This is a genomic window from Dactylosporangium thailandense (assembly GCF_059739745.1).
Genome location: NZ_AP029195.1, coordinates 7,270,958 through 7,326,570, shown reverse-complemented (window position 1 = coordinate 7,326,570; position 55,613 = coordinate 7,270,958). Strand labels below are relative to the sequence as shown.

General features: G+C 73.8%; 56 protein-coding genes and 1 pseudogene (2 of these 57 running past the window's edge). 40 read left to right on the top strand and 17 right to left on the bottom strand.

Going from position 1 to position 55,613, the window contains the following annotated elements; genetic code table 11:
• From uraD to alc, 10 genes are all read left to right on the top strand, one after another.
• Window positions 1–436: the 3' portion of a 2-oxo-4-hydroxy-4-carboxy-5-ureidoimidazoline decarboxylase gene (gene uraD / locus AC6JBM_RS32455; protein WP_497977824.1), read on the top strand. Its footprint begins 59 nt before the window's first position; only the last 436 of its 495 coding nucleotides appear in the window; the start codon falls outside the window, past its left edge; it ends in the stop codon at window positions 434–436.
• Window positions 437–518: 82 nt separating this feature from the next.
• Window positions 519–821 carry a hydroxyisourate hydrolase gene (gene uraH / locus AC6JBM_RS32450; RefSeq protein ID WP_497977823.1) on the top strand — a complete coding sequence of 101 codons (303 nt, stop codon included), beginning with the start codon at window positions 519–521 and terminating at the stop codon, window positions 819–821.
• Between the two features lie 4 nt (window positions 822–825).
• On the top strand, window positions 826–1,683 hold the full coding sequence (pucL, locus tag AC6JBM_RS32445) for a factor-independent urate hydroxylase (RefSeq protein WP_497977822.1): 858 nt from the start codon (window positions 826–828) through the stop codon (window positions 1,681–1,683).
• 40 nt (window positions 1,684–1,723) lie between these two features.
• Window positions 1,724–2,575, top strand: coding sequence for an FAD binding domain-containing protein (locus tag AC6JBM_RS32440; RefSeq protein ID WP_497977821.1), 852 nt, complete (start codon window positions 1,724–1,726; stop codon window positions 2,573–2,575).
• The gene (locus AC6JBM_RS32435; protein ID WP_497977820.1) at window positions 2,566–3,024 is read left to right on the top strand and encodes a (2Fe-2S)-binding protein; all 459 of its coding nucleotides are present in this window, start codon (window positions 2,566–2,568) and stop codon (window positions 3,022–3,024) included. The genes AC6JBM_RS32440 and AC6JBM_RS32435 overlap by 10 nt, the downstream gene beginning before the upstream one ends.
• A complete protein-coding gene (locus AC6JBM_RS32430; RefSeq protein ID WP_497977819.1) occupies window positions 3,021–4,358 on the top strand; it encodes an 8-oxoguanine deaminase in 1,338 nt (445 codons plus the stop codon). Before AC6JBM_RS32435 ends, AC6JBM_RS32430 begins: the two co-directional genes overlap by 4 nt.
• On the top strand, window positions 4,355–6,571 hold the full coding sequence (locus AC6JBM_RS32425) for a molybdopterin cofactor-binding domain-containing protein (RefSeq protein ID WP_497977818.1): 2,217 nt from the start codon (window positions 4,355–4,357) through the stop codon (window positions 6,569–6,571). Before AC6JBM_RS32430 ends, AC6JBM_RS32425 begins: the two co-directional genes overlap by 4 nt.
• Window position 6,572: 1 nt before the next feature.
• Window positions 6,573–7,739 carry a DUF6986 family protein gene (locus AC6JBM_RS32420; RefSeq protein WP_497977817.1) on the top strand — a complete coding sequence of 389 codons (1,167 nt, stop codon included), beginning with the start codon at window positions 6,573–6,575 and terminating at the stop codon, window positions 7,737–7,739.
• The gene (gene allB, locus AC6JBM_RS32415; protein ID WP_497977816.1) at window positions 7,736–9,040 is read left to right on the top strand and encodes an allantoinase AllB; all 1,305 of its coding nucleotides are present in this window, start codon (window positions 7,736–7,738) and stop codon (window positions 9,038–9,040) included. Before AC6JBM_RS32420 ends, allB begins: the two co-directional genes overlap by 4 nt.
• A complete protein-coding gene (gene alc / locus AC6JBM_RS32410; protein WP_497977815.1) occupies window positions 9,037–9,993 on the top strand; it encodes an allantoicase in 957 nt (318 codons plus the stop codon). The genes allB and alc overlap by 4 nt, the downstream gene beginning before the upstream one ends.
• Before the next feature lie 5 nt (window positions 9,994–9,998).
• On the opposite strand, the gene AC6JBM_RS32405 is transcribed toward alc, so the two are convergent.
• Complete coding sequence (locus AC6JBM_RS32405; protein ID WP_497977814.1) at window positions 9,999–10,508, bottom strand: GNAT family N-acetyltransferase; 510 nt, start codon at window positions 10,506–10,508, stop codon at window positions 9,999–10,001.
• A gap of 115 nt (window positions 10,509–10,623) precedes the next feature.
• On the opposite strand from AC6JBM_RS32405, the gene AC6JBM_RS32400 reads away from it, so the two are divergent.
• Window positions 10,624–11,145: a type 1 glutamine amidotransferase domain-containing protein gene (locus AC6JBM_RS32400; RefSeq protein WP_497977813.1), complete on the top strand. Its 522-nt coding sequence runs from the start codon at window positions 10,624–10,626 to the stop codon at window positions 11,143–11,145.
• 183 nt (window positions 11,146–11,328) lie between these two features.
• On the opposite strand, the gene AC6JBM_RS32395 is transcribed toward AC6JBM_RS32400, so the two are convergent.
• The gene (locus AC6JBM_RS32395) at window positions 11,329–12,162 is read right to left on the bottom strand and encodes a Sir2 family NAD-dependent protein deacetylase (protein ID WP_497986560.1); all 834 of its coding nucleotides are present in this window, start codon (window positions 12,160–12,162) and stop codon (window positions 11,329–11,331) included.
• 22 nt (window positions 12,163–12,184) lie between these two features.
• Window positions 12,185–12,949, bottom strand: a complete 765-nt coding sequence (locus AC6JBM_RS32390; protein WP_497977812.1) for a phytanoyl-CoA dioxygenase family protein — start codon at window positions 12,947–12,949, stop codon at window positions 12,185–12,187.
• Window positions 12,950–13,038: 89 nt separating this feature from the next.
• Here AC6JBM_RS32390 and secA2 point away from each other — a divergent pair, with 89 nt between their 5' ends.
• Window positions 13,039–15,366: an accessory Sec system translocase SecA2 gene (secA2, locus tag AC6JBM_RS32385; RefSeq protein ID WP_497977811.1), complete on the top strand. Its 2,328-nt coding sequence runs from the start codon at window positions 13,039–13,041 to the stop codon at window positions 15,364–15,366.
• A gap of 120 nt (window positions 15,367–15,486) precedes the next feature.
• On the opposite strand, the gene AC6JBM_RS32380 is transcribed toward secA2, so the two are convergent.
• Window positions 15,487–16,227 (bottom strand): 3-keto-5-aminohexanoate cleavage protein, encoded by a 741-nt coding sequence (locus AC6JBM_RS32380; RefSeq protein ID WP_497986559.1) that lies wholly within the window; start codon window positions 16,225–16,227, stop codon window positions 15,487–15,489.
• 798 nt (window positions 16,228–17,025) lie between these two features.
• Window positions 17,026–17,319, bottom strand: coding sequence for a DUF3040 domain-containing protein (locus AC6JBM_RS32375; RefSeq protein ID WP_350626532.1), 294 nt, complete (start codon window positions 17,317–17,319; stop codon window positions 17,026–17,028).
• 282 nt (window positions 17,320–17,601) lie between these two features.
• Here AC6JBM_RS32375 and AC6JBM_RS32370 point away from each other — a divergent pair, with 282 nt between their 5' ends.
• From AC6JBM_RS32370 to AC6JBM_RS32350, 5 genes are all read left to right on the top strand, one after another.
• Window positions 17,602–18,483: a hypothetical protein gene (locus tag AC6JBM_RS32370; RefSeq protein ID WP_497977810.1), complete on the top strand. Its 882-nt coding sequence runs from the start codon at window positions 17,602–17,604 to the stop codon at window positions 18,481–18,483.
• Between the two features lie 40 nt (window positions 18,484–18,523).
• Window positions 18,524–19,801 (top strand): AI-2E family transporter, encoded by a 1,278-nt coding sequence (locus AC6JBM_RS32365; protein ID WP_497977809.1) that lies wholly within the window; start codon window positions 18,524–18,526, stop codon window positions 19,799–19,801.
• A gap of 12 nt (window positions 19,802–19,813) precedes the next feature.
• Window positions 19,814–20,251, top strand: coding sequence for a nitroreductase family deazaflavin-dependent oxidoreductase (locus tag AC6JBM_RS32360; RefSeq protein WP_497977808.1), 438 nt, complete (start codon window positions 19,814–19,816; stop codon window positions 20,249–20,251).
• A 7-nt stretch (window positions 20,252–20,258) separates the two neighbouring features.
• A complete protein-coding gene (locus tag AC6JBM_RS32355; RefSeq protein WP_497977807.1) occupies window positions 20,259–21,122 on the top strand; it encodes a glycoside hydrolase family 88 protein in 864 nt (287 codons plus the stop codon).
• A gap of 65 nt (window positions 21,123–21,187) precedes the next feature.
• Window positions 21,188–23,413 (top strand): Hsp70 family protein, encoded by a 2,226-nt coding sequence (locus AC6JBM_RS32350; RefSeq protein WP_497977806.1) that lies wholly within the window; start codon window positions 21,188–21,190, stop codon window positions 23,411–23,413.
• Here AC6JBM_RS32350 and AC6JBM_RS32345 read toward each other — a convergent pair.
• Window positions 23,406–23,870: a MarR family transcriptional regulator gene (locus AC6JBM_RS32345; RefSeq protein ID WP_350626564.1), complete on the bottom strand. Its 465-nt coding sequence runs from the start codon at window positions 23,868–23,870 to the stop codon at window positions 23,406–23,408. The genes AC6JBM_RS32350 and AC6JBM_RS32345 overlap by 8 nt on opposite strands.
• 93 nt (window positions 23,871–23,963) lie before the next feature.
• On the opposite strand from AC6JBM_RS32345, the gene AC6JBM_RS32340 reads away from it, so the two are divergent.
• The 3 genes from AC6JBM_RS32340 to AC6JBM_RS32330 all read left to right on the top strand — a co-directional run bounded on the left by AC6JBM_RS32340 (window position 23,964) and on the right by AC6JBM_RS32330 (window position 25,582).
• A complete protein-coding gene (locus AC6JBM_RS32340; protein WP_497977805.1) occupies window positions 23,964–24,761 on the top strand; it encodes an NAD-dependent epimerase/dehydratase family protein in 798 nt (265 codons plus the stop codon).
• A gap of 62 nt (window positions 24,762–24,823) precedes the next feature.
• Window positions 24,824–25,090: a DUF1330 domain-containing protein gene (locus AC6JBM_RS32335; protein WP_497977804.1), complete on the top strand. Its 267-nt coding sequence runs from the start codon at window positions 24,824–24,826 to the stop codon at window positions 25,088–25,090.
• 30 nt (window positions 25,091–25,120) lie between these two features.
• Window positions 25,121–25,582, top strand: a complete 462-nt coding sequence (locus AC6JBM_RS32330; protein ID WP_497977803.1) for a TspO/MBR family protein — start codon at window positions 25,121–25,123, stop codon at window positions 25,580–25,582.
• Between the two features lie 26 nt (window positions 25,583–25,608).
• On the opposite strand, the gene AC6JBM_RS32325 is transcribed toward AC6JBM_RS32330, so the two are convergent.
• Both AC6JBM_RS32325 and AC6JBM_RS32320 read right to left on the bottom strand, forming a co-directional pair.
• Window positions 25,609–25,845, bottom strand: coding sequence for a hypothetical protein (locus tag AC6JBM_RS32325; protein WP_433085581.1), 237 nt, complete (start codon window positions 25,843–25,845; stop codon window positions 25,609–25,611).
• 100 nt (window positions 25,846–25,945) lie between these two features.
• Window positions 25,946–27,733 carry an ABC transporter ATP-binding protein gene (locus AC6JBM_RS32320; RefSeq protein WP_497977802.1) on the bottom strand — a complete coding sequence of 596 codons (1,788 nt, stop codon included), beginning with the start codon at window positions 27,731–27,733 and terminating at the stop codon, window positions 25,946–25,948.
• A 78-nt stretch (window positions 27,734–27,811) separates the two neighbouring features.
• On the opposite strand from AC6JBM_RS32320, the gene AC6JBM_RS32315 reads away from it, so the two are divergent.
• Window positions 27,812–28,231 (top strand): MarR family winged helix-turn-helix transcriptional regulator, encoded by a 420-nt coding sequence (locus tag AC6JBM_RS32315; protein ID WP_497986558.1) that lies wholly within the window; start codon window positions 27,812–27,814, stop codon window positions 28,229–28,231.
• Window positions 28,216–29,334, top strand: a pseudogene (locus AC6JBM_RS32310) (right-handed parallel beta-helix repeat-containing protein); the annotation flags it as partial. The gene AC6JBM_RS32315 and the pseudogene AC6JBM_RS32310, both read left to right, overlap by 16 nt.
• Before the next feature lie 175 nt (window positions 29,335–29,509).
• Here AC6JBM_RS32310 and AC6JBM_RS32305 read toward each other — a convergent pair.
• On the bottom strand, window positions 29,510–29,809 hold the full coding sequence (locus tag AC6JBM_RS32305; RefSeq protein ID WP_497977801.1) for an antibiotic biosynthesis monooxygenase family protein: 300 nt from the start codon (window positions 29,807–29,809) through the stop codon (window positions 29,510–29,512).
• Window positions 29,810–29,896: 87 nt separating this feature from the next.
• Between AC6JBM_RS32305 and AC6JBM_RS32300 the strand changes: the two genes are divergently transcribed.
• The 3 genes from AC6JBM_RS32300 to AC6JBM_RS32290 all read left to right on the top strand — a co-directional run bounded on the left by AC6JBM_RS32300 (window position 29,897) and on the right by AC6JBM_RS32290 (window position 32,977).
• Entirely contained in the window at window positions 29,897–30,484 is a 588-nt protein-coding gene (locus tag AC6JBM_RS32300) for a TetR/AcrR family transcriptional regulator (RefSeq protein ID WP_497977800.1), read from the top strand.
• 106 nt (window positions 30,485–30,590) lie between these two features.
• On the top strand, window positions 30,591–31,364 hold the full coding sequence (locus AC6JBM_RS32295; RefSeq protein WP_497977799.1) for a S1 family peptidase: 774 nt from the start codon (window positions 30,591–30,593) through the stop codon (window positions 31,362–31,364).
• Window positions 31,365–31,390: 26 nt separating this feature from the next.
• The gene (locus AC6JBM_RS32290; protein ID WP_497977798.1) at window positions 31,391–32,977 is read left to right on the top strand and encodes a methyl-accepting chemotaxis protein; all 1,587 of its coding nucleotides are present in this window, start codon (window positions 31,391–31,393) and stop codon (window positions 32,975–32,977) included.
• A 7-nt stretch (window positions 32,978–32,984) separates the two neighbouring features.
• On the opposite strand, the gene AC6JBM_RS32285 is transcribed toward AC6JBM_RS32290, so the two are convergent.
• From AC6JBM_RS32285 to AC6JBM_RS32275, 3 genes are read right to left on the bottom strand one after another with little or no spacing between them, the layout of a single operon-like run.
• Window positions 32,985–34,244 (bottom strand): aldehyde dehydrogenase family protein, encoded by a 1,260-nt coding sequence (locus AC6JBM_RS32285; RefSeq protein WP_497977797.1) that lies wholly within the window; start codon window positions 34,242–34,244, stop codon window positions 32,985–32,987.
• 25 nt (window positions 34,245–34,269) lie between these two features.
• On the bottom strand, window positions 34,270–35,091 hold the full coding sequence (locus AC6JBM_RS32280) for a class I SAM-dependent methyltransferase (protein WP_497977796.1): 822 nt from the start codon (window positions 35,089–35,091) through the stop codon (window positions 34,270–34,272).
• Between the two features lie 21 nt (window positions 35,092–35,112).
• Window positions 35,113–36,006: a serine/threonine-protein kinase gene (locus tag AC6JBM_RS32275; protein ID WP_497977795.1), complete on the bottom strand. Its 894-nt coding sequence runs from the start codon at window positions 36,004–36,006 to the stop codon at window positions 35,113–35,115.
• Window positions 36,007–36,104: 98 nt separating this feature from the next.
• Here AC6JBM_RS32275 and AC6JBM_RS32270 point away from each other — a divergent pair, with 98 nt between their 5' ends.
• Together AC6JBM_RS32270 and AC6JBM_RS32265 are read left to right on the top strand one after the other, a co-directional pair.
• A complete protein-coding gene (locus AC6JBM_RS32270) occupies window positions 36,105–38,450 on the top strand; it encodes a putative bifunctional diguanylate cyclase/phosphodiesterase (protein ID WP_497977794.1) in 2,346 nt (781 codons plus the stop codon).
• Window positions 38,447–40,255, top strand: a complete 1,809-nt coding sequence (locus AC6JBM_RS32265) for a diguanylate cyclase domain-containing protein (RefSeq protein ID WP_497977793.1) — start codon at window positions 38,447–38,449, stop codon at window positions 40,253–40,255. The genes AC6JBM_RS32270 and AC6JBM_RS32265 overlap by 4 nt, the downstream gene beginning before the upstream one ends.
• On the opposite strand, the gene AC6JBM_RS32260 is transcribed toward AC6JBM_RS32265, so the two are convergent.
• From AC6JBM_RS32260 to AC6JBM_RS32250, 3 genes are all read right to left on the bottom strand, one after another.
• Window positions 40,230–41,474, bottom strand: coding sequence for an RNA polymerase sigma factor (locus AC6JBM_RS32260; RefSeq protein ID WP_497977792.1), 1,245 nt, complete (start codon window positions 41,472–41,474; stop codon window positions 40,230–40,232). The genes AC6JBM_RS32265 and AC6JBM_RS32260 overlap by 26 nt on opposite strands.
• Window positions 41,475–41,478: 4 nt before the next feature.
• Window positions 41,479–41,829: a YciI family protein gene (locus AC6JBM_RS32255; RefSeq protein WP_350618228.1), complete on the bottom strand. Its 351-nt coding sequence runs from the start codon at window positions 41,827–41,829 to the stop codon at window positions 41,479–41,481.
• Window positions 41,830–41,910: 81 nt separating this feature from the next.
• On the bottom strand, window positions 41,911–42,765 hold the full coding sequence (locus AC6JBM_RS32250; protein ID WP_497977791.1) for an aldo/keto reductase: 855 nt from the start codon (window positions 42,763–42,765) through the stop codon (window positions 41,911–41,913).
• 172 nt (window positions 42,766–42,937) lie between these two features.
• On the opposite strand from AC6JBM_RS32250, the gene AC6JBM_RS32245 reads away from it, so the two are divergent.
• From AC6JBM_RS32245 to AC6JBM_RS32205, 9 genes are all read left to right on the top strand, one after another.
• Window positions 42,938–43,141: a hypothetical protein gene (locus tag AC6JBM_RS32245; RefSeq protein ID WP_350618232.1), complete on the top strand. Its 204-nt coding sequence runs from the start codon at window positions 42,938–42,940 to the stop codon at window positions 43,139–43,141.
• Between the two features lie 195 nt (window positions 43,142–43,336).
• Entirely contained in the window at window positions 43,337–44,008 is a 672-nt protein-coding gene (locus AC6JBM_RS32240; RefSeq protein WP_497977790.1) for a siderophore-interacting protein, read from the top strand.
• Between the two features lie 90 nt (window positions 44,009–44,098).
• Window positions 44,099–44,854: an SDR family NAD(P)-dependent oxidoreductase gene (locus AC6JBM_RS32235; RefSeq protein WP_497977789.1), complete on the top strand. Its 756-nt coding sequence runs from the start codon at window positions 44,099–44,101 to the stop codon at window positions 44,852–44,854.
• Window positions 44,851–45,774 carry an aldo/keto reductase gene (locus tag AC6JBM_RS32230; protein ID WP_497977788.1) on the top strand — a complete coding sequence of 308 codons (924 nt, stop codon included), beginning with the start codon at window positions 44,851–44,853 and terminating at the stop codon, window positions 45,772–45,774. The genes AC6JBM_RS32235 and AC6JBM_RS32230 overlap by 4 nt, the downstream gene beginning before the upstream one ends.
• Window positions 45,771–46,580 (top strand): amidohydrolase family protein, encoded by an 810-nt coding sequence (locus AC6JBM_RS32225; RefSeq protein WP_497977787.1) that lies wholly within the window; start codon window positions 45,771–45,773, stop codon window positions 46,578–46,580. Before AC6JBM_RS32230 ends, AC6JBM_RS32225 begins: the two co-directional genes overlap by 4 nt.
• Window positions 46,571–47,242: a FadR/GntR family transcriptional regulator gene (locus AC6JBM_RS32220; RefSeq protein ID WP_497977786.1), complete on the top strand. Its 672-nt coding sequence runs from the start codon at window positions 46,571–46,573 to the stop codon at window positions 47,240–47,242. Before AC6JBM_RS32225 ends, AC6JBM_RS32220 begins: the two co-directional genes overlap by 10 nt.
• A 16-nt stretch (window positions 47,243–47,258) precedes the next feature.
• Window positions 47,259–47,702, top strand: coding sequence for a hypothetical protein (locus AC6JBM_RS32215; RefSeq protein ID WP_497977785.1), 444 nt, complete (start codon window positions 47,259–47,261; stop codon window positions 47,700–47,702).
• A 75-nt stretch (window positions 47,703–47,777) separates the two neighbouring features.
• On the top strand, window positions 47,778–49,382 hold the full coding sequence (locus AC6JBM_RS32210; protein WP_497977784.1) for a methyl-accepting chemotaxis protein: 1,605 nt from the start codon (window positions 47,778–47,780) through the stop codon (window positions 49,380–49,382).
• 10 nt (window positions 49,383–49,392) lie between these two features.
• Window positions 49,393–50,457 carry a sugar ABC transporter substrate-binding protein gene (locus AC6JBM_RS32205; RefSeq protein WP_497977783.1) on the top strand — a complete coding sequence of 355 codons (1,065 nt, stop codon included), beginning with the start codon at window positions 49,393–49,395 and terminating at the stop codon, window positions 50,455–50,457.
• A 7-nt stretch (window positions 50,458–50,464) separates the two neighbouring features.
• On the opposite strand, the gene AC6JBM_RS32200 is transcribed toward AC6JBM_RS32205, so the two are convergent.
• Entirely contained in the window at window positions 50,465–51,406 is a 942-nt protein-coding gene (locus AC6JBM_RS32200) for a hypothetical protein (protein ID WP_497977782.1), read from the bottom strand.
• Window positions 51,407–51,509: 103 nt separating this feature from the next.
• Here AC6JBM_RS32200 and AC6JBM_RS32195 point away from each other — a divergent pair, with 103 nt between their 5' ends.
• Window positions 51,510–52,073: a TetR/AcrR family transcriptional regulator gene (locus AC6JBM_RS32195; RefSeq protein ID WP_497977781.1), complete on the top strand. Its 564-nt coding sequence runs from the start codon at window positions 51,510–51,512 to the stop codon at window positions 52,071–52,073.
• Here AC6JBM_RS32195 and AC6JBM_RS32190 read toward each other — a convergent pair.
• Window positions 52,042–52,818, bottom strand: a complete 777-nt coding sequence (locus AC6JBM_RS32190; RefSeq protein ID WP_497977780.1) for a hypothetical protein — start codon at window positions 52,816–52,818, stop codon at window positions 52,042–52,044. The genes AC6JBM_RS32195 and AC6JBM_RS32190 overlap by 32 nt on opposite strands.
• Before the next feature lie 102 nt (window positions 52,819–52,920).
• Here AC6JBM_RS32190 and AC6JBM_RS32185 point away from each other — a divergent pair, with 102 nt between their 5' ends.
• The 3 genes from AC6JBM_RS32185 to AC6JBM_RS32175 all read left to right on the top strand — a co-directional run.
• Window positions 52,921–53,331, top strand: coding sequence for an RrF2 family transcriptional regulator (locus tag AC6JBM_RS32185; protein WP_497977779.1), 411 nt, complete (start codon window positions 52,921–52,923; stop codon window positions 53,329–53,331).
• On the top strand, window positions 53,328–53,765 hold the full coding sequence (locus tag AC6JBM_RS32180; protein ID WP_497977778.1) for a cupin domain-containing protein: 438 nt from the start codon (window positions 53,328–53,330) through the stop codon (window positions 53,763–53,765). Before AC6JBM_RS32185 ends, AC6JBM_RS32180 begins: the two co-directional genes overlap by 4 nt.
• A 413-nt stretch (window positions 53,766–54,178) precedes the next feature.
• Window positions 54,179–55,613, top strand: partial view of a glycoside hydrolase family 99 protein gene (locus AC6JBM_RS32175; protein WP_497977777.1) — the 5' portion only. It continues 524 nt past the right edge of the window; 1,435 of the gene's 1,959 nt are visible here — the first part of the coding sequence; its start codon is at window positions 54,179–54,181; the stop codon falls past the right edge of the window.

The following is a 55,613-nucleotide window of genomic DNA, read 5'->3' as shown; positions in this document are numbered from 1 at the left end:
CTGTGCGTCGCCGGGCTGGGCCGCCCGGGTGGTCTCCCGGCGGCCGTATCAGACGCCCGCCGACCTGGTCGTGGCGGGTGTGACAGCATTCGATGAGCTCGGCTGGGCGGATCTGCAACGTGTCCTCGCCGCGCATCCGCGCATCGGCCGACGACCTTCCGGCGACGGTACCGAAGCCGCCTGGTCCCGTCGCGAGCAGTCCGGCGTCGAGGGCGCCGACGACGAGCTGGCCGAGGTCAACGAGGCCTACGAGCGCCGCTTCGGCCACCTGTTTCTGATCTTCGCCAGCGGCAAGTCGGCCGACGAGGTGCTCGCGGCGGCCCGTGGCCGGCTGCGCAACGACGACGACACCGAGCAGGTCGTGGTCCGTGGCGAGCTCCGCAAGATCGTCGAGCTGCGGCTGGAGCGCCTGGCGGAGGAAGCCGAGGCCGCATGAGCAGACCGCAGCGAAGCGCGCGACACCGGGGCGAAGCCGGAGTGCAGGCCGAAGCCGGGTCCAGAGCCGGGGCCGGGGTCGCATGAGCCTGTCCACGCACGTGCTGGACACGGCCCGCGGCATCCCGGCCGCGGGTGTGCCGGTCAGGCTCGAAACGGCCGAGCGGATCTTCGTCGGTGACGGGTTCACCGACGTTGACGGCCGCGTGCGCTGGGACGACGTCGGCACGGGCCGCTACCGGCTGATCATCGACACCGCGGCCTACCTCGGCCCCGACGCCTTCTTCCCCGAGGTGTCGATCGTGTTCACCATCGCCGACGCCCGCCATCACCACGTCCCGCTGCTGCTGAGCCCGTTCGGATACTCCACCTACCGAGGGAGCTGAGCAGGTGCCGACCTTCGAGCTGGGCCCCAACCAGTACGGCAAGGCCGAGACGCGCCTGGTGCGCGTCGAGCGCGCCGCGGACGGGGATCGCCTCACCGACCTCAACGTGAGCGTCGCCCTGCGCGGCGACCTCGCGGCCAGCCACCTGACCGGCGACAACGCGGCCGTCCTGCCCACCGACACGCAGAAGAACACGGTCTACGCCTTCGCCCGCGAGTTCGGGATCGCGAGCATCGAGGCGTTCGCGGCCCGGCTCGCCGAGCACTTCGTGGCCACCCAGCCGACGATTCACGAGGCCAGGGTCACGATTCAGCAGTACCCCTGGCAGAGCCTCGACGCCAAGCACGCCTTCCGCCGCGACGGGAGCGAGATCCGCACCGCCACCGTCCACCATGGACACTACGGGACCCGGGTCGTCTCCGGCATCACCGGGCTCGTGCTGCTGAAGACCACGGACTCGGAGTTCCACGGGTACCTCAAGGACCGCTACACCACCCTGCCCGAGACCCGCGACCGGATCCTCGCCACGTCGGTGGACGCGACCTGGCGCACCGCCGAGGGGTTCACGGATCCCGGGCCCGCGAGAGCGGCAATGGTCGAGGCGTTCGCCGACACTTACAGCCTCGCCCTGCAGCAGACCCTGTTCGCGATGGGCTCGCGGGTGCTGCGGCACTGCCCGGACGTGGTCGAGGTGAAGCTCTCGCTGCCCAACCGGCACCACTTCCTCGTCGACCTGGCGCCGTTCGGGCTCGACAACCCCAACGAGGTCTACTACGCGGCCGACCGTCCGTACGGGCTCATCGAGGGCGTCGTGCGCCGCGACGGGGTCGCGATCCCGGAGGAGGTCGTGTGGACTTTCTAAACCCATCCACCGGCGGGGTCGCGATCCCTGAGGAGGCCGTGTGGACTTTCTGAGCCCGTCCACCTGGGACGAGGCCCTCGCGGCCAAGGCCGAGCACCCCGGCGCGGTGCCGATCGCGGGCGGCACCGACGTGATGGTCGAGCTGAACTTCGACCGCCGCCGCCCGCAGGCGCTGCTGGACCTGACCCGGGTCCGGGAGCTCGCGGAGTGGGCCGCGGACGGTGAGGCGCTGCGGGTCGGGGCCGGGGTGACGTACCGCCGCATCATCGACGAGCTCGGCAACCGCCTGCCCGGCCTGGCCCTCGCGGCCCGCACGGTCGGCTCCCCGCAGATCCGCAACCGCGGCACGGTCGGCGGCAACCTCGGCTCCGCCTCCCCGGCCGGCGACGCCCACCCGCCGCTGCTCGCGTGCGGGGCCGAGATCGAGGTCGCCTCGGTGCGCGGCGCCCGGCGCATCCCGGCGGGCGAGTTCTTCGCCGGCCCGAAGCGCAGCGCCCTGGCCCCGGACGAGCTGATCGCCGCGTTCCGGATCCCGCCCGCGGCCGGCCCGCAGCAGTTCGCCAAGGTCGGCACGCGCAACGCGATGGTGATCGCGGTGTGCTCGTTCGCGCTGGCCCTGGACCCGGTGCGCCGGGCCGCGGGCACCGGGATCGGCTCGGCCGGCCCGACCCCGCTGCGGGCCGCCGAGGCGGAGTCGTTCGCGGCCGAGCTGCCGTGGGAGTCGCGCGAGCCGCTGCCGGAGCCGGTGGTGGCGCGCTTCGGTGAGCTCGTCGCGGCCGCGGCGCGCCCGATCGACGATGTGCGGGGCAGCGCCGCCTACCGCCGCCACGCGCTCGCCGTCCTCGGTGGACGGACGCTGCGGTGGGCGTGGGAGGAGTACCGATGCGGCTGAACCTGTCCGTGAACGGCGAGGAACGCACCGCCGACGACGTCTGGGAAGGGGAGAGCCTGCTCTACGTGCTGCGGGAACGGCTCGGACTGCCGGGCGCCAAGAACGCGTGCGAGCAGGGCGAGTGCGGCTCCTGCACGGTGTATCTCGACGGCACCCCGGTCTGCGCCTGCCTGGTCGCCGCCGGCCAGGCCGCGGGGCGCGCGGTGCGCACCGTCGAGGGGCTGGCCGGGCCCGGCGCGCTGCACCCGATCCAGCAGGCGTTCCTGACCGCCGGCGCCGTGCAGTGCGGCTTCTGCACGCCCGGGCTCATCGTGGCCGTGCACGACCTGCTGCAGCGCAATCCGGAGCCCAGTGACCTGGACATCCGCGAGGCCCTCGCCGGGAACCTGTGCCGCTGCACCGGCTACGAGCACATCGTCGCCGCGGTGAAGCTGGCGGCCCGCCGATGATCGTCATCGAGGGGTGCGCGGTCGCGACCGTCGACGCCGCCGGCACCGAGCACGCCGACGGGCACATCGTCGTCGCGGGTGACCGGATCGTGGCGGTCGGCTCCGGGCCCTACGCCGGCGACGAGAGCGTCACGCGGGTCGACGGCCGCGGCTGCCTGGCCACCCCGGGGCTGGTCAACACCCACCACCACCTCTACCAGTGGGCCACCCGCGGCTACGCCCAGCAGGAGATCCTGTTCGGCTGGCTCCAGGAGCTGTACCCGATCTGGGCCCGCATCGACGAGAGCACCGTGCACGCCGCGGCCTCCGCGGGGCTGGCCCAGCTGGCGCTCACCGGGTGCACGACGAGCACCGACCACCACTACGTGTTCCCGCGCGGCGGCGGCGACCTGCTCGCGGCCGAGATCGACGCGGCCGCCGCCGTGGGGCTGCGCTTCCACCCGTGCCGCGGCTCGATGGACCTCTCCGAGAAGGACGGCGGGCTGCCCCCGGACTCCGTCGTGGAGGACACCGACGCCGCGCTCATCGCGACCAAGGACGCGATCGACCGGTTCCACGACCCCTCGCCGGGCGCCATGGTGCGCATCGCGGTCGCGCCGTGCAGCCCCTTCTCCGTCACCCCGCGGCTCATGCGGGAGGCGGCCGGGCTGGCCCGGTCCGAGGGCGTGCGGCTGCACACCCACCTCGCCGAGACGGTGGAGGAGGAGGCGTACTGCCGCGAGGTCCACGGCTGCACGCCGGTCGAGTACGCCGAGCGCCTCGGCTGGCTCGGCGACGACGTCTGGCTCGCCCACGCCGTGCACCTCGACGCGTCCGCGATCGCCCGGCTCGGCGCGACCGGCACCGGCGTCGCCCACTGCCCGAGCTCCAACGGCCGCCTCGGCGCCGGGATCGCCCCGGTCCGCGATCTGCTCGACGCCCGGGTCCCAGTCGGCCTCGGGGTCGACGGCGCCGCCTCGCAGGAGGCCGGGGAGCTCGGCGCGGAGCTGCGCCAGGCGCTGTACCTCGCCCGGCTGCGCGGCGGCCCCGCCGCCCTGACCGCGCGGGAGTCCCTGGCCCTGGGCACCATCGGCGGGGCCCGCTGCCTCGGCCGCGCCGACGAGCTCGGCTCGCTGGAGCCCGGCAAGCTCGCCGACATCGCGCTGTGGCGCCTCGACGGCCTCGGCCACGCTGGCATCGAGGACCCGGTGGCCGCGCTCGTGTTCGGCCCGGCCGCCCCGCTGCGCCTGCTGCTCGTCGGCGGCCGCGCGGTGGTCCAGGACGGCTCGCTGTCCACTGTGGACGCCGAACGGGCCGCCACCGATCTGGCGCGGGCGGCGGGGAGGCTGCGATGACGACCTCGGTGGCGACGGCTGGCGGCATCGGCACCTCGCCGGTGCGGCCCGACGGCACGCTCAAGGTGACCGGGGAGTTCGCGTTCTCCTCCGACCTGTGGGCCGACCGGATGCTGTGGGGCGCGACCCTGCGCAGCCCGCACCCGCGGGCCCGGATCGTGTCCGTCGACCTGACCGAGGCCCTGCGGCTGCCGGGCGTGCACGCCGTGCTCACCGCCGAGGACGTGCCCGGGGCCAAGCACTACGGCCTGGAGCACCGCGACCAGCCGGTGCTCGCGATCGGGCAGGTCCGCTACGCCGGCGAGCCGGTCGCGATCGTCGCGGCCGACCACCCCGAGACCGCCCGGCGGGCCGCGGCGCGCATCGGCGTCGAGTACGAGGTGCTGGCGCCCGTCGTGGACAGCGAGGCCGCTCTCGACCCGGCCTGCGCGCCGGTGCACGAGTCCGGCAACCTGCTGCGGCACGTGCCGATCCGCAAGGGCCCGCAGGACGTCGTCGCGCCCGTCGTGGTCACCGGCGAGTACGAGGTCGGCATGCAGGACCAGGCGTTCCTCGGCCCCGAGTCCGGGCTCGCGATCCCGGCCGAGGACGGCGGCGTCGACCTGTTCATCGCGACCCAGTGGCTGCACGGCGACCTCGCCCAGGTGGCCGACTGCCTCGGCCTGCCGCCGGAGAAGGTGCGGCTCAGCCTGGCCGGGGTCGGCGGCGCGTTCGGCGGCCGCGAGGACGTCTCCATGCAGGTGCACGCGTGCATGCTGGCGCTGCGCACCGGGCGGCCGGTGAAGATGGTGTACTCCCGCGAGGAGTCCTTCTTCGGCCACGTGCACCGCCACCCGGCCCGGCTGCGGTACGAGCACGGCGCCGACGAGACCGGCCGGCTGCTCTACGTGCGGGCCCGGATCGTGCTCGACGGCGGCGCGTACGCGTCCACCTCCATGGCCGTCGTCGCCAACGCCACCACGCTCGGCATCGGCCCGTACCGGGTGCCGAGCGTCACCGTGGACGGCTACGCGGTCTACACCAACAACCCGCCGTGCGGTGCGATGCGCGGCTTCGGCGCCGTGCAGGCCTGCTTCGCCTACGAGTCGCAGATGGACAGGCTCGCCGCCGCGCTCGGGCTCGACCCGGTGGAGCTGCGCGCCCGCAACGCCCTCGAGCCCGGCGACACCATGCCCACCGGCCAGGTCGTCACCGGGCCCGCGCCCGTCGCCGAGCTCCTGCGCCGGGTCCGCGACCTGCCCCCGCCCGCCCCCGGCACCGGCGACCCCCGCGAGTTCCCCGGCGGCGTCGCCAACACCACGCGCGGCGAGGGGGTGCGGCGGGGCGTCGGCTACGGCGTCGGCATCAAGAACGTCGGCTTCTCCGAGGGCTTCGACGACTACTCCACCGCCCGGGTGCGGCTCGAGCTCGTCGGCGGCGAGCCGGCCGCGGTCGTGCACACCGCGGCGGCCGAGGTCGGCCAGGGCCTGGTGACGGTCATGGCGCAGATCGTGCGGACCGAGCTCGGGGTGCGGCGGGTGACGGTGGCCACCGCGGACACCACGATCGGCAGCGCCGGGTCCTCGTCGGCGTCGCGGCAGACCTACGTCACCGGCGGCGCGGTCAAGGCCGCCTGCGAGGCCGTGCGCCGCGAGATCGAGCGCCGCACCGCCGACCCCGCCACCGGCCTCGCCGCCGACCTCGTCACCGTCCTCGGCGACGGCCCGATCGAGGAGACCGTCGAGTGGCGGCACAGGCCCACGTTCCCGATCGACCCGCGCACCGGGCAGGGGGACGCGCACGTGCAGTACGCGTTCGCCGCCCACCGGGCCACCGTGGACGTCGACGTGGAGCTCGGGCTGGTGCGCGTGGTCGAGATCGCCACCGCGCAGGACGTCGGGCGGGCGCTGCACCCGCAGTCGGTGCGCGGCCAGATCGCCGGCGGCACCGCCCAGGGACTCGGGCTCGCGGTGATGGAGGAGATCCAGGTCGTCGACGGGCGCATCCGCAACCCGTCGTTCACGGACTATCTGATGCCGACCATCCTGGATGTACCGCCGATGCTCATCGACGTGCTCGAGCTGGGCGATCCCGAGGCGCCGTACGGGCTGCGCGGCGTCGGCGAGCCCCCGACCATCTCGTCCACCCCGGCGATCGTCGCCGCGATCCGCGCCGCCACCGGCCTGCCGCTCAAGCGGGTGCCGGTCCGGCCCGAGCACCTGACGGGGACGTGAGATGGCGCTGCCGGAGCGGGACCTCGAGGAGCTGCGGGCGCGGGCCGAGCACCTGGACCGCCTGCGGCTGCCCGGCCAGGTGGCGGACACGGCGGTCGTCCGGCAGCCGGTGCACACCGTCTACGTGCCCGCCGACCGCTTCTCGGCCGCGACCGTGGGGCAGTGGGCGGACGAGGCCCGGTGCCTGGTCCGCGACCACGGCCGCCCGCCGTTCCCGGACGAGATCGTGGAGCTGGTGCTGGGCAAGCTCGTCACCGAGCCGATCGAGGACCTGCGGGTCGACTTCGAGGACGGGTACGGCCGCCGGGGCGACGACGAGGAGGACGCCCACGCGACCGCGGCGGGTGCCGCCCTGCGCACGAGCCCGCCGGCCTTCTTCGGGCTGCGGTGCAAGAGCCTGGAGCCGGATACGGTACTGCGGGCGGCCCGCACCCTCGACGTCTTCCTCGCCGCGCTCGGCCCGCCGCCGGACGGCTTCGTCATCACGGTGCCGAAGGCCACCTCGGCCGCCCACGCCGACGCCGCCGTGCTGCTGTGCCGGCAGCTCGAGCACGCGCACGGCCTCGCCGAGGGCGCCCTGCGCTTCGAGCTGCAGGTCGAGACCCCGCAGGCGATCCTCGGCGCCGACGGCCGCAGCCCGCTGCCGGAGATGATCGTCCGCTCGCAGGGGCGGCTCACCGGCCTGCACTACGGCACCTACGACTACAGCACCGCGCTGGGCGTCGCCCCGGCGTACCAGAGCCTCGAGCACCCGGTCGCCGACCACGCCAAGGCCGTCATGCAGGCGGCCGCGGCCGGCACCGGGGTCAGCGTCGCCGACGGCTCCACGAACGTCATCCCGGCCGGCGGCACCGAGGAGGTGCACCGCGCCTGGGCCCTGCACGCCCGGCTCGTGCGCCGCAGCCTGGAGCGCGGCATCTACCAGGGCTGGGACCTGCACCCCGGGCACCTGGTGACCCGCTGGGGGGCCACGTTCGAGTTCTTCCGCGACGGCGTCGGCGAGGCGAGCCGGCGCCTCGGGCACTACCTGGGCCGCCGCACGCGGGGCCACCTCGACGAGCCGGCGACGGCCCGGGCCATGGCCCGGTTCCTGCTGCGCGGCCTGCACTGCGGCGCGCTGCGACCCGGCGACGTGCGCCATCCCCGCGAGGTGCTGGAGGCCCTGTGACGTTCTCGCTGCGCTCCCGCCAGGTCTACCTGCCCGGCGGCCCCCGCGCCGCCACGGTGACCGTCCACGACGGACGGATCGTCGCGGTCGGCGACTACACCGCGGACGTCGACGGCCCGGTCACCGACCTCGAGGGCCTGTCGCTGCTGCCCGGCCTCGTCGACACCCACGTGCACGTCAACGAGCCCGGCCGCACCGAGTGGGAGGGCTTCGCCACCGCGACCCGCGCGGCCGCGGCCGGCGGCGTCACCACCATCGTCGACATGCCGCTGAACTCGCTGCCGCCGACCACCACGGTCGCGGCCCTGCGCGAGAAGCAGGCCGCGGCCCGGGGCCAGTGCCACGTCGACGTGGGCTTCTGGGGCGGGGCGGTGCCCGGCAACGCCGCCGACCTCGTCCCGCTGCACGAGGCCGGCGTCTTCGGCTTCAAGAGCTTCCTCGTCGACTCCGGCGTGCCCGAGTTCCCGCCGCTGGACCCCGCGGGGCTGGCCGAGGCCTTCGCCGCCGTCGACGCGCTGTTCATCGTGCACGCCGAGGACCCGGCCCGGCTGCACGACGCCCGCCCGTCGCGCGCCTACGCCGACTTCCTCGCGTCCCGCCCGGCCGCGGCCGAGGTCTCCGCGGTCGACACCGCGCTGGAGACGGCGCGCGCGACCGGCCGCCGCGTCCACATCCTGCACCTGTCCGCCGCCGACGCGCTCGGGTCCCTGCGCCGGGCCCGCGGCGACGGCGTGCGCGCCACCGCCGAGACCTGCCCGCACTACCTGACCCTGGACGCCGCCGCGGTCCCGGACGGCGCGACCGAGTTCAAGTGCTGCCCGCCGATCCGCGACGCGGCCAACCAGGACCGGCTCTGGGGCGGCCTCGCCGACGGCACCATCTCGCTCGTCGTGTCCGACCACTCGCCGTCGACCCCGCAGCTCAAGGGCCGCGACTCCGGCGACTTCGCCGCGGCCTGGGGCGGGATCGCGTCGCTGCAGCTGGGCCTGCCCGCGGTGTGGACGGCCGCCCGCGAGCGCGGCTTCACCCTCGCCGACGTGGTGCGCTGGATGGCCGCCGGCCCGGCCGAGCTGGTGGGCCTGGGCCGCAAGGGCCGCATCGCGCCGGGGGCCGACGCCGACCTGGTCGCCTTCGACCCGGAGGCGGTCTTCACGGTGGACCCGGCGGCCCTGCACCATCGGCACCCGGTCACCCCGTACGCCGCCCGCGAGCTGACCGGCGCGGTGCGCACGACCTGGCTGCGGGGCGAGCCGATCGGCGACGCCGCCAGGGGCCGTTTCCTGCTGCGGGAGGACGCATGACCTTCACCGACCTGACCGACCTCGCCTCGCGGGTCCTCGGCGGGGGCGTGGTGGCCGCGAACGACGAGTTCTTCGCGGCCATGGACAACCTCGTCAACCCCGAGCCGTCCGAGCACGAGACGTGGACCTACGGGCCCAAGGGCAAGGTGTACGACGGCTGGGAGACCCGCCGGCGCCGCTCGCCCGGACACGACTGGGCGATCGTCCGGCTCGGGGCACCGGGGCGCATCCACGGCGTGGTGGTCGACACCGCGCACTTCACCGGCAATTACCCGCCGCACGTCTCCGTCGAGGCCGCCGAGCTGCCGGGCCACCCGTCCCCGGCCGAGCTGGCCGCGGCCGCGTGGACCGGGATCGTCGCGAAGTCGCCGGTGAAGGGCGACAACCGCAACCATTTCCCGGTCGCCGACCCGGCCCGCTACACCCACGTGCGCCTGAACATCTTCCCGGACGGCGGCGTCGCCCGGCTGCGCGTGCACGGCGAGGCGGTGCCCGACCCGGCCCTGCTGCACGGGCTGACCGCGAACCTGGCCGCGATGGAGCTGGGCGCGGTCGTGGCCGGGTGCAGCGATATGTTCTACGGCTCGCCGGGCAACCTGCTGCTGCCGGACCGCCCGCGGCAGATGAGCGAGGGCTGGGAGACCGCGCGGCGCCGCGAGCCCGGCAACGAGTGGGTGCTCGTCCGGCTGGCCGCCAGGGGCCGCATCCGCCTCGTGGAGCTGGACACCACCCACTTCAAGGGCAACGCCCCCGGCGAGGCCTCGCTGCGGGCGACGGCCGACCCGGCGGACGGGTCCGCGTGGTTCGACCTGCTGCCGCGCACGCCCACGCAGCCGGACACCCGCCACTTCTTCCGGCTGGACTCCGACCGGCCGGCGACCCACGTGCGGCTGGACATCTACCCGGACGGTGGCATGGCCCGGCTGCGGCTGTGGGGCGAGGCCGGCGCCTGAGCGCGTCAGCGGGGCAGGACCAGCTCCATCGAGGTCTTGGTCTCGCGCCGGAAGCCCATCCGCTCGTACATGGGCAGGCCGTCGCGGGAGGCGAACAGGCGCACCGCCGGCACCGCACGGGCCTCGAACCAGGCCAGCAGCGCGTCCAGGCACGCGGTGGAGAGGCCCCGGCGGCGGTACGGCACGTGGGTGGCTACGTTGAAGATGTAACCGGTGAGGCCGCCGGGGTTGCCGGGCGCGGCGAGGCGCTCCTCGATCGTGCCCACCGCGCACGCGGCCAGGCCCGGCCCGTCCGGGCGGTCGACCACGAACGCGGCCAGGGTGGCGTCGGGGTCCGGGACCGGCAGGTGGCGGCGCAGCGTGGCCGCGCAGTGCCGGGACCACTCGCCGGGCGGGGCGGGCTCGCCGTGCATGTCCTCGAGCATCACGATCCGCAGCCGGACGAGCTCCTCGGTGTCGGTGGCGACGGCGCGTCGTGCGATGGGCTCCACGGCTGGCGTCACGGCTGGCGTCACGGCTGGCTTCGCGGCTGGCTTCACAGCTGGTAAGCCTGGGATACCTGTGATCGGCGCGCAACGGCGATATCGGCCGTATCCGGTTGGGCGGCCTCCCGGCGGGTACCGGACGGGCATGGATGTCGCGTTTCTGGTTTCCAAGGAAGGTATCGAGCAGGCCGAGCTGACCGAGCCCTGGAAGGCGGTGGAGCACGCGGGCCACGCCCCGCGGCTGATCTCGCCCGAGCCCGGACGGGTGCGCGGTTACCACCACCTCGACCCGGCCGACTCGTTCGACGTGGACGTCACCGCGGCCGACGCGCGGCCGGGCGACTTCGCGGCCCTGGTCCTGCCCGGCGGGGTGGCCAACGGCGACCTGCTGCGCTGGCAGCCGGCGGCGGTCGAGTTCGTCCGCGGCTTCGCGGCCCTGGGGCGCCCGATCGCGGTCATCTGCCACGGCGGCTGGGTCCTGATCGAGGCCGACGCGGTCCGCGGCAAGCGCATCACCTCGTGGCCGTCGCTGCGGACCGACTACCGCAACGCCGGGGCGACCTGGGTGGACGAGGAGCTCGTGGTGGACGGGAACCTCATCAGCAGCCGCAAGCCCGGCGACCTGCCGGCCTTCTGCCAGGCGCTGGTCGAGCAGCTGGACCGCTGACCGCCGCGTTCGGGTGCTGCGCTCGCAGGGGCGGGTGCCGAAGGACTGACAGCTGGCCCGGGTGACCAACGGCGGACCTGGCAGCGTCGGCGCGCAGCGCCCAGCGCTGTCTGGCGGGAGCGACGGTCCGCACCACGGCGGACCCGAGTCATGACCTGCCCGACCCCCGGCCCCGGCCGGCGGTCAGGTGCGCAGGTCCCAGGCGACCCTCGACAGGATGGCGCCCAGGGGCGCGTCGAGCAGCAGCGAGGCGTGCACGTCACCGCGTGTCGGGCCCTGGTTCACGATGGCGATGGGCAGGCCGAGCTTGGCCGCGCGCACCACGAACCGGCGGCCCGACATGACGGTGAGCGACGAGCCGAGCACCACCAGCGCGGCGGAGCGCTCCACGAGGTCGAAGCAGGCCTGCACCCGCGGCGGCGGCACGCTCTCCCCGAAGAACACGACGTCGGGCTTGAGCATCCCGCCGCAGCCCGTGCAGTCCACGACCGCGAAGCCGGCCGCCTGCTCGTCGGTGAGGTCCACGTCGCCGTCGGGGTTGACGCCGCCCGCGACCGCGTCGAAGCCGGCGTTGGCCGCGCCCAGCCGCTCGTCGAGCTCGCCGCGCCCGGACAGCTCGCCGCAGTCGAGGCAGACCACCCGGTCGAGGGCGCCGTGCAGCTCCACGACGCCGTCCGCGCCGCCGGCCTGGTGCAGGCCGTCGACGTTCTGCGTGATGACGCCGGTGAGCAGGCCCAGCCCCTGCAGCCGCCCGACGGCGTGGTGCCCGGCGTTGGGGGCGGCGCGCGCGATCGTGCGCCAGCCGAGGTGGCTGCGGGCCCAGTACCGCCGGCGCGCGATCGGGTCGCGGGTGAAGGTCTGGTAGGTCATCGGCTGGGCGTTGCGCCGCATCCCGCTCGGCCCCCGGTAGTCCGGGATGCCCGACTCCGTCGACAGGCCGGCCCCGCTGAGCACGAGCACGCCGCCCTTGCCGACGAGCGCGCTCAGGGCCGCGACTGACTGTTCCACGGCACCAATACTGCCTCGCCCCGGACGTCGCTCAGCTCAAGGCCGCCCGGATCGTCTCCGCGACCGGGCCCTCGGCCGGATACGGCCCCACCGGCTCCAGCGGCGGCTGGCCCAGGAACCGCGGCCGGTCGCCGTGGTGCGGCTGGGCGGCGTGGACGAGGAACGGGTGGCAGAGGAACACGTCGCCGGCCCGTCCCGTCGCGAGCACCTGGTCGCGATGGGCGGACACGGCGTCGATCCGTGGCCCGAGTTCCATGATCGACGCGCCGTCCTCCCCGAACGGGGCCAGCAGCGGCGGGATGTCCATGTGCGAGCCGACCCGGACCCGCGTCGGGGCGTTGCGCTCGTCGACGTCGGTGAACAGGAACAGCAGCAGCAGCGCCCGTCCGCGCGAGCGCACGTCGGCCCAGAACTCCGAGCGGCCCGGCGGCGAGAAGCTGCCCTCGATGTGCCAGCCGGCGTCGTCGGGCTCCTCCGCGTGCGGGAAACGCAGCGGGAACGACCCGATCGAGGTGCGCGGGCGCCACCGGCCCTTGCCGACGAGCGCGTCGAAGGCGTCGGTCAGCACCGGCTGGTTGGCCGCCGCCCGGAACGGCTCCTGGGCCATGCCGCCGACCCAGTACACCGGTCTGGTCCAGGTCGCGGGGTCGCCGGGCTCGGCGTCGATCTGGGCCCAGAGCAGCTCGGCGCACCGTTCCGTCACGTCCCGGGGTACCGCCGCCTCGATCTTGACGAACCCGTCCCGCTTGAAGCGCTCGACGCCGGCGTTGTCCATGCCGCCCATCGTGCCGCGCACGCGGAAAGTTTCAACCGGTTTCGACCGGTCCTGAGATAGGGCGTGATGGGGCGCACAGTGGCCGCCGCGGGCGACGTATCGTGTTCGGCATGGGTTTGGTGAGCAAATTCAACGCGTGGCGCCGCAAGCTGCAGGAGCAGCCGGGCACCACGATCGACCTCGAACCGATGCGCGCCCTGCTGCCGGAGATCGAGAAGCGCGAGGCCGAGCTGTCCGAGCTCACCGACGACGAGCTCCGTGCCGCCGCCACGGCACTGCACCAGCGGGAAGACCCCCAGGACTTCGTCGAGGCGTGCGCGCTGGGCCGGGAGGCGGCCAAGCGGGCCCTGGACGAGCGGCCGTATGACGTGCAGCTGCTCGGCGCCCAGGTGCTGCTGGCCGGGCACGTCGTCGAGATGGCCACCGGTGAGGGCAAGACGCTGACCGCCGCGATCGCCGCCGCCGGCTACGCCGCGCAGGGCCCGGTCCACGTGATCACGGTCAACGACTACCTGGCCCGCCGCGACGCCGAGTGGATGCGGCCGGTCTACGAGCTGCTCGACCTGACCGTCGGGTGGGTCAACGAGTCCTCCACGCCGGACGAGCGCCGCACGGCCTACGCGCAGGACATCACCTACGTCTCGGTCAGCGAGGCGGGCTTCGACCTGCTCCGCGACTCGATCGTCACGAACACCGCCGACCGGGTGCACCGGGAGTTCGCGACGGTCATCGTGGACGAGGCTGACTCGATCCTCATCGACGAGGCCCGGGTCCCGCTGGTGCTGGCCGGCTCCACCATCGCCGGCGAGGACCAGCCGATCGCGATCGCCGAGATCGTCGGCGGGCTGCACCGCGACCGGGACTACGAGGTCGTCGACGAGGGCCGCACCGCCCACCTGAGCACGCAGGGCCTGGCGAAGGTCGAGTCCGCCCTGGGCATCGACCTCTACGCCGAGGAGAACGTCGACACGCTGACCGCGGTCAACCTGGCGCTGCACGCCGAGGCGCTGCTGGTCCGCGACGTCGACTACATCGTGCGCGAGGAGCGGGTCGAGCTCATCGACGAGTTCCGCGGCCGGGTGGCGCAGCGGCGCCGCTGGCCCGACGGGCTGCAGGCCGCGGTCGAGGCCAAGGAGAAGATTCGCTCCAGCGGCGGCGGCACGGTGCTGCAGACCATCACGGTGCAGGCGTTCCTGACGCAGTACAAGCGGATCTGCGGCATGACGGGCACGGCCATGCCGGTCGGTGACCAGCTGCGGGAGTTCTACAAGCTCGAGGTCGCGGTCATCCCGCCGCACCTGCCCAACATCCGCAAGGACTGGCCCGACCGCGTCTACGCCTCCGCCGAGGAGCGCGACATCGCCGTGGTCGCCGAGATCGTCGCGATGCACGCCACCGGCCGCCCGGTGCTCATCGGCACGCTGAGCGTGGCCGAGTCCGAGCGGCTGGCCGCCACCCTCGCCGAGGAGGGCGTGGAGTGCGTGGTCCTCAACGCGAAGAACGACGAGTCGGAGGCCGGGATCGTGGCCGAGGCCGGCTCGGTGAGCGCGGTGACGGTCTCGACGCAGATGACCGGCCGCGGCGTCGACATCCGCCTCGGCGGCAGTGACGAGAAGGAGCGCGATCGGGTCGCCGACCTCGGCGGGCTGTTCGTGATCGGCACGGCCCGCAACGACTCGCGCCGCATCGACGACCAGCTCCGCGGCCGGGCCGGCCGGCAGGGCGACCCGGGCGAGTCGATGTTCTTCGTCTCGCTCGAGGACGAGCTCGTCGAGCGGTACGGTCCCGAGCCCATGCCCATGGGCCGCGCCGACGCCGAGGGCGCCATCGAGGACGAGGACGTGCGGTGGGCCATCGGCTCCGCCCAGCGGGTCGCCGAGACGGTGAACCTCGAGATCCACCGCAACACCTGGCGGTACAACTACCTGCTCGACCAGCACCGCCAGCTGCACGGCAAGCGGCGCGAGGAGCTGCTCACCACCGACGCGGCGGGCGAGCTGCTCGCGGAGCGGGCGCCGGACAAGTACAACGAGCTCGCCGAGGACCTGGGCGAGGAGACGCTGCTGCGCATCGCGCGCCAGATCGCCCTGTTCCACGCCGACCAGGCGTGGTCGGAGCACCTGGCCGACATGAGCGAGCTGCGGGAGGGCATCCACCTGCGGGTGCTCGGCTCGCAGGACCCGCTGGACGAGTTCCACCGCGAGGCGATCCCGGCGTTCCGCGGCCTGCTGGCCGAGATCGACAACCGCACGGTCTCCGAGTTCGAGGAGCTGGAGATCGACGGGCCGGACTGGGAGCCGGAGAACGCGGGCCTGGTGCGGCCGAGCGCCACCTGGACCTACGTGGTGAGCGACAACCCGTTCGGCTCCGAGATGGAGCGGTTCTTCGCCGGGATGGTGAAGCTGTTCCGCAGCGGCAAGGGCGTCAAGAAGAGCTAGCTGCCCCGATTCGGATCACGGCCGCCGCGCTCACGGCGGCCGTTTCCGTGTCCGGCCGCCGACGCCGCCGTCGCCCTGCTCGTGCCCGGCTCCGGCCGCGGTCCGACGGCCGCGGACGCGCTATGAACCCGATCGGGCCGATGACCAGACCGACAGCGCGAGCCGTACCAGCGCCGCGTTGTCGGCCACGGGCGCGCCGTCCGGACCGGTGAGGGTGTCCTCGAGCCCGATCCGCGTCGGCAGCCCGAGCCGCCCCGCCAGCTCGACCATCGGCCAGCACAGCGGACCCTCGCCGTGCAGCAGCCGCTCGCCCGCCACCCCGACCTCGTCGAGCCGCGCCAGAATCGCCCCGGCGTCCACGCCGGGCCCCATGATCTCGACGAGCACCCGAGGCACCCCGCCCGCGATCGACAGCGCCCCGGCGTCCTCGAGCGTCCACACGCCGGCCTCGACCGCGACGCCGAGCTCGCCCAGCGTGGCGGCGAGCGCGGTGAACCCGGGCTCGGAGACGTTGACGGAGGCGAAATCCGGCCGCTCGTACCGCGACAGCCCCGCCCACCCCGCGACCGCCTCCTGCCGCGCGTCAACGTCCCGCCCGGTGATCCACAGCCCCGTGGTGACCCCGACCGGCGTGTCGGGGCAGGTCCGGCGCACGGCCGCGACCGCCGCGCCCACGTCGGCCGCCGCCAGCGACTCCGCACCGGCGTCGTCGCGCGGATGCAGGTGCACGGCCTCGGCCCCGGCCGCGACCGCGCGCTGCGCGGCGTCGGCGAGCTCGGCGGGGGAGCAGGGCAGGCCCGGGTGCTCGCCGGGCGCCCGGCCACCGTTGAGCGCCGCCTTGAGCCTGGCGATCGGAGGCATCACCGGACCACTGTCCCGCCTGGCCCCGTCCGGGGCAAGATCGACACGCCCGCATTTCGCCCATTCGGGACAGATCGCCCGTCGGGCGAAAAGTCTGATACCGGCGGCCGTCAATGGGACGGGCGCGCGGGAGGCGGCGTCCCGGTCGCTTTCCGGATCGTGCCCTGTTGCTCGGTGGTGCAATGCTTTTGCGTGGTGTGCTCGGGTGGTGGAGCGGGTCGGTGGAATTGCGCGGTCGTTGCCTTCGGGAACCCCGTCGACCGGTATTGTGGCGGGGCCGGAATGGGCTTGAGTGGGGGTAACTTCTGCGGGGCTCCGCGGGGGTGCGGCGGGGTCGTGGATGTGGCGCGGCTTCTCCGCGTGCCGCCTCACCAGTCCCCAGTCGCGCCGCCGCTGCGCTTCCTTCCGGAACTCGTCCTTCCCCGGCCACCATTTCCTGGCCTTCGTGCGATCGCGCACAGCGGCCAATTCCCGCGGGCTGAACAATGGCGATCTCCGGCCACGCGGGCGCGCATATGGCGAACATATCGGCTGCCGGCGGCCGACGTCATGCAGGCGTTTCCTGCCTCGAACGGCGCGCTGCCGGTCGTGGTCGCCCGATCCCGCCGCCATCAGGTCGCTCGGTCCGCTTCGCCGACGACCGTGACATCCTGCGCCGGCACGACCGTCGCGCCACCCCGGGTCACCCCGCCACTGCGACACATCCATCCGCGCCGAACTCCGGAGCGCAAGAGGCCGGGTCGTGATACGACGGTTCCCCGGCGCCTGGCGGGGCCGGGGAACGCGATGGGGGCAGTCCTAGAGTTCGGTGTCTATCAGGGGGGCCACGGGCTCGGGCTGCGCCGACCGGTAGGTCCAGACGCCGCCCGCGACGCCGAGGGCGCAGATCGCCAGCACCGTCCCGAAGACGCTGCCGGCGGCCAGGCCGATGATGGCGCCGACGATCGCGGCGATGGCGATGATCACCGAGGTCACCCGGCGGGGCGTGATCCGGCGAGTCATGGCCCGGTTGAATCCATTGACGAAGCGCGCGTCGCTGCGCAACGCGGCTTCGATGTCTGCGAGCCGCTTCTGCTCGCTCTCGCTGAGCATGACGCCCAACCTCCTCCGACGGGCCTGCCCGGTGCGCGACGTGTACCCGCTCCGATCGATCGTCACACACAAAGCCCCGCCGTGGGTCGGCCAGTTGGCGCCAAGTGGGATTTCGCTGGTCAGCGCCGCGGCGATACGCGGCTTTTGCCGGAAAATGCGACCTGCGAAAGATGTGCGCGTGTGCCATTCTCGACGGCGAATGACGCGAGGGGTTCACGCGGAAGGACGCGTGAACGTTGCGAGGCAAGTTAGCCGTGCGGCCGCATGGGGGAGGATGGGGACGTGGACCCGAGCAGGCAGTGGCAGCAGCCCGACCAGAGCGGCGGCTACCCGCCCCAGCAGCCCTATGGCCAGCCCCAGCCGCAGTATCCGCCGCAGCCGCCCCAGCCCCAATACCCTCAGTACCAGCAGCCTCAGCCGCAATACCCTCAGTACCAGCCGCCGCAGCAGCAGCCCGCCCAGCCGTATTCCGCCGTGCCGTACGCGTCCCAGCAGTACAGCGCGCCCCCGGCGTACCAGCAGCCCCCGGCGTACCAGACCTCCGCCCCGCCCATGCCGGGCGCCGACGGCTCCGGCCGCCGCAGCAAGTTCTTCCCCGCGCTCATCATCAGCTCGGTGCTGCTCGTGGTCGTCGTGGTCGCCATCGTCGTGGTCTCGCTCAACCGCAAGCCCGACAGTCCCACGACCCCGCAGGCGGGCTCCTCGCAGAGCGGCCCGATCGACAAGTGCCTGGTCGGCAAGTGGAAGCAGACGTCGTACCAGAAGGTCGTCGACCTCACCGGCACGGACACCGCCAAGCGCGGGAACCTGACCACGGTCAAGATGAGCGGCGGCGGCAAGATCTGGGAGATCAAGGACGACGGCAACGCCATCGAGGACGACACCGCCACGTCCTACAGCGGCAAGACCGACGACGGCCGGACCGTCACCGCGACCTGGGCCGGGCGCACCGAGTGGAAGATGACCACCAAGGACGGCGTGATCTCCTACGCGGGCGGCGAGGCGACCACGGTCGTCACGATCAGCGTCGACGGCACCGAGGCCGGCAAGATCCAGCTCGAGCCCAACCTGGACCCGACGAACTACACGTGCAACGGCGACATCTGGCGCACGTCGAGCAAGGACAACCCCGACGACTTCTCCCGGTACGACCGCCAGAAGTAATGCCCGGTTGATCCCACCTCGATAGGGGTACAGCCGTGGCATGGCGCAGTGGATAACCCAGGTCGGTGAGCGTGCCCGGACGCGGCTGAGCGCGGCGCGTTCCGTGCCGCCCTTCGCCGGGCCGGTGGAGGTGCGGCCCGCGTCCACTGTGGAGGACGGCATCCCCCGCGGCATCAAGGTCGCGGGGGCCTGGGCCTGGCGGATCGTGCTGTTCATCCTGGCCGCGTACCTGCTCCTGAAGGTCATCGCCGCGCTGCGCCTGATGGTCATCCCGGTCGCCGTGGCGATCCTGCTCGCCGCGCTGCTCGAGCCCGTGGCCGGCTGGCTGCGCCGGCACGGGCTGCATCGCTCGCTGGCCGCCGCGATCGTGCTCGTCGGCGGCCTCTTCGTGGTCTTCGGCGGCCTGGGCGTGATCATCTACACGTTCATCACCCAGTTCGACAACCTCTCCGGCCGGGTGGGCGAGGGCCTGGGCGAGATCCAGCGCTGGCTCAACTACGGGCCGCTGCACATCTCCGAGAAACAGCTCAACGACACGGTGAGCTCGCTGGAGAAGCAGTTCACGGCCAACCGGGGCGCGCTGACCTCCGGGGCCCTGAGCACCGCGACGACGCTCGGCGAGGTGGCCACCGGGTTCTTCCTGGTGCTGTTCACGCTGTTCTTCTTCCTGCGCGACGGCGGGCAGATCTTCGCGTTCCTGTGCCGGCTGCTGCCGCACCAGGCCCGGCTGCCCGTCGCGCGGGCCGGGCACTACTCCTGGTACACCCTGGTCTCCTATGTGCGGGCCACGGTGCTGGTCGCGTTCGTCGACGCGCTCGGCATCGGCATCGGCTTGGCCGTCCTGCGCATCCCGCTCGCGCTGCCGCTGGCCGCGCTCGTGTTCCTCGGCGCGTTCATCCCCGTCATCGGGGCCACGCTCTCCGGCACGGTCGCGGTGCTCGTCGCCCTCGTCACCAACGGGCCGGTCAGCGCGCTGCTCGTGCTCGGCGTCGTCATCGCCGTACAGCAGCTGGAAGGGCACGTCCTCCAGCCGCTGATCATGGGCCGGGCGGTCGCGCTGCACCCGCTCGCGGTGATCCTGGCGATCACGACGGGCGTGGTGGCGGCCGGGATCGTCGGCGGGCTCGTCGCGGTGCCGCTGCTCGCGGTGGGCAACACCGCCGTGCGGTACCTCGCCGAGCACCCCGACGGCGAGCCCACGGACGAGAGTGAGGAGCCGCCGGGGGTGGAGGACACCGACGGCGAGGCCGACGAACCCGAACCCGAGCCCGAAACGGAGCCGGAGGGTAGCGTCGACGAGGAGATCAAGGATCAGTGAGGAGCATGCACCATGCCGTTGTCCGGTGAGTACGAGCCGAGCCCGTCCGAGTGGTCGCGTGATCAGGCCGAACTGTTCGAGCGCACCAACGGGGCGGAGGGCAACACGATGCAGGGCCGGCCCGTCATCATCCTGACGACGCTCGGCGCCAAGTCGGGCAAGATCCGCAAGACCCCGCTCATGCGGGTGGAGCACGACGGGGAGTACGCGGTCGTGGCCTCGCTGGGCGGCGCGCCGAAGCACCCGGTCTGGTACCACAACGTCGTCGCCAACCCGCACGTCGAGCTGCAGGACGGGCCGGTCAAGCGCGACTACACGGCCCGCGAGGTCACCGGCGCGGAGAAGGAGCAGTGGTGGAAGCGGGCCACCGAGACCTGGCCGGCCTATGACGAGTACCAGCAGAAGACCGACCGGCAGATCCCCCTCTTCGTGCTCACGCCCCAGCAGTGACCGCAGGGTGAATCCGGTCCTGCTCACGCTGCTGGCGATGCAGCGGCAGAACTGGGAGCAGGGCGTGGCCATCCACGCCCTGCTCGACCTGGGGCTGACCGACCTGGCCCGGCGGCTGGCCCGCGACGCGGTCGTGCACCAGAGCCCGGACGGCCGGCTGGGCACCATCGGCGGCGAACGCGGATCGGTGAACTCGGCCGCCATCTATCAGGGTGTCGTACTGCTCGATGCCGCCGAACCCGCCCGCCGTCAACTGGACTGGATCGTCGAACGGGCGCCGCGCGCCGCGGACGGCACCCTCTACCACCTGCTGGACGCGCCGGAGGTCTGGGCCGACTCCGTCTACATGGTGGTGCCGATGCTCGCCCTCGCCGGCCGCCCCGACCTGGCCGTGCGGCAGGCCGAGGGTCACCGCGCCCGGCTGTGCCGCGACGGCCTCTACCTCGCCGCCGACAACCGCCCGAAGCGCTGGGGCACCGGCAGCGGCTGGGTCGCCGCCGGGCTCGCGCGGGCCATCCGGCACGACCCGGGCCTCGCCGCGCCCCTCGCCGGGCACGCGCGCGAGGTGATCGACGCCTGCCTGCGGTGGCGCCGGGGCGACGGGCTCTTCGGGGACGTGCTCGACGATCCGGGCTCGTTCCGGGAGGCGAACCTCGCGCAGATGCTGGCGTACGCGGCGTACACCGGCGTCGCCGACGGCTGGCTCCCGGGCTCCTACACGGCCGTCGCCGACTCCCTGCGCGCCGCCGTGGCCCCCTTCGTGGTCGACGGGCTCGTCACCTCGGTCTGCGGCGCGCCCACGTTCGACCGCCCGGGCACCTCGGCCGAGGCCCAGGCGTTCCACCTGATGGCGGAGGCCGCCGCGGGCTGAGATCGGCCAGCGCCCGGGGATTGACCAGAGTTCATGGATTTGGCCGGGACTCGTACAGTGTGCGGGTGGCATACCGGCTCGGCATCGACCTGGGCACGTCGACGACCGTTGCCGTGCTGGCGTTCCCGGGCGCGTCGCGGCCCCTGCTGTTCGACGCCTCGCCGCTGCTGTCCTCCGCGGTCTTCGCCGGCTCCGGGCCCGGGCTGCTGACCGGGCAGGACGCCGAGCGGGCCGCGATCGCCCAGCCCGCGGGGCTGGAGGCCAACCCGAAGCGCCGCATCGACGACGGCACCGTCTGGCTGGGGGAGCGGGAGTTCCCCGTCGCCGAAGTCCTCGCGGCGATCCTGGACCGGGTCGGCACCGAGGCGCGGCGGGTCGCGGGCGGCCCGATCGGCGAGACGGTGCTGACCCACCCGGCGGCCTGGGGCCGGACCCGCCTGAGCCTGCTCGCCGAGGCCGCGCGCCGGGCCGGGCTGGGCGAGGTCGGGCTGGTCCCCGAGCCCGTGGCCGCCGCGGCGCACTTCGGCACCGTCCACGACCTGCGGCCCGGCCATACCGTCGTGGTGTACGACCTGGGCGCCGGCACCTTCGACGTGAGCGTCGTGCGGCGCACGGCCGCCGGCGGGGGCTTCGAGGTCCTCGCCGCGGACGGGCTGGCCGACGTGGGCGGGCTCGACCTCGACGCGGCCGTGGTCCAGCACGCCCGCACGCTCACGCCCGGCGCCACCGAGGCCTGGGGGCGCCTCGACTGGCCGCAGAGCCAGGCCGACCAGCAGGCCCGGCGGGCCCTGTGGACCGGGGCGCGCGCGGCCAAGGAGCAGCTCACCCGGCACGCGACCGCCGACCTGCACCTGCCCCTGGTGGACAAGGACCTGCACCTGACGCGCGAGGAGTTCGAGGCGGCGGCGCGGCCGTACCTCGACCGGACCGTCGCGCTGACCGTGCGCGTCCTGCGCGAGTCGGGCGCCGTGCCGGAGCGCATCGCCGGTGTCTTCCTCGTCGGCGGCTCGTCCCGCATCCCGCTGGCCGCGACGCTCCTGCACCGGGCGCTGCGGATCGCGCCGACGATCGTCGACCAGCCCGAGCTCGCCGTCGCGGAGGGCAGCCTCCTGGCCCCGGCCGCGCGCTGGGAGACCGCCCTGCCGACGGAGGACCTGACACCGGTGCTCGCCGCGCCGGAGTCCGAGCCGGTCGTGCTGGCGGCTGTTGCCGAACCGGTGACGCCTCCGAAACCCGAGCCGAAGCCCGAGCCGGTGACGCCTCCGAAGCCCGAGCCGAAGTCCTTGCCCGCCGCGGGGAAGCGGGGCTGGGGGCGGCATACCGGGATCGTGGTCGTGATCCTCGTCGTGGTCGCGGGGGTGCTCGGCGTGCGCGCCTGGCTGCACCGCGGGCCGGTCGTGGCCGAGCTGCGCGGGGCCGTCGGCGCCGTGCGGGCCGTCGCGTTCAGCCCCGACGGCCGGCTCCTCGCGGCCGTCGGCGACGACAAGACGCTGCGCCTGTGGGACGTCGGCGACGAGAAGGCGACCACGCTGACCACCAACGCCGCGACCCGGTCGGTCGCGTTCAGCCCCGACGGCAAGCTGCTGGCCGCGGGCGGCGACGACGGTCGCGTGCACCTCTGGAACGTGGCCTCGCGCCAGGAGAGCGGCGAGGGCATCGCCCTCAACCGCCCGTTCCAGATCACCGCGCTCGGCTTCGACCGCACCGGCGCGCTGCTGGTGGTGGGCGGCGACACCGGCTTCGGCCTCGTGTACGACGTCGCCGCCGGCCGCCAGCGCGCCGAGCTCGGCGCGTTCAACCCGGGCACGGTCACGGCGGCCGCGTTCAACCCGGGCGCCAAGGACGCGACCGACGTCGCGCTCGCCGGGACGGCCCCGGCGCCGGCGGTCTACAGCAGCGCCGACGGCGCCCGCCAGCCGGTCGACGCCACCGTCACGCACGGCGACACCATCCGGGCGCTGGCGTTCAGCCCGGGGGGCTACCCGCTGGCCACCGCCGGGGCCGACGGCGACGTGCTGCTGTGGCCCGGCCAGGCGGGCGTGGTGGCAGCTCGGCTGGCCGGCGACCGGACGCCGGTGAACGCCGTCGCCTTCGACCGGGACGGGTCCGTGCTGGCGGTGGCCGGGGACGACCAGCGGGTACACCTGTGGAATCCCGCCACGTATGCGCACCTGCGCTCCTACGACCAGGCGGGCAGCCCGATCGACGCGCTCGCCTTCAGCCCGAAGGACGCCACCCGCCTGGCCACGGGCTCCCGCGACGGCGTGGTGCGCGTCTGGGACGTCAGCTGAGCTCGTCCGCGGCGGTCCGGCCGGCCTCGGTGACCCGGTCCAGGAACGAGGCCAGCAGGGCGAGCTCGGCCTCGTCGTAGCCGGCGCACAGCTCGTCCATCCGGCCGTTCATGCCGGCGAAGAGCGCGTAGATCTCGGCGTTGCGCTCGCGCAGCGCCCGGATCACCACGGCGCGGCGGTCCTCCGGGTCGCGGTCGCGGGCCACCCAGCCGCCGCGCTCGAGCCGGTCGAGCACCCCGGTCATCGTCGCGGGGTGCAGCCCGGCGTGGCGGGCCAGGGCACTCGGGCTCAGCGGACCGTGGCGGTGGATCACGTCGAGGCAGTCGAAGTCGGCGTCCTTGAGCTCCAGCCGGGCCCCCACCCGGTGGTTGAGCAGCGAGAGCTCGGTGCTGAGCGCGCGCAGCGACTCCTTGATCGCGTTGGTCGCCCGCCGCCGGGAAGGTGTTACGGAACTCATATGATCTGAACTCCCGTTCCATGTGCAAGTCCATATATTATGAAACTCGTAAAGTATTGGTCCCGGAATCACCATACTCGCAGAGGAGCCGTCATGATCCTGGTCACGGGCGCCACCGGCCTTGTCGGACGCCATCTCGTCGCCGCGCTGCAGGCCGGAGGGCACGCCGTGCGGGCCGTCAGCCGCGCCGCAGGCGGCACCGCCGAGGAAGCCCTGCGCGCGGGCGGCGTGCACGCGCTGTTCCTGCACCCGCGGGCGGTGGGGGAGCGGGCGGGTGAGCTCGCCGCCCTGGCCCGGGAGTGCGGGGTGCGGCGGGTCGTCGCGCTCTCCGCGATGAACGTCGACGAGCCGCCCGAGCACCAGCCGTCCCGCCTCGCCGGCGACCGCAACCGGGAGGCCGAGCGGGCCGCGGCCGGGAGCGGGCTGCCATGGGCCGCCCTGCGCGCGAGCTCGTTCGCCGCGAACACGGTCCGCGCCTTCGGGCCGCAGCTGCGGGCCGGGGACGTCGTGCGGTACGCCTTCCGCGCCTTCGAGGAGTCGCTCGTCGACGAGCGGGACCTCGCCGAGGTCGCGGCCCGGGCGTTGCTGGGGGCCGGTGACGGCGTGCTCGAGCTCACCGGGCCGCAGTCGCTCAGCCACGGCGAACAGGTCGCGATCCTCGGCGCCGTGCTCGGCCGGCCGCTGCGGTTCGAGGAGGTCCCGGCGGAGGCGGCCGCGCGGGCGATGGCCGCGGGCGGGCTGCCCGGCCCGTTCGCCGAGGCGCTCATGGCCCGCTACCGGCGCCACCTCGACCGGCCGCAGCACCCGCCGACCGATGGCGTGGCCGCGGTGCTCGGCCGCCCCGCGCGCACGTTCGCCGAGTACGCCGCCGACCACCGCGCCGCCTACTGACGCGGTCGCACGGACCGGCGGGCGGCTTCGTCGCGCTCCGCGGGGTGTGCTTGGCTGTCGCGGTGACGGAACTGCTGCTGGTGGCGCTGGTCGACCTGGTGTCGGAGGACTCGGCGCGCTACGAGGACGAGGTCCTGGCCCTGCTGCCCCGCCACGGCGGGACCCTCGAGCGCCGGCTCACCACCGGCCGCGAGGAGGTGCAGGTCATCCGGTTCGCCTCGCGCGAGGGCCTGACGGCGTTCACCGAGGACCCGGATCGGCAGGCGCTGCGGGAGCGCTACGGTGCCGCGGTCCCCGCCACCCGCGTGCTCGAGGTGACGCCGAGGTGAGTTGACCGCGGCGGTGGGTACCAGCAGGGCATGCACGTTCCCACATGGCTCAGGACGACCGCCGCGGTCACGGCCGCGGCCGGGATCGGGTCGCTGGTGACGCGGCCCGGGGACCCGTGGTACCGGCGGCTCGAGAAGCCCTCGTGGCAGCCGCCCCGGCAGGCGTTCCCGCTGGTGTGGACGCCGCTGTACGGGCTGATCGCCTTCGCCGGGGCGCGGGCGCTCGACGCCCGCCGGGGCCCGGGGCAGCGCTCGTTCGCCGCCGCCTACGGGGCCAACCTGGCGCTCAACGCGGCGTGGACGGCGATCTTCTTCGGGGCCCGCCGGCCCCGCGCCGCGCTGGCCGAGATCGCGCTGCTCAACGCGTCGAACCTCGACCTGCTGCGGCGGGCCTGGCAGGCGGACCGGACGGCCGGGGCCGCCCTGGTCCCCTACGTGGCCTGGACCGGCTTCGCGACCGCCCTGAACGCGGCGATCGCGCGCCGGAACTGACGCTCAGCGGGGCGCAGCGCTCAGGCTCAGCGGTTGCGCTGCTTCCACGTCGCCAGGCCGGCCTCGAGGCGGCGCTGGTTGCGGGAGCCGCCGAGGCCGCGCTTGGCCTTGGCGTACAGCCACAGCCCGCCCCCCACCACCAGGGCGCCGACGATGAGGTAACCGAGCACGCTGAGCAGGGCGTGGAACACCCACACGGCGATCGCGCCGACCACGAACAGGCCCACGACGACCGCGACGGCACCAATCAGGAAACGACCCATGCCACCAAGCATGCCCCGGCCGCGCCACCCCCGTCATCAGGGAGTTCCCGGACTCCGGCGATCGGGGCACGGCGATCGGGCACACGGTGTGGCCCGCCGCTCAGGCCGCCAGCGTCGCGTACGCCCCGTCCGCGGCCAGCAGCCCCGCGTGCGTGCCCCGCTCGACGACGCGCCCGTGGTCGACGACCGCGATCTGGTCGGCGTCGCGGACCGTCGAGAGCCGGTGGGCGATCGTGATCGTGGTCCGGCCTCGGGCCAGGTCGTCGAAGGCCCGCTGGACGGCGCGCTCGGTCTCGTTGTCCAGCGCGCTCGTGGCCTCGTCGAGGACCAGGACGCGCGGGTCGCGCAGCAGGGTGCGGGCGATCGCGATGCGCTGCTGCTCGCCGCCGGAGAAGCGGTACCCGCGCGAGCCCACGACCGTGTCGTAGCCCTCGGGCAGGGCGGCGATGAGCTCGTGGATCTGCGCCGCGCGTGCCGCGGCCTCGATGTCGGCGTCGGACGCGTCCGGCCGGGCGTAGCGGAGGTTCTCGCGGACGGTCGTGTGCAGCAGGTAGGTCTCCTGGCTCACCACGCCGACGATGCCGGCGAGGTCGGTCAGGCTCAGGTCGCGCAGGTCCACGCCGTCGATGGTGATGCGGCCGGCGCCGGGGTCGTGCAGGCGGGCGATGAGCGCGGCGATCGTGCTCTTGCCCGAGCCCGTCTCGCCGACGAGGGCCAGTGAGGTGCCGGCCGGCACGTCGAGGCTGACGCCCGCCACCGCGGCCGAGTCGCTGCCGGGGTAGGTGAAGGTGACGTCCTCGAAGCGCAGGTGGCCGCGGACCTCGGGCAGGCGCTTCGGGTGCTCGGGCTCGGCCACCTCGACGGGCAGGTCGAGGTATTCGAAGATCCGCGCGAACAGCGCCAGCGAGCTGGTGAGCTGGACGCCGACCCCGAGCAGGGCCATGAGCGGGCGGAACAGGCCGGCCTGCAGCGAGGTGAACGCCACCAGGGTGCCGATGCTCAGCGTCCCGGCCGTCATCGGCAGCCCGGCGCTGAGGTAGATGACCGCGGGGATGGCCGCGAAGATGATGCTCATCGAGGCCATCCGCCAGCGGCCGGCCAGCTCGGAGCGCAGCTCCAGGTCGATCAGGCGCTCGGAGGACTCGGTGAAGCGGCGCACGACCGCGCCGCCCGCGCCCATCGTCTTGGACAGGCGCACGCCGCTGACGGACAGGCCCTCCTCGATGGTCACGTTGAGGTCGGCCAGCTCGCGCTGGCGCTGGGCGGTGATCTCGCGGCGCATGCTCGCGACCCGGCGGGTCAGGTAGATCGCGGGCGGCAGCACGACGAGGGAGACGAGCGACAGCCGCCAGGACAGCGCCGCCATGGCGACGGCGGTGGCGACCGTGGTGGTCAGGTTCGAGGCGATCGAGGTGGCGGTGTTGGTGACGACCGCCTCCATCCCGCCGATGTCGTTGGTGATGCGGGACTGCACCTCGCCGGTGCGGGTGCGGGTGAAGAAGCCGACGGACTGCCGCTGCAGGTGCGTGAACACGTCGACGCGCAGGCGGTGCATGACCAGCTGGCCGACCTTCGTCGACTGCCAGGTCTGGATCACGCCGAGCGCGGAGGTCACGGCGGCGACGGCGACCATGCCGAGCACCAGCCAGACCAGCAGGCGGACGTCCCGGGCCGGCAGCGCGCGGTCGATGACCTCGCGCAGCAGGAACGGCGAGGCCATCGAGAGGATGGACGACGCCACGATGATGAGCACGACGGCGGCCAGGCGGCCGCGGTGCCGGGTGAACAGCCGGCCGATGCGGGCCAGCGAAACCTGCTTGGCCTGCGCCTTCTCGGCGGCGGAGAGCTTGCGGGACCCGCGCGGGCGGGTGGGGGGATTGGGCTCCAAGGGGAGCTCCCTTCTGTCGGATATGCTGAGGGTACCTCACTATGAGGGAACAACACAAACCGCTGGTATCGTGTTCCCGTGGAGGACGAGAACCTCTCGGAGCTGTTCTGGAGCGTCGCGCGGCGGCTGCGGCACCAGTCGCACGAGTCGCTGCAGCCGTTCGGGATCACGCCCGGGCAGGGGCGCGCGTTCCTCGTGCTCGCCAAGCACGGCACCATGCGGCTCAGCGAGCTGGCCGACCACCTGCGCATCGCCCCGCGCTCGACCACCGAGGTCGTCGACGGGCTGCAGGAGCGCGGGATGGTGCAGCGGCTCCCCGACCCCGCCGACCGCCGGGCCACCCTGGTGCGCCTGACGCCCGCGGGCGAGGACGCGGCCGGGCGGATCAAGGCGGAGCGGGGAGCACAGGGAGAGCGCTTCTTCGCGGCGCTGCCGGAGCGGGATCGGGCCGAGCTCGCGCGCATACTCACGGCCCTGCGGGTATCCGACTCCCCGTGATCAACGCGCTCGACCACGGCCTCGCCGGCGACGGTGTCACCAACGACCAGCCGGCGCTGCAGAAGCTGGTCGACTCCAGCCCGCCGGGCGAGGTCATCTACTGCCCGGCGGCGACGTACGCGATCCGGGACGCCGGCACCGTCTGGCGCACCGGCGTGTCGCTCGTCGGCGACGGGCCGTCGGCCACGCGGTTCCTGCTGTCCAACCCGGGCGCGCCGGGCACCCCGACGCCGCTGGCGTTCTGGACCGCCCTGCAGCACGGCGCCGCCCCGGAGCGCCCGATCGCCGACGTGACCTTCGCCGGCTTCGAGATCGACGGCTCGCAGCTGCGCCTGCCCACCTACGACGTGCTCGCCAAGGGCCTGGGGCTGCAGTACGTCCTGAGAGGCTCCTTCCGCGACCTCTATATCCACGACACCCCGGCGACCGGGTTCGGCTGCGACTTCCTGCAGGACTGCACCGTGGAGCGCGTCGTCGCCGTGCACTGCGGCCGGCTCGACACGGGCTGGGAGAAGGGCGGCGCGGGGATCGGGATCGGCGTCGGCGGCTGGGGCACGGTCGAGCGGCTGACCGTCACCGAGTGCGTGACCCGGCGCAACGGCACCAACGGGATCTTCGTCGAGCTGCAGGACGCGACCTGGACGCCGCCGCGCGGGATTCGGATCGTGGGGTGCCACGCGGAGGACAACAAGTACGGGATCTCGGACTGGGGCGCCGACGGCCTGCTCGTCTCCGGCTGCACCATGATCGGCAACCACACCGCGGGCTTCGACGTGTCCGGCCAGGGCACCACGCACGTGGCCGGGCGCTACGGCGTGGTGACCGGCTGCCTGGTCGACTCGAACGCGGGCGACGGGGTGAGCATCGGCAACACCCCCGGCGGCTACACGGTCACGGCGTCACGGATCAGCCGCAACGGGGGCAACGGCTACCGCCAGCACAACCTCCCCGGCGCCATCTCGGTCCCGGCGAGCGACGTGGTGCTGGACGGCAACGACATCTGGGACAACGCGGGCGACGGCATCCGGCTCGACGGCGAGCTGATCGACCCGTTCCTCGTGGGCAACCGCATCCGGGGCAACGGCACCGCGGGTCACCCGGCCGCGGGCATCCGCGTGAACGCCCGGGTTCGCTCGGCGACGATCCGCAACCAGCGCATCTGGGACCGCGGCACGCCGCCGACCCAGCTGGCCTCGCTGCGCGTCACGCCGGACGGCGAGCTGGCGGACCCGGTCTACACCGACATGCCCGCCGCGCTGTGAGGCCGGTCGGCGACCGTCACGGGCCGGCGTGGACGACCTCGAACAGGCCGGGGGTCGACGGGTAGTCGCGCCACTGCGGCGCCGAGACCAGCGCGCGGAACCCGTCGTCGTGGGCGGCGCCGTGGGTCTGCGGGCTCGTCCAGACGGCGACGTTGACGTAGCGGTAGCGCGTCCCGTAGCCGAGCGCCCGGTGCAGGGTGTGGCGCACGTAGCCGGGCTTGACCCGCATGTACTCGTTGACCTCCTGCCACCGGGCCAGGAAGTCCTCGTCGCGCTCCGGGGCGACCTCGAACAGGTTGACGAACGTGACCGACATGACCGACTCCTCTTCACTGCACAGGTGTGCACTTAATACACTCGGGTATAGTGAACGGCGATGTCAAGGGGCGACGGGAGGCGTGTGGTGGCCGGCACGGATGGGCGGGTGGCGCAGCGGCGGCGCACCCGCAAGGCGATCGTCGACGCGGCCGCCCGGCTGCTCGCCGATGGGGGTGAGCCGTCGGCCGCGGACATCGCGGCGGCGGCCGAGGTGTCGCGGCGGACGGTGTATCTGCACTTCCCGACGCTCGACCAGCTGCTCATCGACGCGACCGTCGGGGCGATGCGGGTCGACGTCGACGCGGCGCTGGACGCCGTGCCGGAAGACGATCTCGAGGCGCGGGTGCTCGCGCTGGTGGACGCGATGTTCGCCGACATGGAGACCGTCCTGCCCCTGGGGCGGCGGCTGGTCCGGCTCACCGTCGACGCGCCGCCGGACGACGGGGAGCCCCGCCGGGGGTACCGCCGCGTCCAGTGGATCGAGCGGGCCGTCGGGCCGGCGCGGGAGCGGCTCGGGCCCGAGCGGTTCGAGCGACTTGTCTCGATGCTCGCGATCGTCATCGGCTGGGAGGCGTTCATCGTGCTCTTCGACGTGCGCGGGCTCACTGTGGCGGAGGCGCGCGAGACCTGCCGGGCGGCCGCGGTGGCGATCGTGCGCGCACAAGACGCATAAAAGTCGCGGTGGTGATCGTTTGCGCACAAGGCGCGTAAAGGCTGCGGTGGCGATCGTGCGCGTGCAAGGTGCATAAAAAGCCGTAAATGTGGAGACGAGCTTGGACATGACGTCACGGTTCACTCGCCTGGTCGCCTTCACCGCAGTGGTGGCGGCGGCCGGGATGAGCCTCGCCACACCCGCCAACGCCGTCGCGAACGGCAACCCGGTGCCGGAAGGGCGGTACCGGTTCGCGGTGAAGCTGACCATGACCGACATCCCCAAGCCCGACGGGACCCACTACGGCAGCGCCTGCTCGGCGGCCCTCCTGTCGCCGTGGTGGATCATCACCGCCGGGCACTGTTTCCACGACCCGCAGCGCAACCCCGTCTCCGGGCCGGTGCCCTACGAGACCACCGCGACGGTCGGGCGCGCGGACCTGTCGCGCCGCGGCGGCCACGTGGTGCACGTGGTCTCCGTGCGGCAGGGCCCGAGCGGCGACATCGCGATGGCCAAGCTCGCGAAGCCGGTGTACGACATCGTGCCGCTGCGGGTGGCCGAGAAGGCCCCCGCGGTCGGCGACGTGCTGCGCATCACGGGGTGGGGCAAGCTCGTGTCCACGGACACGGCCCCGGCCGGGCACCTGCAGACCGGGCAGGTCAAGGTGTCCGCGGTCGCCCCGGGCACGATCGGGGTGAAGGGCTACCGCCCGGCGCCCGACACGAGCGCGTGCGAGTACGACTCGGGCGCGCCCTACTTCGCGGAGACCGGCCGCAACGCCAGGTTCCCGGTGCTCGCCTCGGTGGAGAGCACCGGCCCCTCCTGCCCGCACGACCAGGAGGAGGCCACCACCCGGGTGGACCCCCTCCACGACTGGATTCGCGGAACACTGCTCACGTAGCCGGGCCCTCGGCCGATTGGTCGGGCATGGTCCGCAATCTGCCGATCGCCGCGAAGCTCGCCTCGACCGTCGCGGTCGTGTGCGTCCTGCTCGTGGGGGTCGGGGTCCTGGGCATCGTGCAGCTCGCCGGTGCCCAGGACCGGCTGCACCTGATGTACACCGACAACCTCCAGGACGTGGCGGACCTCGACGACGTCGGGCTGTCCTTCAAGACCGTCCAGTCCGAGGTCGCCAACATGGCGCTGTCCTCGACGCCGGCCGACATGGCGACCGCCCTGCGCAACATCCAGCAGTCGAACGCGGCCCTGGACACGGCGTGGGCCAAGTTCATCGCGCTGCCCGCCGCCGGTGAGCTGAGCGACCGGGGCGCCTTCGAACAGGCCCTCGCCGACTACCGCACGGTGCTGCAACAGGAGCTGCTGCCGCTGGCCCAGGCCTCGACCACCGACGAGGCCAAGATCACCGAGATCCGCAAGACGAAGGCCGACCCGCTGACCGTCGCCGCCCAGGCCGCGCTCGACCGGCTCAACGCGGCCGTCGACGTCAAGTCCCAGAACACGCTGAGCGCGTCGCAGAGCTCGTACGAGCGCTCCCGCCTGCTCATCATCGGCATGATCGTCGCGGCCGTCGTGCTCGCGGCCGTCCTCTCCTCGATCGTCAGCCGCATGATCTCCCGCCCGCTGCGCGAGACGGTCCGCGTGCTCGAAGCCGTCGCCGAGGGCGACCTCGGGGGCCGGCTGCGGGTCGCCGGCCGCGACGAGGTGGGCCGGATGGGCGACGCGCTGAACCGGGGCCTCGAGCGCCTCGGCGGCTCCCTGCGCGAGGTCGACGGGAACGTGGGCCGGGTCTCCACCGCGGCCGCCCAGCTCACCAGCGCGGCCGGGGCCATGAACGACAGCGCGGCCCGCTCGTCGGGCGAGGTGCACCTGGCCTCGGAGGCCACCGACGGCATCACGCAGGACATCGGTACCGTCGCCACCGGCTCCGAGGAGATCGGCGCCTCGATCCAGGAGATCGCCCGCAGCACCTCCGACGCCGCGGCCACCGCGGACCGGGCCGTGCACGAGGCGGCGGAGGCGGCGACGGTACTGGGCAGTCTCGGCCAGTCCTCCCGCGAGATCGAGACCGTCGTCAAGCTCATCACCTCCATCGCCGAGCAGACGAACCTGCTGGCGCTGAACGCCACGATCGAGGCCGCCCGCGCCGGGGACGCCGGCAAGGGCTTCGCCGTCGTCGCGACCGAGGTGAAGGACCTGGCCCAGGAGACGGCCCGCGCGACCGAGGACATCGTCCAGCGCGTCGGGGCCATCCAGCGAGACTCGGCCGCGGCGGTGTACGCCATCGAGTCGATCAGCGAGGTGATCACGACCATCCGCGACGCCCAGGCGAGCATCGCGGCGGCGGTCGAGGAGCAGTCGGCCACGACGGCCGAGATGAGCCGCACGGTGAGCCAGGTCGCGGGCCGGGCCAGCCAGATCAGCACGAACGTCAACGGCGTGGCGGCCGCGGCCGACGAGACCACGGGCATCGCGAGGAGCACGGCCACCACGGCCGAGGAACTGAACCAGGTCGCGGGCGATCTACGCCGCACCGTGGCCGTGTTCCGCTACTAGTCGAGTCCTAGTCGAGGTCGGCGAGCCGATCCGCCGGCACCACCGCGTACTGCCGCAGCGAGAGGTCCCGGAACGTCACCGGCCCCCGGGGCCCCGGCACGCGGTCGATGTTGATCCCCGTCTCGGGCACGTTGAGCAGCTTGAACCCGTCCAGCAGCCGGGTCGTGGCGTTCCAGAACGCGCCGGTGCCGGCGTAGGCGCCGAGGAACTCCCGGGCCGCCGCCGCGTCCTCGGTCACGATCCCCGCGGCCAGCCCCGACGTCTCGTCGTTGGCCAGGCGCGCGGCGGCGAGCGGGGAGTCGACGGGCGCCACGGTGATCGTCGCCTCGCGGTCGGAGTCCAGCGCCCACTCGTAGCCCAGCGCGTGCGCGTGCGGCGGCAGCGAGACGGCGATCCGCGGCGCCACGGCCTCGGTGACCCGCGGCACCAGGTCCTCGTAGTGCGAGCGGTGGATGAGCAGCAGGTTGAGCCGGTTGCACACGCCGAGCCGGTCGAGGCCCGCGGTGATGAGCGCGAACGCCTTGCCGAGGTCGGCCGCCGCGTCGATGTAGAGCACGCCGCCGCCGTCGGCGTGGGCCAGGGTGCGCACGCCCCGCAGCGCCGCCTTCTCGGCCAGGGTCCGGGTGCTCTCGCCGCTGCCGCGCAGGATCACCAGCGGGACCAGGCCCGGCTGGGACACCAGGGCGTCGGCGGTCTCGCGGCCCCGGGCCCGGATGAGCTGCACCGCGGCCGGGTCGAGGCCGGCCTCGGCCAGGGCCGGCGCGACGATCTCGTCCATGAGCGCGATCGCCGAGGCCAGGGCGGCCGAGCCGGTGCGCAGCACCCCGCCGTTCTGGCTCTTGATCAGCTGCGAGGCGACGTCGACGGTTACGTTGGGGCGGGCCTCGTAGTTGGCGCCGATGACGCCGACCGGGCGCCGCCACTCCTGCAGCACCAGGCCGCCGCCGAGCTCGCGGACCGTCCGGCGGGCCGGCTCCGGCTCCACGTCGGCGAGGATGTTCAGCTGCTCGGCCATGCCGGCCAGCCGGGCCTCGTCGAGGCGGAGCCGGTCGAGCAGGCCGCCGCTCATCCCGCCGGCCTCGGCCGCGGCCACGTCGGCGCGGTTGGCCTCGAGGATCGCGTCCGGGCCGGCGGCGAGGCGGCGGGCCATCCCGCGCAGGGCCTCGTCGATGGTCTTGGCCGGCGCCGCGGCGAGCGAGGCGGCCGCGGCGCGGGCGGCACGGGCGGCCTCGGCCACGACCTGGTTGACGTCCTGCTCCTCGCCCACGGCACGGCCTCCCAAAGGATGAGATCTACGGTTTACGCGCCTGCAGAGTGTATGTAAGCGGCAGACGCGCACGCCCCTCGGCCAGCCGGTACTCACCCTCCGCGTCCTCGACCGTCCGCCCCGGGTAGCAGTCCCACGGGCAGCTGTCGTGCTCCTCCAGCATCGTGAGCTGGAGCCCCTCGGCGAGCAGCGCGCTCACGATCTCGCCCAGCCCGTGGTTCCACGAGTGGGTGACGTTGTGCTGGAACTGCGCGGTCGTGTCGACGTAGGAGCCGGCCTCCTCCCACACCAGGGGCTCCGGCGTCTCGAAGTACGGGAAGCTGAGGACCAGCAGATCGTCCTTGCGCGTCTCGTCGATCGCCCACAGCACGGGATGGCCCTCGCGGATGAACAGCCGCCCGCCGGGGCGCAGCAGGGTCGCCACGACCCCGGCCCACCGGCGGATGTCGGGCAGCCAGCACAGGGCGCCGACCCCGGTGTACACCAGGTCGAACGCGCCCGCCTCGAGCACCCCGGGGGCGCCGTAGACGTCCGACTCCACGTAGTCGATGTCCGCCCCGGCCCGCTCGGCCAGGGCGCGCGCCTCGGCCAGGGACGCGGGGGAGAAGTCGAGACCGGTGACCCGCGCGCCCAGCCGGTGCAGGGAGAGCGTGTCGGTGCCGATGTGGCACTGCAGGTGCACGGCCCGCAGCCCGCGCACGTCGCCGAGGCGGGGCCGGTCGAAGCGCACGACGTCGCTGAGGTGCTCCGGGTCGTCGAAGCCCCGCAGGTTGTACCCGCGCGACGCCGCATGCGCCGGTGCCCGCTCGTCCCACTGCGCCCGGTTGAGCTGGAAGGAATCGTCCACAGGGCGACCCTCACACGGCGGTCAAGCGGATATCGCCTCCGTCGTCGCGTGCAGGGTCGGCGACATGGCGTGCGGGTGCAGCACGGGCGGCACGTGTACCGGCACGTCGACCGCGGCCGACAGGATCAGGGCGAGCGCCACGCTGGTCGGCCGCGCCTCCGGCAGCTTGTCCAGGCTCGCCTCGCAGACCTCGAGGACCTCCTCGGGCATCCCGGCGATCTGCGGCAGCGGCTCGGGCGGGACATGGCGGTGGGCGTGCAGCATCTGCTCGTCGGTGTCGGCCGGGAACGGCAGCCGCCCGGTCAGGCACTGGTAGAGCAGGACCCCGACCGCGTACACGTCGGCCGGCGGGGCCGCTGCCGCGCCCGGCAGCAGGCGCTCGGGCGCGAGGTACGCCGGCGTCCCCATCAGCGTCCCGTCGGGCAGCTGGTCCGCCTGCCCGGTGCGGGCGGCCACCCCGAAGTCGAGGATCTTGGCTCCGGCCGGGGTCAGCACCACGTTGGCCGGCTTGATGTCGCGGTGCACGACGCCGTGCCCGTGGGCCGCGGCCAGGCCCGCCCCGACCTCCGCGCACACCCGGCCGGCGACCTGCCAGTCCAGCGGCCCCTCGTTCATCACGGCGTCCAGCGGCTGGCCCTCGACCAGCTCCATCACCAGGTACGCGGTCCCGCGCCCGGCCCGCCGCGAGGTGCCGAAGTCGTACACCGACACGACGTTCGGGTGCGCGAAGCGGGCGCCGGAGCGGGCCTCGTTGCGGGCCCGGTCGAACGCCTCGGGGTCCGCGGTGTGCTCGGGGGTGAGCAGTTTCACGGCGACCTCACGGTCCAGGACCTCGTCGTGCGCCTCCCAGACGCTGGCCATGCCACCTTCGCCCAGCTTGCGCCGCAGTCGGTACCGTCCGCCGAGAACCCGCACATCATCCTGTTTCCCCCGCGGCGGCCGGTTCAAAAGACCAACCGCGGGACACCGCCCGTGCACCGGATGCGCAACCCGCGGCCGGTGAGCTGGTAGGCATGCATGGACGCGCCCGGCTCCTGGTCGCGGCCGGTGCCGCCGCGATCGTGGGATCGTCGCTGGCCGCCGGCCCGCTCGCCCGCGTCCTGTGGATGCTCGGCTGCCTGGCCGGGGCCGCCCCGCTGCTGCTGCGGATGGCCCGCGACCGCCGCTCGGTCGCGCCCGCGTGGCGGCTCGTCGGCGCCGGGTTCGCCGCCCGGCTGCTCTCCGACCTGGTGTGGACGATCGAGGCGCTGACCCACCACGGCCAGGTGCCCTTCCCGTCGTGGAACGACCTCGGGTACCTGACCTCCTACGCCCTGCTCATCGCCGGGCTCATCGGCGCCGCCGGGGGACGGGCCCGGCTCGCCCTGCTGGACGCGTCCATCGTGGTGGCCGGGTTCGCCGTCATCGACTGGATGCTGCTGCTGCATCCGTACCTGCACCACACGGCCATCGGCCCCCTCGCGCTGAGCCTCGCGCTCGTGTACCCCGTCTGCGACCTGGTCCTGTTCGCCGTCGTCGTGCGCGTGCTGCTCTCCGGGGCGGCCCGCAACCGCGCGAACCGGCTGGTGCTCGCGGGCGCCGGGCTGCTGCTCGCGGCCAACACGATCTTCTTCGCGCACGCGGCGGCCGGCTCCACCCGCGACGTGGCCTGGCTCGACAACGCGCTCTGGCTCTGCTCCTACCTGGTGCTCGGCCTGGCCGGGCTGCACCCGCGGCTGGCCGGCGAGCGCCCGGCCGTGCCCGCGGCGGCCACCGAGGTCGTCTCCTCGCGCCGGCTGCTGCTCTTCGGCGCGGCCACGCTGCTCGGCCCGGCCGCGACCGTCTACCGGCTCCTCACCACCGACGGCCTGCGCGGCTCGGGGGAGTGGCAGCACCTCATCGTGCCCTCGGTCCTCGCCGCGGTGCTGTCGGTGCTGCTCGTCACGCGCCTCGGCGGCCTGGCCCGGCTCGCCCAGCGCCGCCAGGCCGAGCTGGAGGCGAACGGGCGCCGGCTGCAGGCCGCGCTCGACGAGCGGGCGGCGCTGGAGGACCAGCTGCGCCACGGCGCCCTGCACGACCCGGTGACCGGGCTGGCCAACCGGGCACTGCTCGCGCAGCGCATGGAGTGGAGCCTGGACCGGGCGGACGGCGCCGCCGGGCCCCGGCACGCGCTGCTGCTGCTCGACCTCGACCGGTTCACCGACCTCAACGACGCCCACGGGATCGCGTTCGGCGACGAGGTGCTCATCGCGCTGGCGCACCGCCTGCGCGCGGTCGCGGCGCCCGGGGACACCCTGGCCCGGCTGGGCGGCGACGAGTTCGCGCTCTTCGTGGAGCACGGTGCCGCGCCGGGGTCGCAGGAGCGGGCCGAGCAGCTCGCCGAGCTCCTGCGGGCCGAGGTCAAGGCGCCGCTGCGGGTCGGCGGGCGGGTCGTGCACCTCGCGGCCAGCATCGGGCTCGTGCACCTCGACGGGCAGGACCCGCGCGAGGCCGTGGCCGATGCCGAGCTGGCCCTGCGCGCCGCCAAGCGGGGCGGGCGCGACCGCGTGGTGCCGTACCGATCGGAGCTCAGAAGCGCCCGGGAGACCTTCACGCGGATCAGCGCCGGGCTGCGGCACGCGATCGAGCGCGGCGAGCTCGCCGTGCACTACCAGCCGGTGGTCGAGCTGCCGGGCGCGCGGATCGTGGCCGTGGAGGCGCTGCTGCGGTGGACGCCGGCGAGCGGGCCGGTGCCGCCGGACGCGTTCATCCCCGTCGCCGAGGAGACCGGGCTCATCGTGCCCATCGGCGCCTGGGTGCTGGAGCGGGCCTGCCGGGACGCCCGCGGCTGGTACGAGCGCTTCGGCACCTCGATCACCGTGAACGTCTCGGTGCGCCAGCTCGCCGAGCCCGGCTTCGCCGACGAGGTCCTGGCGGTGCTGGACCGCACGGGGCTGCCGGCGCGGGCCCTGGTCCTGGAGATCACCGAGTCGGTGTTCGCCGGGGAAGCCGACGCGCTGCCCGGCGCGCTCGGGCGGCTGCGTGGGCACGGGGTCCGCATCGCCATCGACGACTTCGGCACCGGCTACTCGTCGCTGTCGTACCTCAACCAGCTCCCCGTCGACATCCTCAAGATCGACCGCTCGTTCGTGCCGACCGGCCCCGGGCCCGACGGCGACCACGCCTTCACCCGGGCCGTGCTCCAGCTCGGCAGCAGCCGCCGCCTGCCCGCGATCGCCGAGGGCATCGAGACCGCCGAGCAGGCCGAGGTGCTGCACGGGCTCGGCTGCCGGCTGGCGCAGGGGTACCACTTCGCCCGGCCCGGCCCGGCCGAGCACCTCGAGGCCGCCTTCGCCCGGCTGAACCCGGCCCGCGACGCGGCGGCGGGGCGGTCCGGTTGAGCCGGGGACTCGCCGCCGTGCGCCGCGACCCCTGGGTGCGGGCCCTGGTCGCGGCCGGCGGCGTGCTCGTGCTCTGGTTCCTGCTCGGGCTCGGCTCCGACGCCGCGCAGGTCCGGCTCTTCTGGTCGCTGCTGCCGCTGACCGACCTGCTGCTCTGGCACGCCTCGCGCCGGGTCACCCGGATGGACCTGCCCGCCGACACGCGGCGGTTCTGGCGTGCGGTGAGCCGGACCTCGCTGCTGTTCCTGCTCGGCGACGCCAGCCAGACGGTCGTCGCGTGGGCACGCCCGGGGGCGGCCGCGGCCGTGCCCAACGCGTTCCAGGCCGGCGCGATCCTCGTGGGCGTCGCGTACATCGTGTGGATCATGCTGACCCACCCCGGCCGCCTGCTGACGCGGGCGGCGCGGCTGCGCTTCTGGCTCGATGCCGCCTCGGTGCTCGTCGGCGTGGCCGTGCTGGCCTGGCTGCTGCTCCTGCCGGCGCAGACCGGGCGGCCGGTCGGGGCCCTGGTCGCCCTGCTGCTGGGCACGGCGATCATCCTCGTGGCCGGCTTCGCCGCGGTGAAGCTGATCCTGAGCGGCAACGCGCCGCTGACCGTCGTCGCCGCGGCGCCGATGCTGGCGGCGGGCGTGCTGCAGGGGGCGGCCGGGTCGCTCGTGTCGCCCGGCTCGGCGCACCTCGGCGTGCTGCTCGGCGCCCAGTTCCTGTCGTCGGTCCTGCTGGTGCTCGGCCCGCGCCTGCAGGAGGTCTGCGGCCCGCCGGTCCCCGCGGCCCAGCGGGTGCCGAAGCCCTACAGCCTGCTGCCGTACACGACGCTGGCGGGCATGTTCGCCGGGCTGCCCTTCGTCCTGCGCAACGGCGTCGGGGCCGACACGTGGATCCTGCTCGGCGGGCTCTTCGTCGCCACCGTGCTGGCCGTCAGCCGGCAGCTGCTCGCCTTCGCCGAGAACGCGGCCCTCGTGCGCGAGCTCAAGGGTCAGGAGCAGCGGATGAGCAGCCTGCTGGCGCATTCGACCGACATCACCTCCCTCGTCGGGGTCGACGGGACCCTGATGTACGTGTCGCCGGCCACCGAGCGGCTGCTGGGCAAGGAGCCGGCGCTGGTGCTCGGCACGCCCGTCGTCGCGCACATCCACCCGGACGACCTGCGGATCTTCCTCCCGGCCATGGACGAGCTGCGCTCGGCGCCGGACGCCACGGTTACCTACCAGGTCCGCTACGCCCACGCGGACGGCTCCTGGCGCTGGCTCGACGTGGTCAGCCGGAACCTGCTGCACGTGCCGGGCGTCGGGGCCTACGTGAGCAACGCCCGCGACGCCACCCAGGCCCGGCTCCTGCAGGACGAGCTGCGGCACCAGGCCACGCACGACGGCCTGACGGGGCTGGCCAACCGGGCGCTCTTCGACGCCCGCCTCGCCGCCGCGGACTCGCACAGCGCCGTGCTGCTCGTCGACCTGAACGACTTCAAGCTCGTCAACGACACCTACGGGCACCACGCCGGCGATGCGGTGCTGGTCGCGGTGGCCGAGCGCCTGGCCGCGGCCACACCGTCGCCGGGCCTCGCGGCGCGGCTGGGCGGCGACGAGTTCGCCGTGCTGCTCCCGGACGCGGACGGGGAGGTGGCGGCGGGCACGGCCGCGCGCTTCCTGACCCTGATGGAGGCCCCGGTCCGGGTCGATGACCGGCTCCTGCCGATTCGCGCGAGCGTCGGCTTCGCCGAGGGCCCGCCGGGCGACCCGGACGGTCTCCTGCGGCGCGCGGACGCGGAGATGTACCGCCTCAAGCGGATGACGCGCGTCTCGTGAACACCGCGCGCTCGGCGTCGTTCCTGGTCAGCCGGGCGGCCTCGGCGAACGCGGCCCGCGCCTCCGCGGTGCGGCCCAGGCGCTCGAGCATCTCGCCGCGCGCGGCCGGCAGGTGCGGGTAGCCGGGCAGGCGCAGCCCGTCGAGCAGCTCCAGGCCCGCGGCCGGGCCGTCGGCCATCCCGACCGCCACGGCCCGGTTGAGCTCGACGACGGCCGACGGGGCGACGTGGGACAGCAGGCGGTACAGCGCGGCGATGCGGGACCAGTCCGTGTCCTCGAACGTGCGCGCCCGGGCGTGACCCGCGGCGATCGCGGCCTGCAGGCCGTAGGGGCCGAGCGTGCCCAGCTCCTCGGCGCGCGCCAGGGCGGCCAGCCCGCGCCGGATCAGCAGCCGGTCCCAGCGGCGCCGGTCCTGGTCGGCCAGCAGCACGGGGCGGCCCTCGGCATCGGTGCGGGCGCCGATCCGGGAGGCCTGCAGCTCCATCAGCGCCGTCAGGCCGTGGACCTCGGGTGCGCCGGGCATCAGCCCGCACAGCACCCGGCCCAGGCGCAGGGCCTCCTTCGCCAGCTCGGGCCGCGCCCAGTCCGCGCCCGCGGTCGCCGAGTAGCCCTCGTTGAAGATCAGGTAGACGGTCCCGAGCACCGCCGACAGCCGCGCCGGCGCCTCGCTCGCCGGCGGCAGCTCGAACGCCACGCCCCGCAGCGCCTTCTTGGCCCGCAGGATCCGCTGCGAGACCGTCGCCTCCGTGGTCAGGAAGGCCCGGGCGATCTCGTCCGTGCGCAGGCCGCCCAGCATCCGCAGGGTGAGGGCGACCTGCGACTCGGTCGTCAGCGACGGGTGGCAGGCGGTGAAGATCAGCCGCAGCGTGTCGTCGCCGATGTGGTCGTCGAGGGCGTCGACGATCGCCGTTTCCTCGCTGAAGCCGTCCTCGGCCCCGACGACGGCGAGCTTGCGGCGGTAGGTCTCCTGGCGCCGCAGGTAGTCGATCGCCCGGTGCTTGGCCGTGGCCATGAGCCACGGGCCGGGATCGTCCGGCACGCCCCGGCCCGGCCACTGCTCCAGGGCCACCACCAGGGCGTCCTGGGCCAGCTCCTCGGCCACCCCGACGTCACGGACCAGCCGGGCGAGCGCGCCGATGATGCGGGCGGACTCGATGCGGTAGACCGCCTCCACCACGCGGCGCACGTCCGGGGGGTCTGAGCGCCGGTTCGGGCTCATCCGCTCAGAACTCCATGACCTGCAGGATGCGGCAGGAGCCCGCCCACTCGGGCCACAGGTCGCGGTGGACCTTCATGAAGCGGCTGCACCACTCGACCGCCTCCTCCTTGGAGCGGACCTCGTAGACCGCGTAGCTGATCATCTCCTTGGTCTCCGTGAACGGCCCGTCGGTGACGGTCAGGTCGCCGCCGGTCACGGTGATCCGCGCGCCGGCCGCGCTCGGCAGCAGGCCGGCGTTGTCGATCAGGGCGCCCGCGGCCGTCGCCTCCTCGCCGAGCTTCATGATCGCTTCCATGAGCCCGGCGGGGGGCGGCGTCTGGGGCTGGGTCGCCTCGAGCAGCATCACGTACCGCACAACAGTCTCCTCACGCGAAGTGGTCCTTCATCCCCTCCTCGAAGGGGAGGGCCCGGATCCGACATCGCGCCCGGATTCTTTTTACGCGTTGCGGGTGATGTCCGAGACCTCCTGGGCCGTCAGCTTGATGCCGGCGGCGGCGATGTTGTCCTCGAGGTGCCCGACCGACCCGGTGCCGGGGATCGGCAGGATCGAAGACGAGCGGGCCAGCAGCCAGGCGAGCACGATCTGGCGGGGCGAGGCCTCGTACTTCTTCGCGACCGCCTCGATCGTGGCGTTCCCGTCGAGGTTCTGGATCGGGGCCCAGGGCAGGAAGACGATGGACTCCTGCTCGCACAGGTCGACCAGCGACTCCGAGCCGCGGTCGTCGACGTTGTACCGGTTCTGGATGGACACCACCGGGGTGATCCGCTGCGCGGCCCGCAGCTGCTCCTCGCTGAAGTTCGACACGCCGATGTGCCGGATCTTGCCCTCGGCCTTGAGCTCGGCGATGGCCCCGACGGACTCCTCGAGCGGGACGCGGGGGTCGACGCGGTGGAACTGGTACAGCGTGATCGTGTCCACCCGCAGCTTGCGCAGGCTGCCCTCGAGCGCCTCGCGCAGGTGCTCGGGCCGGCCGTCGGGTGCCCACTGGTTCGGGCCGGACCGGGTCAGGCCGCCCTTCGTGGCGATGACGAGGTCGTCGGCGTAGGGGTGCAGGGCCTCGGCGATGATCTCCTCGCTGACGTCGGGCCCGTAGGAGTCGGCGGTGTCGATGAAGTTCACGCCCAGCTCGACGGCGCGGCGCAGGACCCGCTTGGCCTCCTCGCGGTCGCGGGGCGGCCCCCAGATCCCGTCGCCGGTGATGCGCATCGCGCCGAAGCCGAGCCGGTTGACGGTCAGGTCGCCGCCGACGTCGATCGTGCCCGCGTTCGCCGCGCTGCTCTGTGCTGACATGCGTCAGTTCTCCTTCGCTAGTCCTCGCCTTCGAATCTAGCCACGCATGCGGCCGGCCGCCGACGGCGCTGTGAGAATCCGGAGTGCCACGGCTCTGGATTAGTGCAGTTCACCCTGGGTACTGTGTCCCGACCCGCCCGTCCCGACCCGCCGAGCACTGGGAGTGAGCAGCATGAACGCGCATGACCCGACCGGAATCGACCCCAACAGCCCCGAGGCGGCGGCCCGCGAGGCGGCGCGCTTCGAGGCCGAGCGCAAGCAGAGCCTGGAGCACCAGCTGGCCCGCGGCGGCCGCGTGGACGACGGTGCCGTCGACTCCACCGGCCGCAGCATCCGTGACCCCCGCCGCGGAACGCAGCTGGACGAGGACATCTAGGAGGCGCCCGCGTGGCGTCCGCGGGCCCGGAGCCGGATTCGGCGCCGGGCCCTTGCGATGTCCGATGCGTTGACGCCGGGATGCGTTGACACCGGGATGCATTGACGCCGGGATGCATCGAAGCCGCGATGCATTGCGGCAATGCACCGAGCGAAGGTTCCGATATATCGCCGATAGACGGTAGCGTCCCCGGACATGAAGCTCTGGGAGATGCTGTTCGTGCGGGCCACGGTGGCCGAGGCCGAGCCCGCCACCGGGCGGTTCCGCCGGCTGCGCCTGCGGGCCGGCGCGCTGCGCGACGCCGAGTGGAAGCCGGGGCAGCAGGTGCGCGTCGACGTCGGCGCGAAGGGTGCCCTGGCGCCGCTGCTGCGGACGTACTCCGTATGGAGCCGTGAGGCCGACACCATCGAGCTGCAGGCGCTGCTGCACGGCGACGGGCCGGGCGCTCGCTGGATGGGCGCGGCCCGGCCCGGCGACGAGGTGCTGCTGAGCAAGCCCAAGGGCGACTTCGTGACCCGCTCGGCGCCGCACCACCTCTTCGTCGGCGAGGAGACGGCCTCGGTCGCGTTCGGCCCGATGCTGCGGGCGCTGCCGGCCGCCGAGCGGGCCGCGAGCCGGGTCGTGATCGAGGCCGAGCCCGCGGACCGGCTCGCCCTCGACGGGAACGTCACGTGGGTGTCGCGGGACGGGCTCGTCGATGCGGTACGGCGGCTGGCTCTTCCGGCGGAACCCGGGCAGGCTTATGTGGCCGGGGAGGCGCGCGCCGTGCAGGCCGTCAAGCAGCACCTCGTCCGCGACCGGGGCTGGCCGCGGCGATCGGTGCTGACCAAGCCGTTCTGGACGCCCGGCCGGCGCGGCATGGAGTAGTGACATCCGACCTATCGATGGTCGCCGACCCCTTGCGGGCCGTTCTCTCCGGCTGGTAGACAACAGTCCTCCGATGTTTGGGAGAGCTTCGTGACTGGAGAGTTCGACGGTCTCGCCGTCGTCGTGACCGGGGCCGCCTCCGGGATCGGCCTGGCCACCGCCCGCCACCTCGCCGCCCGCGGTGCCCGCGTCGCCGGCCTCGACCTGCGCACCGACGGCATCCCCGAGGGCGTCGCCGGCTTCGTCGCCGACGTGACCGACGACGCCGCCGTGCGCGCCGGCGTCGAGGCCGCGGCCGCCCGCCTCGGCGGCATCGACATCCTGGTGAACAACGCCGGCATCGGCGCGATCGGCACCGTGGAGGCCAACGCCGACGCGGAGTGGCACCGCGTCTACGACGTCAACGTCGTCGGCCTGGTCCGGGTCACCCGCGCCGCCCTGCCGCACCTGCGCCGCTCGGCCTGCGCCGCGATCGTGAACACCTGCTCGATCGTGGCGCACGCGGGCCTGCCGGACCGCGCCCTCTACAGCGCGACCAAGGGCGCCGTGCAGTCGCTGACCGCGGCCATGGCCGCCGACTACGTGCGCGAGGGGATCCGGGTCAACTGCGTCAACCCGGGCACCGCCGACACCCCGTGGGTGCGCCGGCTGCTCGACCAGGCCGCCGACCCCGGCGCCGAGCTCGCCGCGCTGCAGGCCCGCCAGCCCACCGGCCGGCTGGTCTCGGCCGAGGAGGTCGCGCACGCGATCGCCTACCTCGCGAGCCCGCTGGCCAGCGCGACCACCGGCGCCGTGCTGTCCGTGGACGGCGGCATGCACGGCCTGCGGGTCAGGCCCAGGACGTGACCGCGCTCGGGCTGGGCTGCGCCCAGCTGGGCAACCTGTGGCGCGAGCGCTCCGACGCCGAGGCCCGGGCCATCGTCGACGCGGCCTGGGAGTGCGGCATCCGCACCTTCGACACCGCCCCGCACTACGGCCTCGGCCTGTCGGAGCGGCGGCTCGGGGCGGCCCTCGCGGACCGGCCGCGCGCCGAGTTCACGGTGAGCACCAAGGTCGGCCGCCTGCTCGAGCCCGTCGACGGGGGCGGCGACGACCTGGCCGACGGGTTCGCGGTCCCGCGCACGCACCGCCGCGTCTGGGACTTCAGCCGCGACGGGGTGCGCCGCTCGCTGGAGGCGAGCCTGGACCGGCTCGGCCTCGACCGCGTCGACGTGGCCCTCCTGCACGACCCGGAGTTCCAGCCGGAGGCGGCGCTGCGGCAGGGCTTCCCGGCCCTGGCCGAACTCCGGGCCGAGGGTGTCGTGGGCGCGATCGGAGCGGGCTCGAAGGATGTCACCGTCCTGGCCCGGGTCGTCGCCGAGTGCGCGCCCGACGCGGTGATGGTGGCCGGACGGTACACCCTGCTGGAACAGCCGGCCCGTGACCTGCTCTCCGCGTGTGCCGCCACGGGGGTGTCCGTCCTCGCCGCCGGGGTGTTCAACAGCGGCCTGCTCGCCGAGGACGTGCCGCGGGCCGGCCTGCACTACGAATACGGCGACGCTCCGGCGGCACTCGTCGAGCGGGCGTCGGCCATCGCCTCCGTGTGCGCCTCGCTCGGCACGACCCTGCCGGCCGCCGCGATCGCCTTCCCGGGCCGCGACCCCTCCGTGGCCGCGGTGGTGCTCGGGGCCGACGACGCCGCTCAGGTGCGGCGCAACGCCGCGCTGTTCGCCGCACCGCCCCCCGATGCCCTGTGGGCCGACCTGGGCGCGCGGGGGCTGCTGTGATCGTCGACGCGCACCAGCACCTGTGGCACCTCGGCGAGGGCTACGACTGGCTCGACGCCCCCGGGCTGGCCCCGATCCGCCGTACGTTCACCCCGGCCGACCTGCGGGCCGAGCTCGCGGCCGCCGGGGTCGCGCGGACGGTGCTGGTCGAGGGCGGGCGATGCGACGCCGGCGAGGCCGCGGTGCTGTTCGCCCACGCCGCGGCGACGCCCGAGATCGCCGGGGTCGTCGCCTGGGACGATCCCGCGGTGCCCGGGTTCCGGGCGTATCTCGATCTGCCCGGCGCCGAGTACCTGGTCGGGCTCCGGGCTCAGGTGCAGGCCGAGGAGACGGACTACCTCTCGCGGGCCGACGTGCGGGCCGGGCTGGCCGCCTACGGCCGGGCCGGGCTCGTCTTCGACCTGGTGCTGCGGCCGGACCAGTTGCCCTCGGCGGCGGCCGTCGCGGCGGCGTGTCCCTCGGTCCGGTTCGTGCTCGATCACCTGGGCAAGCCGCGCGACTACCCCTCCTGGCGCCGCGACATCGCGGCGCTGTCGCGGATGCCCAACGTCACCGCCAAGGTGTCCGGGCTGTTCACCGAGGTCCCGGACGTCCGGCCCTATGTCGAGTTCGCGCTCGAGTGCTTCGGGCCCGAGCGGCTCATGTGGGGCTCGGACTGGCCGGTGTCGACCCTCGCCGTGTCCTACGCCGAGACCCTCGCGCGCACGCGGGCCCTGGTGGCGGCGCCCGAGGTGTTCTCGGCGACGGCGCGCGAGGTGTACGGGCTGGCCGAAGTACAGTCGCCGCGGAGGCAACAGTGGCACTGACCGACGAGGCCATCGACAAGATCAAGGGCATGATCACCTCGGGCGAGCTGGGCCCGGGCGACCGCCTGCCCAAAGAGGCGGACCTGGCCGAGCGCCTGGGCCTGTCGCGCAACTCCCTGCGCGAGGCCGTGAAGGCGCTGTCGATGATCCGGGTCCTGGACGTCCGCCAGGGCGACGGCACCTACGTGACCAGCCTGGCGCCCGACCTCCTGCTCGACGCCCTGAGCTTCGTCGTGGACTTCCACCGCGACGACACCGTGCTGCAGTTCCTGGAGGTCCGCCGCATCCTGGAGCCGGCCGCGACCGCCCTGGCCACGACGCGCATGACCGACGCGGACGTGGCCAACCTCCAGGCGGTCCTGGACGCGCTCGGCGACGCGCCGAGCATCGAGGCGCTGGTCGCCAACGACCTGGAGTTCCACCGGCTGATCGCCGCGGGCTCGGGCAACGCCGTGCTGTGCTCCCTGATCGACGGCCTGTCGGGCCCGACGACCCGCGCGCGCATCTGGCGCGGCCTGACCCAGGAGGGCGCGGCGGCCCGCACGCGCGAGCAGCACCAGGCCATCGTCGACGCGATCGCGTCCCGCCAGCCGGACCTGGCCCGCTCCTGGGCCTCGATCCACGTCGCCGGCGTCGAGGAATGGCTCCGCCGCGCCCTGTAGGGCTATGATTTTGAACGTGTTCAAGTCCGACCGCCCGGGGCGGTTGCTGCTGCTCGGGCTGGTGCTGTCCGTCCTGGTCCGCGGGGCGATGAGCGTCGTGAGCCTCTTCGCGATCGGGCCGCTGTTCGGCCCGATCGACCTGCTGGCCGGCGGCGTCCGGGCGGCCGACTACACGGTGTCGGCGCTGCTCGCCGCCGCCACCGCGATCGCGTGCGACGGGCTGCGCGAGGATCGGCTGTGGGCGTACCGTCTCGGCCTGAACCTGGCCCGCCTCTACGTCACCGTCAACGTGGTCACCGCGATCGTCACCGGTGTGCTCGCGTTCCGGTTCGCGCCGCTGCTCGTGCCGTTCGCGGTGTACGCGGGCTCGGCCGTCCTCGCGTTCGTGGCGGCGCGGCGGCTCAGGGCCGAGGGGAGCTCCGCGCTGGTGCTCGGGATCGCGCATCTGCGCCGTCTCTGAGCGCGCATCCTCTCAGGAACCGGGCGCTCACGCCGATGAGACTGCCGGTTCTGTGATCGGTGAAGGGGCGTGCGCGTGGCAGCCGAGAAGCGACGGTGGCTGGCCGACCAGCCGATGGCCCGCAAGCTCATGCTGCTCGTGCTCGTGGGGTGCCTGGTCGGCGCCGTGGTGCTCGGCGTCGGCGTGTTCAGCCTGCAACAGGTCAACGACCGCGCAGCCGAACTCTACAAGCTCAACCTGGTGCCAGCGGCGCATCTCGCCGCGCTCGACCGGGCCGCGCTGCGCGTGCGCAACGACGTGGCGAACCTGGCGCTGTCCAACGGGCCGGTGGCGAGCAAGGCGTTCACCGACGACATCGCCGCGGCCGAGCAGCAGGTCGACGCGGAGGTCGCGGCCTACCGGGCGACGATTCGCGACGTCGAGCAGCGGCAGCTGCTGGACCGGTTCACGATCTGGTGGGGCGCGTTTCGCAACATCCGCGACCATCGGCTGCTCCCGCTGATCCAGGCCGGGGACAACGCGGGATTCCAGCAGGCGTACCTCGGCGACGGCGACACGGTCGGCGGCAACGCGATGGACGCGCTCGAGGACCTGATGCGCTTCGAGCAGTCGAGCGGCCAGGCCGGGGCCGGGCAGGCCGCGAGCGCCTACCGCACCGCGCGGATCGCGATGGTCGTCGCGCTGCTCGCGGGGCTGGCGCTGGCGATGGTGCTCAGCCGGTACCTGACCGGGCTCATCGTCCGCCCGATCCGCCGCGTGCACGCGGTGCTCAACGCGGTCGCGGCGGGCGACCTGACCGCCGAGGCCGACGTGGCCCAGCGCGACGAGGTCGGCGAGATGGCCCGGGCGCTCGGGGCGGCGACGGCCAGCACCCGGGAGGCGGTGCGCTCGCTCGGCGACAACTCGGCGACGCTCGCGGCCGCGGCCGAGGAGCTCACCGCGATCAGCCGGCAGATCGACACCAGCGCGAAGTCGGCCAACAGCAAGGCGGGCGAGGTGGCGCGGGCGGCCGGGACGGTCAGCGAGCACGTGGCCGCGGTCGCCGGCGGGGCGTCGGAGATGGGCGACGCGATCGACGAGATCTCGCGCAACACCGCCCACGCGGCGACGGTGACGGCGTCGGCGGTCGCGATCGCGGCCACGACCAACGACACGATCGGCAAGCTCGGCGCCTCGTCCACCGAGATCGGCGAGGTGGTCAAGGTCATCAACTCGATCGCGGGGCAGACGAACCTGCTCGCGCTCAACGCGACCATCGAGGCGGCCCGGGCCGGCGACTTCGGCAAGGGGTTCGCGGTCGTCGCGCAGGAGGTCAAGGACCTGGCGCGGGAGACCGCGCGGGCGACCGACGACATCGGCCGGCGGGTGCAGGCGATCCAGCTCGACACCGAGGACGCGGTCGCCGCCATCGGGCAGATCGGGGACGTCATCGCGCAGATGAGTGAGTACCAGAACGCGATCGCCGCGGCGGTCGAGGAGCAGGCGGTCACCGCCCGCTCGATGAGCCACAGCGTCGGCGCGGCGGCCAGCGGCTCGACCGACATCGCCGGCACCATCGCCGGGGTCGCCGACGCGACCGAGCTGACCAACCAGGGCGTGTCCAGCACCGGCGAGGCGGTCGACCAGCTCGCCTCGATGGCCTCCGAGATGCGCGTCCTCGTCTCCCGCTTCAAGTACTGAGGAATCCCTGATGCGTAAGGCTTTCGCCGCCGTGCTCGCCGTCGCCGTGCTCGCGTCGGGCTGCACCGAGACCCTCAAGACCGACGCGACCGGCGGCGGCCCCACCGCGCGGGTGGCGCTGCTGCTGCCCGAGCGCAAGGCGAGCCGCTACGAGGCCGGCGACCAGCCGTACTTCGCGCAGAAGCTCTCCGAGCTGTGCCCCGGCTGCACCGTGGACTACCGCAACGCCGAGCAGAACGCCGCGACCCAGCTGCAGCAGGCGAAGGACGCGCTCGACCAGGGCGCGAAGGTGCTCGTGCTGACCCCGGTCGACAGCGTCGCGGCGGGCGAGATCGTGACCGAGGCGAAACGCCGCGGGGTGCCCGTCATCTCCTACGACCGGCTCGTGCTGAAGACCGCGGTCGACTACTACATCTCCTTCGACAACGCGAAGGTCGGCGCGCTGCAGGCCCAGGCGCTGCTGACCGCGCTGGGCCCGAAGGCGTCGCAGGGCGAGATCCTGTGGATCAACGGCTCGCCGACCGACAACAACGCGACGCTGTTCAAGCAGGGCGCGCACGCGGGGCTGGACGGCAAGGTGAAGGTGGCGGCCGAGTCCGACACCGCCGAGTGGAACCCGGACAACGCGAAGGCCTGGACGGCGGGCATCCTGCCGACCCTGCGGGGGCGCACGATCGTCGGCGTGTACGCGGCCAACGACGGCACCGCGGGCGCGGCGATCGCGGCCATGAAGGCGGCCGGGATGCCGGCGGTCCCGGTGACCGGGCAGGACGCCGAAACCGCGGCGCTGCAACGGATCCTGGTCGGTGAGCAGTACATGACGGTCTACAAGGCGATCCGCGCCGAGGCGGAGACGGCCGCGGCCCTGGCCGACGATCTGCTGCGTGGCAGGAAGCCCACGGAGACGTCCACAGTGGACAACGGCGCCGGTCAGGTGCCGTCGATCCTGCTCGACCCGGTGGCCGTCACGAAGGACACGATCGCCGGAACCGTGATCAAGGACGGCTTCGTGACCGCGGGCGCCCTGTGCGCGGGCCAGTACGCCGAGGCCTGCCGGGCGGCCGGCATCGGCTGAGCTTCCCTCAGCCGGCCCGGACGATCGATCCGAGGAGCGCGTCGATCTCGGGCTCGAAGGCGGGGTCGTCCGTCTCGGCCAGGGCGTGCACGAACTGGCCGGAGCCGTCCTCGACGAGCGCCTCCCGCATGTGTACCGCCGACGTGCCCCCGATCCCGGTGTGCACGTGGATCCAGTCGGTCGGCAGGCCCAGGAGCCGGCCGCCGGAGCGGGTGACCGCCTCGGCGGGGAAGCGCTCGTGGACGAGCGACGGGGCGCTGCCGCGATACAGGGTGACCGACGCGAACGGGCCGCCCAGCGGGGTCAGGCGGAACAGCCGGAGCACGACGAAGGAGAGGCCGGGCTCCTGGTACGCCACCCAGCGCTGCGGTGCCGCCAGGGTCAGGATCGTCTCGCCGTCGAGGCTCGTGAGCACGCGCTCGCCGGCCCCCGCGGACAGGGTGCGCTCGCCGCGCTCGATCGTGCCCAGGACGCGGGTCGCCAGCTCGGTCAGGCCCTCGCGATCGTCGGCGGCGTTCGGGGAGACGAAGAGCTGGACGCGTACGACCGCCGCCTCCGCCGTGCGCACGAAGGCGTCCGCGATCGGCACGGCCTGGCGGTGGGAGTCGAGCGGGAAGTAGCCGTAGGCGATCGTCCCGTCCGCGGTGTCGAGCGGCACGAGCCGCTGCCCTGCGGGCAGCTCCCAGGTTTCGGCGATGGCCGCGATCGCGGGCTCCAGGTCGCCCTCGACGACGCGGAAGAGCTCGGACGCGAGCAGCACCAGGCGCTCCCCGTCGAGGTCGAGCAGGACCCGGGTCTCGGCCTGCTCGGCGGCGGCCACGCCCATGAGCGACCGGCCGCGCGCCTCGGCCCGCGCCCCCTCGGGCAGCGTCACCGTCAGCCGCCCGCCGAGCAGCGGGATCGGCCGCTGCGCGCGATAGTCCCGTCCGGCCTGTGCGAGTGCGCTCATTCCCGCACCCTACTGCGCCGCGCTCGGCCCGCGCACGGCTTGACCGGTTCGGCTAATCGCGTTAGCTTTTGGGCTATGTGGATTCGGATGGCCGGGACGGCCGGTGCCTAGGGCCGGGCTCAGCCCCGCCGCCGTCGTCGACGCCGCGCTGCGCGTGGTCGACGCCGGCGGCCCGGAGGCGTTGACGCTCGCGGCCGTGGCGGGGGAGTGCGGGGTGGCGACGCCCTCGCTCTACAAGCACGTCGCCGGCCTGCCCGAGCTGCGCGCGCTGCTCGCCGTGCGCATCATCGACGAGTTCACCGCCGAGGCGACCGCGGCCATCCTCGGCCGCAGCGGCGACGCGGCGCTCGAGGCGCTCGCGTTCGCCTACCGCGACTACGTCACGCGGCGCCCGCACCGCTACGCGTTCATGCCGCAGCGCATCGACCCGGACCCGGGCGTCACGGCCGCGGCCGATCGCTTCCTCGCCGTCGTCTTCGCCGTGTTCAAGGGCTACGACCTCACCGACGACCAGGTGGTGCACGCGACCCGCGTGCTGCGGGCCGCCCTGCACGGCTTCGCGGTGCTGCGCACCGGGTTCCAGCTGGGGCAGGACGTCGACGTGACGTACCGCGTGCTGGTGGAGACGCTGAAGGCTATTCGTGGGGCAGCAGGAAGCGCCAGTTGATCTGGGCGCGCCGGCCGTCCGGGAGCCGGAAGACCGGCCACTGGACCGTGTCCGAGTGCGGCACGGCCCGCTGGAGGGCGCGGGCCTGACGGTCGCGCAGGTCCTGCTGGGCCAGGAACTCGTTCTTGCGGAACTGCGGCACCGGCACGCCCGTCGGCCACGGCCGCACCGGCGTCGTGACGGGCTGGGCCGCGTCCAGGAGCACGACGATCATGCGGACGGCGTCGGGGTTCCAGGCCGTGCCGGCGCGGTTCACCCGGTCGCGCAGCTGGGCGCAGTGGTCCAGCAGGGAGTACGCCGGCGTGGGGTAGGCCCGGTCGCGCCGCGTCTCCTCGAGGCCCTCGAACTGCAGGCTGAACTTGCGCCCGTTCGTGCGCGCCGTGAACACCGTCGACGGCACGTCGGCGATCATCGGGGCGCCGGGGCGGCGGCGGGCGTTGGCCGGGTCGCGCAGTACCGTGGTCGCGTGGTTGCGCAGCGAGCGCACCTCGCCCTGGCCGATGCGCAGCCGCTTGCCCGCGTCGGCGATGAGCACGCCGTCGTCGTAGGCGACCAGGCGCGGCGCCCGCAGCGCGTTCCAGCCGGCCGGGACGAAGCCGCCGGTCAGTTCCCAGGTCAGCATCGGCCGGGGCGTGCGGCTGCCCTCGGGGTCGCCGGCGGCGATCGCGGCGGCCGCGCCCGCGCCCCCTACCACGGTCGTGACGCCGACGGCGCCGGCCGCCAGCAGCAGGCTCCTGCGGTTCATTCGAAGCTCCCGTCTCGTGTCTGCCCGGCTCAACGACAAATCGGACAAAAGGTCACCAGGGCACATTCGCTCCAAACCAGAGTCCGTTGGTATGGTTTGGCGATGCGCATCTCGGCGAAGGCGGACTATGCGATTCGCGCGCTGGCCGGCCTCGCCGCCGATCCGAGCCGCCCGCTGGTCTGCGAGGCGATCGCCGCCGAGCAGCACATCCCCTTCCGCTTTCTCAAGGCCGTCCTGCGGGACCTGCGCCGGGCCGGGCTCGTGCGCAGCCGGCGCGGCTGCGAGGGCGGCTACCGGCTCGGCCGGCCGGCCGAGTCCATCACTCTCGCCGAGGTGGTCGCGGCCGTCGACGGCGGGCTGCTCAGCGTGCACGGTGAGGGGCCCGACGACGACCCGCGCCGCTCGCCCGCCGTGGCCGCCGTGTGGCGCGAGATCCAGGCCCGCACCGAGGAGGTCCTCACCGGCACGACCGTCGCCGACCTGTTGCGCGAACCCGAGGGAGCCCTGCGATGAGCGACGAGCACTGGCACGCCCCGCTGCGGCACATCCGCGGCGCCGAGCTGACCGGCGACACCGGCCAGACCTCGGGGATGACCCGGCTGGAGGCGATCTCCGGCAAGACCGTCGGCTCGGAGAAGCTCTGGATGGGCCGCACCCACGTGGCCCCGGGCACCAGCTCGGGCGACCACCACCACGGCGAGGCCGAGACCGCCATCTACGTGGTCTCCGGCCACCCGGTCTTCGTGTTCGCCAAGGACGCGGCCGGGGGCGGCGAGGAGGTCCGGCTGGAGGCCGGGCCGGGCGACTACATCTTCGTCCCGCCCTACGTGCCGCACCGCGAGGAGAACCCCGGCGCGGAGGAGGCGGTGGTCGTCATCGCCCGCAGCAGCCAGGAGGGCGTCGTGGTCAACCTGCCGAGCCTGTGGGCGCCGGTCGAGCGTCCGTGAGCGACGCCGCCCCCGAGGCCGCCGGGCCCCGGGGCACGGGCGGCGCGGCGCCGGCGCCACGACGCCCTCAATGACGCCCAGCACCGCACGGTGGCCGCGCACGTGGTGCGGCGGCTCGAATGCCTGCGCGCCGACCCGGCCGCGGCGCCGATCCTGACCGTCGCGCAGTCGAAAAATTGCGATCGACACATCGAAGTATTGCGGTGAAGGCGCGACTGCTGGCAGGATTCCACGCCAGAAGCCGACATTTGGTCAGCGCCGCCAACCGCGCGTCCCCACCCGCGTGAGCTGCTCAGTGCCGGTGTGCGGGCCCCGCCCAGGCCCGTTCCCCGCCATGCCCCGACATGTCCGGCCCCCGCCGAGCACCCTGGCGGGCGCGCGGCCGTCGCCGGGGTGACACCCGAGGAGTCCACATGGGAGTTTCCCGCCGCTCCGTCATCGCCACATCCCTCGCCGGCGCCGCCGCCGGCGCGCTGCCGCTCGCCGTCGAGGGAGCCTCGACCGCGTTCGCCGCCAGCGCGCCCGGCGACGTGGTCGGCAAGGTCACCGTCGGCTACCAGGGCTGGTTCGCCTGCATCGGCGACGGCGCCCCGATCAACGGCTGGTGGCACTACAGCCCGAACTGGTCGCAGAGCCCGGCCCCGGGCGCGTGCTCGATCACGTGCTGGCCGGACATGCGCGACTTCACGAAGGGGTACCGCACCAACTTCGCCAACCTCGGCAACGGCCAGCCGGCGAACCTCTTCTCGTCCTACGACCAGCAGACCGTCGACACCCACTTCCGCTGGATGCAGCAGAACGGCTGCGACACCGCGGCCCTGCAGCGCTTCAACCCCAACGGCGGCGAGGGCGCGACCCGCGACGCCATGGCCCAGAAGGTGCGCTCGGCGGCCGAGGCCTACGGCCGGAAGTTCTACATCATGTACGACGTCACGTGGTGGCTGACGATGCAGAACGAGATCAAGGCCGACTGGACGAACAAGATGGCCGCGCACACCGCCTCGTCCGCCTACGCCCGCCAGAACGGCAAGCCCGTCGTGTGCATCTGGGGCTTCGGCTTCAACGACGACGGCCGCCCGTTCGCCCCGGCGGCGTGCCTCGACGTCATCAACTGGTTCAAGGGCCAGGGCTGCTACGTCATCGGCGGCGTGCCGACGCACTGGCGGTTCGGCACCGACGACTCGCGCGCCGGGTTCATCGACGTCTACCACGCCTTCGACATGGTCTCCCCGTGGATGGTCGGCCGGATCAGCGACAACGCGGGCGCCGACTGGTTCTACCAGAACCGCGTGCTGGGCGACCTCGCCGACCTCAACGGCCGCGGCATCGACTACCAGCCGTGCGTCATCCCCGGCGACCTCGCGGCCGGCCACCGCCGCCACGGCGAGCTCATGTGGCGGCAGTTCTACAACCACACCCGGGCCGGCGTGAAGAGCGTCTACATCTCGATGTTCGACGAGTTCAACGAGGGCAACCAGATCGCCAAGACCGCCGAGAGCGCGGCCTGGCAGCCCACCAACGCCGGCATGCGCGCGCTCGACGAGGACGGCACCCCGTGCTCGTCGGACTACTACCTGCGCCTCACCAACGACGGCGGCCGGATGCTCAAGGGCCAGATCGGGCTGACCGAGGCGCGGTTCACGGTCCCGTTCCCGACCGGCCCGGACCAGACCGCGCCGTCGGTCCCCGGCAACCTGCGCGTCACCGGCACCACGGACACGACGGTGGCCCTGGCCTGGAACGCCGCCACGGACAACGTCGGCGTCGCGGGCTACCGCGTCAGCCGGGGCGGTACCGTCATCGGCACCACCACCACGCTGGCCTTCACCGCGACGGGCCTGACCGCCT

What these genes read in the sequence shown, in the direction of transcription:
- uraH (WP_497977823.1), top strand. Translation starts at nt 519, where the DNA reads ATGAGCCTGTCCACGCACGTGCTGGACACGGCCCGCGGCATCCCGGCC.
- AC6JBM_RS32435 (WP_497977820.1), top strand. Translation starts at nt 2,566, where the DNA reads ATGCGGCTGAACCTGTCCGTGAACGGCGAGGAACGCACCGCCGACGAC.
- AC6JBM_RS32430 (WP_497977819.1), top strand. Translation starts at nt 3,021, where the DNA reads ATGATCGTCATCGAGGGGTGCGCGGTCGCGACCGTCGACGCCGCCGGC.
- AC6JBM_RS32425 (WP_497977818.1), top strand. Translation starts at nt 4,355, where the DNA reads ATGACGACCTCGGTGGCGACGGCTGGCGGCATCGGCACCTCGCCGGTG.
- AC6JBM_RS32420 (WP_497977817.1), top strand. Translation starts at nt 6,573, where the DNA reads ATGGCGCTGCCGGAGCGGGACCTCGAGGAGCTGCGGGCGCGGGCCGAG.
- alc (WP_497977815.1), top strand. Translation starts at nt 9,037, where the DNA reads ATGACCTTCACCGACCTGACCGACCTCGCCTCGCGGGTCCTCGGCGGG.
- AC6JBM_RS32400 (WP_497977813.1), top strand. Translation starts at nt 10,624, where the DNA reads ATGGATGTCGCGTTTCTGGTTTCCAAGGAAGGTATCGAGCAGGCCGAG.
- secA2 (WP_497977811.1), top strand. Translation starts at nt 13,039, where the DNA reads ATGGGTTTGGTGAGCAAATTCAACGCGTGGCGCCGCAAGCTGCAGGAG.
- AC6JBM_RS32380 (WP_497986559.1), bottom strand. Translation starts at nt 16,227, where the DNA reads ATGCCTCCGATCGCCAGGCTCAAGGCGGCGCTCAACGGTGGCCGGGCG.
- AC6JBM_RS32375 (WP_350626532.1), bottom strand. Translation starts at nt 17,319, where the DNA reads ATGCTCAGCGAGAGCGAGCAGAAGCGGCTCGCAGACATCGAAGCCGCG.
- AC6JBM_RS32365 (WP_497977809.1), top strand. Translation starts at nt 18,524, where the DNA reads ATGGCGCAGTGGATAACCCAGGTCGGTGAGCGTGCCCGGACGCGGCTG.
- AC6JBM_RS32360 (WP_497977808.1), top strand. Translation starts at nt 19,814, where the DNA reads ATGCCGTTGTCCGGTGAGTACGAGCCGAGCCCGTCCGAGTGGTCGCGT.
- AC6JBM_RS32345 (WP_350626564.1), bottom strand. Translation starts at nt 23,870, where the DNA reads ATGAGTTCCGTAACACCTTCCCGGCGGCGGGCGACCAACGCGATCAAG.
- AC6JBM_RS32340 (WP_497977805.1), top strand. Translation starts at nt 23,964, where the DNA reads ATGATCCTGGTCACGGGCGCCACCGGCCTTGTCGGACGCCATCTCGTC.
- AC6JBM_RS32330 (WP_497977803.1), top strand. Translation starts at nt 25,121, where the DNA reads ATGCACGTTCCCACATGGCTCAGGACGACCGCCGCGGTCACGGCCGCG.
- AC6JBM_RS32325 (WP_433085581.1), bottom strand. Translation starts at nt 25,845, where the DNA reads ATGGGTCGTTTCCTGATTGGTGCCGTCGCGGTCGTCGTGGGCCTGTTC.
- AC6JBM_RS32305 (WP_497977801.1), bottom strand. Translation starts at nt 29,809, where the DNA reads ATGTCGGTCACGTTCGTCAACCTGTTCGAGGTCGCCCCGGAGCGCGAC.
- AC6JBM_RS32295 (WP_497977799.1), top strand. Translation starts at nt 30,591, where the DNA reads ATGACGTCACGGTTCACTCGCCTGGTCGCCTTCACCGCAGTGGTGGCG.
- AC6JBM_RS32290 (WP_497977798.1), top strand. Translation starts at nt 31,391, where the DNA reads ATGGTCCGCAATCTGCCGATCGCCGCGAAGCTCGCCTCGACCGTCGCG.
- AC6JBM_RS32270 (WP_497977794.1), top strand. Translation starts at nt 36,105, where the DNA reads ATGCATGGACGCGCCCGGCTCCTGGTCGCGGCCGGTGCCGCCGCGATC.
- AC6JBM_RS32260 (WP_497977792.1), bottom strand. Translation starts at nt 41,474, where the DNA reads ATGAGCCCGAACCGGCGCTCAGACCCCCCGGACGTGCGCCGCGTGGTG.
- AC6JBM_RS32250 (WP_497977791.1), bottom strand. Translation starts at nt 42,765, where the DNA reads ATGTCAGCACAGAGCAGCGCGGCGAACGCGGGCACGATCGACGTCGGC.
- AC6JBM_RS32245 (WP_350618232.1), top strand. Translation starts at nt 42,938, where the DNA reads ATGAACGCGCATGACCCGACCGGAATCGACCCCAACAGCCCCGAGGCG.
- AC6JBM_RS32240 (WP_497977790.1), top strand. Translation starts at nt 43,337, where the DNA reads ATGAAGCTCTGGGAGATGCTGTTCGTGCGGGCCACGGTGGCCGAGGCC.
- AC6JBM_RS32205 (WP_497977783.1), top strand. Translation starts at nt 49,393, where the DNA reads ATGCGTAAGGCTTTCGCCGCCGTGCTCGCCGTCGCCGTGCTCGCGTCG.
- AC6JBM_RS32200 (WP_497977782.1), bottom strand. Translation starts at nt 51,406, where the DNA reads ATGAGCGCACTCGCACAGGCCGGACGGGACTATCGCGCGCAGCGGCCG.
- AC6JBM_RS32190 (WP_497977780.1), bottom strand. Translation starts at nt 52,818, where the DNA reads ATGAACCGCAGGAGCCTGCTGCTGGCGGCCGGCGCCGTCGGCGTCACG.
- AC6JBM_RS32185 (WP_497977779.1), top strand. Translation starts at nt 52,921, where the DNA reads ATGCGCATCTCGGCGAAGGCGGACTATGCGATTCGCGCGCTGGCCGGC.
- AC6JBM_RS32180 (WP_497977778.1), top strand. Translation starts at nt 53,328, where the DNA reads ATGAGCGACGAGCACTGGCACGCCCCGCTGCGGCACATCCGCGGCGCC.